The 56,541-nt window shown below is 66.6% G+C and carries 53 protein-coding genes (2 of these 53 running past the window's edge); 32 read left to right on the forward strand and 21 right to left on the reverse strand.

Annotated features, from left to right (window positions below; genetic code table 11):
• On the forward strand, positions 1–83 hold the 3' portion of the coding sequence (fae, locus tag MWN34_RS05025; RefSeq protein WP_247027209.1) for a formaldehyde-activating enzyme. The gene continues 424 nt to the left of window position 1, outside the view; only the last 83 of its 507 coding nucleotides appear in the window; its start codon lies beyond the left edge, outside the window; the stop codon is at positions 81–83.
• A 211-nt stretch (positions 84–294) separates the two neighbouring features.
• Here the strand turns inward: fae (MWN34_RS05025) and MWN34_RS05030 are convergent, their stop codons facing one another.
• Genes MWN34_RS05030 through MWN34_RS05045 form a run of 4 tightly spaced genes read right to left on the reverse strand, consistent with a single transcriptional unit; the run spans position 295 to position 3,446 of the window.
• Positions 295–1,020 carry an ABC transporter ATP-binding protein gene (locus tag MWN34_RS05030; protein ID WP_281502871.1) on the reverse strand — a complete coding sequence of 242 codons (726 nt, stop codon included), beginning with the start codon at positions 1,018–1,020 and terminating at the stop codon, positions 295–297.
• Positions 1,017–1,823: an ABC transporter permease gene (locus tag MWN34_RS05035; protein ID WP_247027213.1), complete on the reverse strand. Its 807-nt coding sequence runs from the start codon at positions 1,821–1,823 to the stop codon at positions 1,017–1,019. The genes MWN34_RS05030 and MWN34_RS05035 overlap by 4 nt, the downstream gene beginning before the upstream one ends.
• A 6-nt stretch (positions 1,824–1,829) precedes the next feature.
• Positions 1,830–2,840: an ABC transporter substrate-binding protein gene (locus MWN34_RS05040; RefSeq protein WP_247027215.1), complete on the reverse strand. Its 1,011-nt coding sequence runs from the start codon at positions 2,838–2,840 to the stop codon at positions 1,830–1,832.
• Between the two features lie 12 nt (positions 2,841–2,852).
• Positions 2,853–3,446 (reverse strand): DUF3280 domain-containing protein, encoded by a 594-nt coding sequence (locus tag MWN34_RS05045; protein WP_247027217.1) that lies wholly within the window; start codon positions 3,444–3,446, stop codon positions 2,853–2,855.
• Between the two features lie 258 nt (positions 3,447–3,704).
• On the opposite strand from MWN34_RS05045, the gene MWN34_RS05050 reads away from it, so the two are divergent.
• The 5 genes from MWN34_RS05050 (at position 3,705) to MWN34_RS05070 (ending at position 8,569) form a co-directional block, all read left to right on the forward strand.
• Positions 3,705–5,015 carry an ABC transporter substrate-binding protein gene (locus MWN34_RS05050; RefSeq protein WP_247027219.1) on the forward strand — a complete coding sequence of 437 codons (1,311 nt, stop codon included), beginning with the start codon at positions 3,705–3,707 and terminating at the stop codon, positions 5,013–5,015.
• A gap of 115 nt (positions 5,016–5,130) precedes the next feature.
• Positions 5,131–6,123, forward strand: coding sequence for a PQQ-dependent catabolism-associated beta-propeller protein (locus tag MWN34_RS05055; protein WP_247027221.1), 993 nt, complete (start codon positions 5,131–5,133; stop codon positions 6,121–6,123).
• 108 nt (positions 6,124–6,231) lie between these two features.
• Positions 6,232–7,035, forward strand: coding sequence for an ABC transporter ATP-binding protein (locus tag MWN34_RS05060; RefSeq protein WP_247027223.1), 804 nt, complete (start codon positions 6,232–6,234; stop codon positions 7,033–7,035).
• Complete coding sequence (locus MWN34_RS05065; RefSeq protein WP_247027225.1) at positions 7,032–7,880, forward strand: ABC transporter permease; 849 nt, start codon at positions 7,032–7,034, stop codon at positions 7,878–7,880. Before MWN34_RS05060 ends, MWN34_RS05065 begins: the two co-directional genes overlap by 4 nt.
• Before the next feature lie 23 nt (positions 7,881–7,903).
• Positions 7,904–8,569: a hypothetical protein gene (locus tag MWN34_RS05070; protein ID WP_247027227.1), complete on the forward strand. Its 666-nt coding sequence runs from the start codon at positions 7,904–7,906 to the stop codon at positions 8,567–8,569.
• A 384-nt stretch (positions 8,570–8,953) separates the two neighbouring features.
• Here MWN34_RS05070 and MWN34_RS05075 read toward each other — a convergent pair whose 3' ends face one another.
• The 6 genes from MWN34_RS05075 to MWN34_RS05100 all read right to left on the reverse strand — a co-directional run bounded on the left by MWN34_RS05075 (position 8,954) and on the right by MWN34_RS05100 (position 15,767).
• Positions 8,954–9,553 carry a PQQ-dependent catabolism-associated CXXCW motif protein gene (locus MWN34_RS05075; protein ID WP_425532060.1) on the reverse strand — a complete coding sequence of 200 codons (600 nt, stop codon included), beginning with the start codon at positions 9,551–9,553 and terminating at the stop codon, positions 8,954–8,956.
• Between the two features lie 553 nt (positions 9,554–10,106).
• Positions 10,107–10,940 carry a substrate-binding domain-containing protein gene (locus MWN34_RS05080; protein WP_247027229.1) on the reverse strand — a complete coding sequence of 278 codons (834 nt, stop codon included), beginning with the start codon at positions 10,938–10,940 and terminating at the stop codon, positions 10,107–10,109.
• A 34-nt stretch (positions 10,941–10,974) separates the two neighbouring features.
• The gene (locus MWN34_RS05085) at positions 10,975–11,568 is read right to left on the reverse strand and encodes a c-type cytochrome, methanol metabolism-related (RefSeq protein ID WP_281502887.1); all 594 of its coding nucleotides are present in this window, start codon (positions 11,566–11,568) and stop codon (positions 10,975–10,977) included.
• 349 nt (positions 11,569–11,917) lie between these two features.
• Positions 11,918–13,726 (reverse strand): lanthanide-dependent methanol dehydrogenase XoxF5, encoded by a 1,809-nt coding sequence (xoxF5, locus tag MWN34_RS05090; RefSeq protein ID WP_247027231.1) that lies wholly within the window; start codon positions 13,724–13,726, stop codon positions 11,918–11,920.
• A 366-nt stretch (positions 13,727–14,092) separates the two neighbouring features.
• Positions 14,093–15,085 carry a quinoprotein relay system zinc metallohydrolase 2 gene (locus MWN34_RS05095; protein ID WP_247027233.1) on the reverse strand — a complete coding sequence of 331 codons (993 nt, stop codon included), beginning with the start codon at positions 15,083–15,085 and terminating at the stop codon, positions 14,093–14,095.
• A gap of 283 nt (positions 15,086–15,368) precedes the next feature.
• Positions 15,369–15,767 carry a c-type cytochrome gene (locus MWN34_RS05100; protein ID WP_247027235.1) on the reverse strand — a complete coding sequence of 133 codons (399 nt, stop codon included), beginning with the start codon at positions 15,765–15,767 and terminating at the stop codon, positions 15,369–15,371.
• A 508-nt stretch (positions 15,768–16,275) separates the two neighbouring features.
• Between MWN34_RS05100 and MWN34_RS05105 the strand changes: the two genes are divergently transcribed.
• Genes MWN34_RS05105 through MWN34_RS05125 form a run of 5 tightly spaced genes read left to right on the forward strand, consistent with a single transcriptional unit; the run spans position 16,276 to position 20,326 of the window.
• Positions 16,276–16,935: an amino acid kinase family protein gene (locus tag MWN34_RS05105; RefSeq protein WP_247027236.1), complete on the forward strand. Its 660-nt coding sequence runs from the start codon at positions 16,276–16,278 to the stop codon at positions 16,933–16,935.
• Positions 16,922–17,512 carry a flavoprotein gene (locus MWN34_RS05110; protein WP_247027239.1) on the forward strand — a complete coding sequence of 197 codons (591 nt, stop codon included), beginning with the start codon at positions 16,922–16,924 and terminating at the stop codon, positions 17,510–17,512. Before MWN34_RS05105 ends, MWN34_RS05110 begins: the two co-directional genes overlap by 14 nt.
• Positions 17,512–19,023, forward strand: a complete 1,512-nt coding sequence (locus MWN34_RS05115) for a DUF6513 domain-containing protein (protein ID WP_247027241.1) — start codon at positions 17,512–17,514, stop codon at positions 19,021–19,023. The genes MWN34_RS05110 and MWN34_RS05115 overlap by 1 nt, the downstream gene beginning before the upstream one ends.
• On the forward strand, positions 19,020–19,586 hold the full coding sequence (locus tag MWN34_RS05120; protein ID WP_247027243.1) for a DUF447 domain-containing protein: 567 nt from the start codon (positions 19,020–19,022) through the stop codon (positions 19,584–19,586). The genes MWN34_RS05115 and MWN34_RS05120 overlap by 4 nt, the downstream gene beginning before the upstream one ends.
• A complete protein-coding gene (locus MWN34_RS05125; protein ID WP_247027244.1) occupies positions 19,583–20,326 on the forward strand; it encodes a (5-formylfuran-3-yl)methyl phosphate synthase in 744 nt (247 codons plus the stop codon). Before MWN34_RS05120 ends, MWN34_RS05125 begins: the two co-directional genes overlap by 4 nt.
• Positions 20,327–20,932: 606 nt before the next feature.
• Here the strand turns inward: MWN34_RS05125 and mgtE are convergent.
• The 7 genes from mgtE to MWN34_RS05160 form a co-directional block, all read right to left on the reverse strand.
• Positions 20,933–22,360 (reverse strand): magnesium transporter, encoded by a 1,428-nt coding sequence (gene mgtE / locus MWN34_RS05130; protein ID WP_247027246.1) that lies wholly within the window; start codon positions 22,358–22,360, stop codon positions 20,933–20,935.
• 255 nt (positions 22,361–22,615) lie between these two features.
• A complete protein-coding gene (locus MWN34_RS05135) occupies positions 22,616–23,731 on the reverse strand; it encodes an LLM class flavin-dependent oxidoreductase (RefSeq protein WP_247027248.1) in 1,116 nt (371 codons plus the stop codon).
• A 127-nt stretch (positions 23,732–23,858) separates the two neighbouring features.
• Positions 23,859–24,656 (reverse strand): formylmethanofuran dehydrogenase subunit C, encoded by a 798-nt coding sequence (locus tag MWN34_RS05140; protein ID WP_247027250.1) that lies wholly within the window; start codon positions 24,654–24,656, stop codon positions 23,859–23,861.
• A gap of 1 nt (position 24,657) precedes the next feature.
• Positions 24,658–25,575, reverse strand: coding sequence for a formylmethanofuran--tetrahydromethanopterin N-formyltransferase (gene fhcD, locus MWN34_RS05145; protein ID WP_247027252.1), 918 nt, complete (start codon positions 25,573–25,575; stop codon positions 24,658–24,660).
• Positions 25,576–25,849: 274 nt separating this feature from the next.
• Positions 25,850–27,514 (reverse strand): formylmethanofuran dehydrogenase subunit A, encoded by a 1,665-nt coding sequence (locus MWN34_RS05150; protein ID WP_247027254.1) that lies wholly within the window; start codon positions 27,512–27,514, stop codon positions 25,850–25,852.
• Positions 27,511–28,779, reverse strand: coding sequence for a formylmethanofuran dehydrogenase (locus MWN34_RS05155; protein WP_247027256.1), 1,269 nt, complete (start codon positions 28,777–28,779; stop codon positions 27,511–27,513). The genes MWN34_RS05150 and MWN34_RS05155 overlap by 4 nt, the downstream gene beginning before the upstream one ends.
• 33 nt (positions 28,780–28,812) lie before the next feature.
• The gene (locus MWN34_RS05160; RefSeq protein ID WP_247027258.1) at positions 28,813–29,208 is read right to left on the reverse strand and encodes a 4a-hydroxytetrahydrobiopterin dehydratase; all 396 of its coding nucleotides are present in this window, start codon (positions 29,206–29,208) and stop codon (positions 28,813–28,815) included.
• Between the two features lie 158 nt (positions 29,209–29,366).
• Here MWN34_RS05160 and MWN34_RS05165 point away from each other — a divergent pair, with 158 nt between their 5' ends.
• The 6 genes from MWN34_RS05165 to MWN34_RS05190 all read left to right on the forward strand — a co-directional run bounded on the left by MWN34_RS05165 (position 29,367) and on the right by MWN34_RS05190 (position 35,274).
• Entirely contained in the window at positions 29,367–30,395 is a 1,029-nt protein-coding gene (locus MWN34_RS05165) for a beta-ribofuranosylaminobenzene 5'-phosphate synthase family protein (RefSeq protein ID WP_247027260.1), read from the forward strand.
• A gap of 90 nt (positions 30,396–30,485) precedes the next feature.
• Positions 30,486–31,385, forward strand: coding sequence for an NAD(P)-dependent methylenetetrahydromethanopterin dehydrogenase (locus MWN34_RS05170; protein WP_247027262.1), 900 nt, complete (start codon positions 30,486–30,488; stop codon positions 31,383–31,385).
• A 33-nt stretch (positions 31,386–31,418) separates the two neighbouring features.
• Positions 31,419–32,555, forward strand: coding sequence for an ATP-grasp domain-containing protein (locus tag MWN34_RS05175; RefSeq protein WP_247027264.1), 1,137 nt, complete (start codon positions 31,419–31,421; stop codon positions 32,553–32,555).
• Between the two features lie 9 nt (positions 32,556–32,564).
• Positions 32,565–33,521, forward strand: coding sequence for a methenyltetrahydromethanopterin cyclohydrolase (gene mch, locus MWN34_RS05180; RefSeq protein WP_247027266.1), 957 nt, complete (start codon positions 32,565–32,567; stop codon positions 33,519–33,521).
• Complete coding sequence (locus tag MWN34_RS05185; protein ID WP_247027268.1) at positions 33,518–34,441, forward strand: RimK family alpha-L-glutamate ligase; 924 nt, start codon at positions 33,518–33,520, stop codon at positions 34,439–34,441. The genes mch and MWN34_RS05185 overlap by 4 nt, the downstream gene beginning before the upstream one ends.
• On the forward strand, positions 34,438–35,274 hold the full coding sequence (locus MWN34_RS05190; RefSeq protein WP_247027269.1) for a triphosphoribosyl-dephospho-CoA synthase: 837 nt from the start codon (positions 34,438–34,440) through the stop codon (positions 35,272–35,274). Before MWN34_RS05185 ends, MWN34_RS05190 begins: the two co-directional genes overlap by 4 nt.
• On the opposite strand, the gene MWN34_RS05195 is transcribed toward MWN34_RS05190, so the two are convergent.
• Positions 35,264–35,962, reverse strand: coding sequence for a HisA/HisF-related TIM barrel protein (locus tag MWN34_RS05195; protein ID WP_247027271.1), 699 nt, complete (start codon positions 35,960–35,962; stop codon positions 35,264–35,266). The two genes, MWN34_RS05190 and MWN34_RS05195, sit on opposite strands and share 11 nt — an antisense overlap.
• 58 nt (positions 35,963–36,020) lie before the next feature.
• On the opposite strand from MWN34_RS05195, the gene MWN34_RS05200 reads away from it, so the two are divergent.
• From MWN34_RS05200 to folB, 3 genes are read left to right on the forward strand one after another with little or no spacing between them, the layout of a single operon-like run.
• Entirely contained in the window at positions 36,021–36,956 is a 936-nt protein-coding gene (locus tag MWN34_RS05200; RefSeq protein WP_247027273.1) for an ATP-grasp domain-containing protein, read from the forward strand.
• Between the two features lie 5 nt (positions 36,957–36,961).
• Positions 36,962–38,005, forward strand: a complete 1,044-nt coding sequence (locus tag MWN34_RS05205; protein ID WP_247027620.1) for a hydantoinase/oxoprolinase family protein — start codon at positions 36,962–36,964, stop codon at positions 38,003–38,005.
• A 21-nt stretch (positions 38,006–38,026) separates the two neighbouring features.
• Positions 38,027–38,392 (forward strand): dihydroneopterin aldolase, encoded by a 366-nt coding sequence (gene folB / locus MWN34_RS05210; RefSeq protein ID WP_247027275.1) that lies wholly within the window; start codon positions 38,027–38,029, stop codon positions 38,390–38,392.
• A 30-nt stretch (positions 38,393–38,422) separates the two neighbouring features.
• On the opposite strand, the gene MWN34_RS05215 is transcribed toward folB, so the two are convergent.
• A complete protein-coding gene (locus MWN34_RS05215; protein ID WP_247027622.1) occupies positions 38,423–39,415 on the reverse strand; it encodes a LysR family transcriptional regulator in 993 nt (330 codons plus the stop codon).
• A 183-nt stretch (positions 39,416–39,598) separates the two neighbouring features.
• On the opposite strand from MWN34_RS05215, the gene MWN34_RS05220 reads away from it, so the two are divergent.
• The 9 genes from MWN34_RS05220 to MWN34_RS05260 all read left to right on the forward strand — a co-directional run bounded on the left by MWN34_RS05220 (position 39,599) and on the right by MWN34_RS05260 (position 49,228).
• Positions 39,599–40,627 (forward strand): class 1 fructose-bisphosphatase, encoded by a 1,029-nt coding sequence (locus MWN34_RS05220; RefSeq protein ID WP_247027277.1) that lies wholly within the window; start codon positions 39,599–39,601, stop codon positions 40,625–40,627.
• Between the two features lie 13 nt (positions 40,628–40,640).
• Positions 40,641–41,516 carry a phosphoribulokinase gene (locus MWN34_RS05225; RefSeq protein ID WP_247027279.1) on the forward strand — a complete coding sequence of 292 codons (876 nt, stop codon included), beginning with the start codon at positions 40,641–40,643 and terminating at the stop codon, positions 41,514–41,516.
• Between the two features lie 83 nt (positions 41,517–41,599).
• The gene (gene tkt / locus MWN34_RS05230) at positions 41,600–43,555 is read left to right on the forward strand and encodes a transketolase (RefSeq protein ID WP_247027624.1); all 1,956 of its coding nucleotides are present in this window, start codon (positions 41,600–41,602) and stop codon (positions 43,553–43,555) included.
• 14 nt (positions 43,556–43,569) lie between these two features.
• Positions 43,570–44,655: a class II fructose-bisphosphate aldolase gene (fba, locus tag MWN34_RS05235; protein WP_247027281.1), complete on the forward strand. Its 1,086-nt coding sequence runs from the start codon at positions 43,570–43,572 to the stop codon at positions 44,653–44,655.
• 98 nt (positions 44,656–44,753) lie between these two features.
• Positions 44,754–46,223 carry a form I ribulose bisphosphate carboxylase large subunit gene (locus MWN34_RS05240; protein WP_247027283.1) on the forward strand — a complete coding sequence of 490 codons (1,470 nt, stop codon included), beginning with the start codon at positions 44,754–44,756 and terminating at the stop codon, positions 46,221–46,223.
• Positions 46,224–46,329: 106 nt separating this feature from the next.
• A complete protein-coding gene (locus tag MWN34_RS05245) occupies positions 46,330–46,752 on the forward strand; it encodes a ribulose bisphosphate carboxylase small subunit (protein WP_247027285.1) in 423 nt (140 codons plus the stop codon).
• A gap of 149 nt (positions 46,753–46,901) precedes the next feature.
• Entirely contained in the window at positions 46,902–47,831 is a 930-nt protein-coding gene (cbbX, locus tag MWN34_RS05250; RefSeq protein ID WP_247027287.1) for a CbbX protein, read from the forward strand.
• Positions 47,828–48,508, forward strand: coding sequence for a ribulose-phosphate 3-epimerase (gene rpe / locus MWN34_RS05255; protein WP_247027289.1), 681 nt, complete (start codon positions 47,828–47,830; stop codon positions 48,506–48,508). Before cbbX ends, rpe begins: the two co-directional genes overlap by 4 nt.
• Before the next feature lie 3 nt (positions 48,509–48,511).
• The gene (locus MWN34_RS05260; RefSeq protein ID WP_247027291.1) at positions 48,512–49,228 is read left to right on the forward strand and encodes an HAD family hydrolase; all 717 of its coding nucleotides are present in this window, start codon (positions 48,512–48,514) and stop codon (positions 49,226–49,228) included.
• 11 nt (positions 49,229–49,239) lie between these two features.
• Here MWN34_RS05260 and MWN34_RS05265 read toward each other — a convergent pair whose 3' ends face one another.
• A complete protein-coding gene (locus MWN34_RS05265; RefSeq protein WP_343311833.1) occupies positions 49,240–50,532 on the reverse strand; it encodes an acyltransferase family protein in 1,293 nt (430 codons plus the stop codon).
• A gap of 175 nt (positions 50,533–50,707) precedes the next feature.
• On the opposite strand from MWN34_RS05265, the gene pepN reads away from it, so the two are divergent.
• A complete protein-coding gene (pepN, locus tag MWN34_RS05270; protein ID WP_425532061.1) occupies positions 50,708–53,359 on the forward strand; it encodes an aminopeptidase N in 2,652 nt (883 codons plus the stop codon).
• Positions 53,360–53,455: 96 nt separating this feature from the next.
• Positions 53,456–54,853, forward strand: a complete 1,398-nt coding sequence (locus tag MWN34_RS05275) for a sensor domain-containing diguanylate cyclase (RefSeq protein ID WP_247027297.1) — start codon at positions 53,456–53,458, stop codon at positions 54,851–54,853.
• 7 nt (positions 54,854–54,860) lie between these two features.
• Here MWN34_RS05275 and fae (MWN34_RS05280) read toward each other — a convergent pair whose 3' ends face one another.
• Positions 54,861–55,400, reverse strand: coding sequence for a formaldehyde-activating enzyme (gene fae / locus MWN34_RS05280; RefSeq protein WP_247027299.1), 540 nt, complete (start codon positions 55,398–55,400; stop codon positions 54,861–54,863).
• 308 nt (positions 55,401–55,708) lie between these two features.
• Between fae (MWN34_RS05280) and MWN34_RS05285 the strand changes: the two genes are divergently transcribed.
• On the forward strand, positions 55,709–56,541 hold the 5' end (the start) of the coding sequence (locus tag MWN34_RS05285) for a PAS domain-containing sensor histidine kinase (protein WP_247027301.1). Its footprint extends 1,480 nt past the window's final position; 833 of the gene's 2,313 nt are visible here — the first part of the coding sequence; the start codon lies at positions 55,709–55,711; its stop codon lies beyond the right edge, outside the window.

Raw genomic sequence — 56,541 nt, forward strand, 5'->3', positions numbered from 1 at the left:
TGCAGCGCGCCGTGAACGGCGAGCCGAAGGCCAAGGACGTGGTCGCGCAGTCCGCTACCGCGAAGCACCCCTTCGCGGCATAGATCCGAAGCAACCCTGGGCAGACAACACCTCCGCCCGCGGCCCCGCCGAAGGGCCTGCTCCAGCGGTTGGCGGCGATCTTTCTCAACAAGTGAGGGCGGCCCAGCCGTCCTCCTGTCTGCGTAAGTCCGGACGGCGAGACCGTCCGTTGATCGCCGACTTTCCGGGCCCGGCATCTCGCATGCCGGGCCCTTTTTCATGCCCGCGGGCCTCTCACGGCGCCGCCAGCTCCGCTCTCAGCGCCTCGCCGGGTGCCGCGCGCCGGGCCGCGGCATCGAGGTTGATCGCGATATCCTTCACGATCCGGGCCGGCGGGCCGTCGAGCCGCACGATGCGCGTGCCCAGTTCCACCGCCTCGCGGCTGTCATGGGTGACGAAGATGACGGTCGCCGGATGGACCGCGAGGAGGCGGCGCAGCAGATCGCGCAGCCGCGCCGCTCCCGCCTCGTCCAGCGAGACGAAGGGCTCGTCCATCAGCAGCAGATCCGGCTCGATCACGAAAGCACGCGCCAGCGCCACCCGCCGCTGCTGGCCGAGCGACAGACGCTCGGGATAGGCGCCCGCCTGCTCGAGAAGGCCCACCGCGTCGAGCATCGCCCTCGCCGCCCCCCGCGCGGCATCGCCTTCGCCGAGCGGCAGCGCGACGTTCTCCTCGACCGTGCGCCAGGGCAGAAGGCGCGGACTCTGGAAGGCGTAGGAGAGCCTCGACCGGCCTCGGCCCCCCGGCGCCGCATCGAGGCGAACGGAGCCGATGAAATCGCGGTCGAGCCCGGCGATGATGTTCAGGAGCGTCGTCTTGCCGAGGCCGGAGGGCGCCAGCAGCATCAGGATGGCGCCCGACGCCACCTCCAGCGCGAAGTCGCGATAGATCACCCGCTCCGGCCCGCCGGCGACGGCGGGAAAGCGCTTCTCGCGGATATCCACCCGCAGCCCGGTCATCGCCGCCACCTGTTGGCGCGGCGCTCCCAGGGCTCGATCAGCGCCAGTTCGATGATCTGCACCACCACGGTGAAGGCCAGCGCATAGGCGAGCACGGTCGCGACGTCGAAGAGCTGGAACGCCGTCTGCAATTCGAAGCCGACGCCGTTCGAGCGGCCGAGCAGTTCCACCACCAGAACGATCTTCCAGGTCAGCGCCAGCCCGGAACGCGCGGCCGCGGCAAAGAAGGGCGAGAGCTGCGGCAGCACGACATGCCTCAGCGTGCGCAGAGGGCCGAAGCGGAACACCTGCGCCATCTCGTCGAGATCGCGCGAAAGCGAGGCCGCGCCCTCGCGCAGGGTCACCGCGACATTGGGAATCTTGTTGATCGCCACCGCGGTGATCGCCGCCGCTTCGGTCAGGCCGAACCAGACATAGCAGAGGATGATGATGACCAGCGCCGGCAGGTTCAGCAGCATGATGAGCCACGGCCCGAACAGCCGGTCCAACCCTGGCGATCGGCCAAGCAGGATGCCCACCGCCGCGCCGATCACCATGGCGATCAGGAAGCTGGCCACGACCCGGGCCAGCGTGATGGCAAGGCTGGCCGGGAGTACCCCCGTCAGGCTGGCGCGCCAGAAGGCGCGTGCCACCGCCTCCGGCCCGGGCAGCACCGGCGAAGCGATGAGGCGCGCCGCGAGGAACCACAGCGCCAGCAGCAGCAGCAGCGAAAACAGCGTGAAGGCGAGCCTGCCTCGGCGCCGTCCCGTCCCGCCTCGGTCCGTCCCGTGCTCTGCTCCATCCGCCGCTTCAGACAGCTTCATCGGGCGTCATGCCTTGAGCGGGGCGAAAAGCGCGCGGTCGAATCCCGGCTTCGGCCCCACCAGTTCAGCCCCGCCGAGCCGAGCCAGCACCTCGTAGAGCCGCCCGCACGCCTCGATCTCCGACGCGCCGAAAGCTCCTGGAATGCCGGCGCGGAAATAGTCGCGCAGCTTGACGAATTCGGCCTCGTCCGCCGCCTGCATCAGCGGGCGCAGGCGCTGCCAAGCCGCATCGGAGGTCGCGAGCAGGCGATCCGCCGCCTCCGCGGCGCGGAAGAAACCAGCGAGTGCCGTCCCCTTCGTCGCCTCGATGCGTTGGCGCCAGACGAAGCCGACGAGAGGCGGCGTCGGGCTGATGCCGAGCCCGCCGATCACTTCGCTCACATCGAGCAAGCGGGTGAAGCCCTTGGCGTCCAGCCGCGCGGCAAAGGGCCAGAAGGTCAGCGCCGCATCCACCCGGCCAAGCACGAGCTGCTGGTTGACGAGCGGCGGCGCGCCATAGACCGGCTCGGCTCCGGTTGCGAGATCGAGCCCGGCCTGCTGCTGGCCATAGGCGCGCAGCAGGAGCCAGCTCTTGTCCAGCGCACCGCCCGCGACCCCGAGTTTTCGGCCCTTGAGATCGGCGAGCGTACGCACCGGGCCGTCCTTCGCCACCATCAGCGCGCCCAGCGCGTTGGAGAAGGGCGCGAATCGGAAATCCTCGCCATCGGCGCGCCGCCGCATCGCCCAGAGCCAGTCAGAGACGATGAGGTCGATGTCTCCGGCCTGCAGCGCCACCGTGGTCGCCTGTCCCGAGGCGAGCTCCACCATGTCGATGGCGAATCCCTCACGGGTGTCCAGCCCTTCGGCGCGGATGGTGGCGATCAGCCAGCTCAGCGTGCCGAATTTCAGCGTGCCGATCCGCAGCACGGGCAGGTCGGCACGCGCGAAACCATCGGCACGCACGAATCCGGCGGCGAAAAACGGGAGCGCGCCGGCGGCGAGGAGCGTACGGCGATTGAGAACGTGCCGGGCAGTCATGACCATCGCTCGTCAGGGTTTCGGCGCCGGGGTTGCCGCGTCGAGGGCGGCCTTGCCGGTGAGCGGGGGATCCAGAAGGCGGTTGCGCACGAGATAGGAGACACCACGCAGCCAGGATTCGTCGGTGTTGTTGCGGATGTCGACGCTGCCGGCACGGAGCACGGCGCCGCTCTCGGTGTCGCGAAGCTGGAAATTGATGTTGAGGATGAGATTGGACACCTTCTGCACCAGCCCGATCACCTCGATATCCGCGCCCAGCGCCCGCGCGATCGGCACCTCGCACGAGTTGCAGTTGCGAAAGGGGGAGCGGTCCTCGATCGCGCCCTTCTGCGGCGAAAGGTCCACCAGCTCATAGCCGGCATCGGACAGCCGCTTGCGCAGGTCCGCCGTGATGAGGGCGAGACGCTTCGTCTCGGCCTGCCGTTCGGCGAGGATGTTCTGCCCGCTGGTGTCGAACATCTCGAAATCGAATACCGCCACCCTGGGCGCCCCCTGGGCAGCGCCCGCGGCCAAGGGAAACAGCACCGGCAGCACTGGCGCGAGCCGGGACAGGAGGCGGATGCGAAAACGGGGCGGGGTGCGGACGGCACGCAGCCTGGCGTCCATGGGGGCCTCCGGCTCTTTGTTGCTTGATTGGGCTGGATCATAGCCGGGGCCGGCCGAGCGGCAAGGCATGGCCTTCACTTTTCCGTCAGACAATGGATAAACTTCCCGAACGTCTCGCGAAAATATGAATACTTATAATATTCTTATTCTATCTCGTCTGTTGAAGACTTGGGCACATTTGCTAAGGTTCTTCGAGAACTAATGGAAGGTCGGGCCCATCGAGGCTGACCCCGCGACACATTGACGGGACGGAACGCTGTGACGCTTTCATCAGGCAAGACGGTGCTGGGCAAACCGGTGCCCGGCAAAGACATGCCGACCATGTGGTCGACCGTTCGGCCCCTTCGCACCCTCGCCGCCCTTCTTGCCGCCGCGCCGCTGGCTCTTGCCATGCCGGGCGCCGGCTTCGCGCAGGACGCCACGCCGCAGGCGGCTCCCCAGCCAGCGCCCGCCAAGCCGGCCCCCAGCCCCGAGCAGACCTTCCGCTATGGCCTGCTGCGCATGGTACCGGAGCAGCCGCCATGGATCGCCCCCCTGAACGCTCCGCCGGAGGATCTCGGCATCGCCGGCGCCGAGCTCGGCATCAAGGACGCCATGACCAGCGGGCGCTTCCTCAAGCTGGACTACAAGCTCACGACGGAGGTCGTGCGTGCGGACGAGGATCCGCTGCCGGCGGCGCAGAAGCTGGTGGACGCCGGCAACAATTTCCTGCTGCTCGACGTGCCGACCGACCAGCTCCTGAAGATCTCCGACGCGCTCAAGGACAAGGACGTCATCCTGCTGAACATCGGCGCGCAGGACGATCGCCTCCGCCAGAAGGACTGCCGCGCCAACGTGTTCCACATCGCTCCCAACCGCGCGATGCTGACCGACGCGCTGGCCCAGTTCCTCATGACAAAGCAGTGGCGCAACTGGTTCCTGTTCGTCGGTCGTACCGACGACGACAAGCTCTATGCCGACGCGGTTCGCAAGTCGGCGAAGAAGTTCGGCGCCAAGATCGTCGCGGAGAAGGTGTGGGACTATGGACCCGACGCCCGCGCCACCGCGCAGTCGGAAGTGCCGCGCGCCACGCAGGTCGGCGAATACGACATCCTCGTCATCGCCGACGAGCTGGGCGAATTCGGCGACATCCTGCCCTACAATACCTGGCTCGCCCGCCCCACGGCCGGCACGCAGGGGCTGATGCCCGCCTCCTGGCACTACACCATGGAGAACTGGGCCGCCTCGCAGCTTCAGAACCGCTTCTACCGGCAGTATAAGCGGCTGATGCAGCCGCTGGATTTCCAGATGTGGGAAGGCGTCTTCTCCGTCGCCTCGGCCGGCATGAAGACCAAGAGCAGCGTCACCGACAAGGTGCGCGACCAGATGCTGTCGCCGGAATATGATCTGCCGGTGTTCAAGGGCGTGGCGGCCAGCTTCCGGCCGTGGGACCACCAGCTTCGGCAGGCGATCATCCTTGCCCACGCCACCAACTCGGTCGCGCTGTCGCCGCAGGCCGGCTATCTGCACCAGCGCACGCCGCTCGACACGATGGGCTTCGACCTGCCCGAGAGCCAGTGCAAGTTCTGACGGACCGGCCTGCCGGAACACGAGCCCGACAGGCGTGCCGTTCGCGTTCGACCATTGCCGCATCACCCGCAAGGCGCCGACCAGACGCGCCGGGAACGACCCCAAGGAGGAGAAGATGACACGCCGTATCCTGCTGAGCGCCGGCCTTGCCGCACTGGCGGGCCTGCTGACGGTCGCAGAGACCGCCCCCGCGCTCGCACAGGCGCGCGCCTTCGTCTCCAACGAGCGCGACCACACGGTCAGCGTCGTGGACGTGGACAGCCTGAAGCTGATCGAGACCATCAAGACCGGGCGCCGCCCCCGCGGCATCACCGCGAGCCCGGACGGCAAGCTGGTCTATGTCTGCGCCTCCGACGACAACCGCGTCGAGGTTTATGATTCGAAGACCTACAAGCTTGTGAAGACCCTGCGCTCGGGCCCCGACCCGGAGCTGTTCGTGCTCGCGCCCTCGGGCAACCCGCTTTACATCGCGAATGAAGACGACAGCATGGTCACCGCGGTGAACACGGAGAACAACGAGCTGGTCGCCGAGATCCCGGTCGGGGTCGAGCCGGAAGGCATGGGCGTGAGCCCGGATGGGCGCTACCTCGTCAACACCTCCGAAACGACCAACATGGCCCACGTCATCGACACCACCACCAATGAGGTGATCGAGAACGTGCTGGTCGACTCCCGCCCCCGCTACGCGCAGTTCAACCATGACGGCACCCAGCTCTGGGTCAGCTCCGAGGTTGGCGGCACCGTGGCGGTGATCGACCCGAAGAACGGATGGAAGATCATCAAGAAGATCTCCTTCGAGATCCCGGGCGTGAACAAGGATGCCATCCAGCCGGTCGGCATCCGCATCACCAAGGACGGCTCCACCGCCTTCATCGCCCTTGGCCCGGCGAACCATGTCGCGGTGGTGGACACCAAGACGCTGGAAGTGAAGAAGTACCTGCTGGTCGGCCAGCGCGTGTGGCAGCTCGGCTTCACGCCGGACGAGAAGCAGATCTTCTCCACCAACGGCAATTCGAACGACATCTCGGTCATCGACGTCGCCTCGGAAAAGGTGCTGAAATCGGTGCCGGTCGGCCGCCTGCCCTGGGGCGTGGTGATCGTCCCTTGAGTCGGCATCGTCCCGGCGGGCGCGCCTGAAAGGCGTTCGCCGTCATCATGTCCCGGCCGCCCTCGCCCGGCGACCGGGCTCCGGATGGAGGCCAGTGCGGATCGCTTCATGCAGATCGACGTTGCCACGCCGATGAGGGCCGGCACCGCATCCGAGGGGCCATCCGCCCTTTCGGTCGAGAAGGTCACGCATCGCTTCGGATCGCGCCTCGCGCTCGACGATGTGAGCCTCGACGTGCCGCGCGGCAGCTTCACCGCCCTGCTCGGCCCCAACGGGGCGGGCAAGACCACGCTGTTCTCGCTCGTGACCCGGCTTTACGACAACCGCACCGGTGCGATCCGCGTGCTGGGCCACGATGTGCGCCGGGAACCGGCCGCCGCGCTCTCACGCCTCGGCGTGGTGTTCCAGGCCCGGACGCTCGACCTCGATCTCTCCGTGCAGCAGAACCTCGTCTACCACGCCACGCTGCACGGCATCGGTTTCGGCCGCGCCCGGCAGCGCGCGCGCGAGGCGCTGGACCGCGTCGGCCTCGTCGACCGCGCGAAGGACAAGGTGCGCCAGCTTTCCGGCGGACAGATGCGCCGCATCGAGATCGCCCGCGCGCTCATCCACCGGCCGGACCTGCTGCTGCTCGACGAGCCGACCGTCGGCCTCGACATCGGCTCGCGCGCGGCCCTCGTCGCGGAGGTGCGCCGGCTCATCGCCAGCGACGGGTTGGGCGTGCTGTGGGCGACCCACATCATCGAGGAGATCGCCCCCGGCGACCGCATCGTCGTGCTGCATCGCGGCCGGGTGCGGGCGCAGGGCAGCTTCGCGGAGATGGTGGCGGACAGTGCCGGCGACCTGTCCGCCGCCTTCCTCGCGCTGGTGGACGAGGATGGCGCAAGCGGGCACGCGGGAGACGCGCCATGAGCTTCGTGCCAAACCGCGCCGCCAGCCGCCTGCCGCTCTCGGGCTATCTCATCTGCATGGCCGGAATCTGCTGGCGGGAATCGCTGCGCTTCGTCAACCAGCGCGGCCGCTTCCTGTCGGCGCTGGTGCGCCCGCTGGTGTGGCTCTTCATCTTCGCCGCCGGCTTCCGCTCGGTGCTGGGCGTCTCGATCATCCCGCCCTACGAGACCTACATCCTTTATCAGGTCTATGTCGCGCCGGGGCTGATCGCGATGATCCAGCTCTTCAACGGCCTGCAGTCCTCGCTCTCGATGGTCTATGACCGCGAGGTCGGCGCCATGCGCATCCTGCTGGTCAGCCCCTATCCGCGCTGGTTCCTGCTGCTGTCGAAGCTGGTGGCCGGCATCTGCGTCTCATTGCTGCAGGTCTATGCCTTTCTCGCCATCGCCTGGTTCTGGGAGGTCGAGGCTCCGCCCATCGGCTATCTCACCGTGCTGCCGGCATTGCTGCTGTCCGGGCTGATGCTGGGGTCGATGGGACTGCTGATGTCCTCGCTGTTCCGGCAGCTCGAGAACTTCGCCAGCGTCATGAACTTCGTGATTTTTCCGATGTTCTTCACCTCCTCCGCGCTTTACCCGCTCTGGAAGGTGCAGGAGAGCAGCCTGCCGCTCTGGTATGTCTGCCAGTTCAACCCCTTCACCTATGCGGTGGAGCTGATCCGCTTCGCGCTCTACGGCCAGTTCGAGCCCTTCTCCGCGCTTGTCGTCGCAGGGTGCTCCATCGTGTTCCTGATCGGCGCGATCATCGCCTATGATCCCTCTGCCGGACTGATGGGCCGCCGCGGCGGACCCGACGCGGCCAAATGACAAGAATTGCCCCGGAGACGCCCGTGCCCATCACCTCGCTCACCCGCCTGCGGCAGATGCCGAGACCTGCCCTCGCCTTCGCCGCCCTTTCCGCCGCGCTGCTTGCCTCTCCGCTGGCCGTCCTTCCGGCCGAGGCCGCCGCGCCCGCCGGCTCGCTGTGGCCCTGCATCCAGCCACGGGTGCAGACGCTCGCCGCCGGGCAGATGTGGGACGGTCCCTCGATCGACAACAACCTCGCCTGGCGTGACGATGCCCAGGTCGCCGAGCTGGTGCCCGTCATCGTGGCCCGCCGCACCACGATCGAGGATGCCACGGCCCGGATCGAGACGTTCGCCACGGCCGCCGGCCCGCAGAAGAATGCCCGGCTGACCCTGCTTTTCGCCGGCGCCTTCGACCAGATCAATTCGCTGCGCGCACGCATCCTCACCGGCATCGAGCGTTATGCCCAGCATCAGATCGACCTCTCCAACCGCATCAAGGACGAGAGCCTGCGCTTCGCCCAGGCCAAGAAGACCGCCACCACCGACGAGGCCCGCGCCAAGCTGGCCGACATCGAGCAGCAGGTTGTCTGGGACACCCGTATCTATGACAGCCGCACACAGGCGATGTCCGCGGTGTGCGAGAGCCCGGTGATCCTCGAACAACGCGCCTTCGCGCTGGCGCGGGCAATCCGGGGGTTGATGGACTGAACGGCGGGCGACGCCCTCATCAGTCTTGGCCGCGCGCCGTATCCTGTCGTTGCTCATGCCGCTCGCAGCGACCGAACGCGGCAGGCCGCGGTACGCCGGCCGGCCACCGAGAGCTGTTCCGCCCGAGGGACCGCGCACAACCCGGAGCCTTCACCGGCGTGAAATGAAGCGCGTCATGCTCCGCATATCCATGATACGCCGCGCTTCGCCCCACACGTTCCTGCCCTATGCGCGCATGGGCCCACCCGCATCCGGCGACCATTCCTCGTCCGCTTCCGCGACCGGGCCGGCGAAACAACACGTATGAAAAAGGCGGCGTCCGATCTTGGATCAGGAGGCCGCCCAATACACATCGTGACCCGCGCCGGAACCCGGCTAACGATCTTACTCCGCCGGCGCGACGCGCTCGAGCGGCAGGCCGGCCTTCGCCCAGCCGTCGCTGCCGGCGGGATACCAGGCCACGTTGCGATAGCCATAGGCGACGGCACGACGGGCCGCGTTCCACGACATCCAGCAATCGGTGAGGCAGTAGAAGACAAGCGGTGCACCGGGCCGCTCGGCAACGAGCGCATCGAGATGGCGGCGGAAATAGCCGTCCATCTCGGCGGAGAGCCCGCCATAGCCGGTATTGGCCAGCCAGAGGCTGCCGGGAATATCCTCGCGCGGCTTGTCGCGCCATACCGTGCCGGGTGCAAGATTAGCCGGCTTTACATCACGCGGCAGCACGTCGAGGAAAATGGCGCTTTTCTCGCGCCATAGCTGTTCAGCCGCCGCGGTGTCGAGCACCCGCGCGCCTTTCAGCGTCGCGGGCGTCGGGGCACGGTAATTTTCCATGCGATAACCATCCGGCTCCGCGACCGTGGTGACGGTTGTCGACGCGGAGGATGATTCGACCGGCGCCGCGCCGGTCTGCGCACCCGCGGGCGCGAGCGCGAACAGAACCAGCGCGAGGCCCGCCATCCCCATCCAGGCAAGGTGCACCATCGGCGAGCCCACCATCGGCCACAGCGCAGCACCGAAGGCGCCGACACGCCGGCCGATGCGCGCTCCAAGGCTCACCACCCGCCGCTGGCCCGCCCGCGCGACACGCTGGCGGCGCGCGAAGACGAGCGCTGCCCCCTGGTGCATCGGAAAAGGCTGCGCGATCGCGCCGACGATGCTGCCGGACTGGACCGTCAGCGCCGAGTGACCGGTCGCGACGGAGAACAGCGACGGCGCCTTCGTTGTTTGCGTCCGCAGCGTGCCGGTGCTTTCCGCGAGCCCGGCGCGCGTGTTCGGCTCGCCGGAGCGGGCCTCATAGCAGCGGCTCGCGGCAGATTCGCGAGAGGGCTGCGGGCGGGACGGCACGGTGCTGGCAGCCACGGGCGCATCAGCGACCGGGGCAAAAGCATCTGCCCTCATCTTTGCGTCTCCTCACTGGCGCCGACCCCTTCCCCCGTCTTGCTGCGGAGGCGCCATGGGCCGGCGCTCATCCGGCCGCCCGCCAGCGGCCGTGTTCCCTCTCCTGCCGCGCGCCTTCCGACGCGCGGTCACGGCCCTATTTCCCCGGCGCTATCGGCCGGTTGCGGTCGTCGAGCAGCGGTACCCCGTAATCAAGCAGGATCTTGTTGATTGCGGCCTGGTTCTCGACGATGAAGCCGTTGAGCTGGTGCTTCCAGTTGAGTTCGCCCGGGCGGATGCCGAAGGTGATGCGGTAGACCATTTGCGGGTCGCCCTTTTCCTTCACCAATGGCACCAGCGACAGCGGCGCTTCGGATTTTCGGGCATAATAGCCCGCGATCGGTCCCCACAATATGCCGGCGTCGATTTTGCCGGACACGATATCGCTGATCATCTCCTCTGCCGGACTCTCGTAACGACGGTCTACCACCAGCGAATAGGGCCGCGCAAAGCCCATGAGGCCGTCGCGTGCCAGCGCATCGCCCGGCGGGGTGCCCGCAATCACGCCGATATGCCGGCCTTTCAGCGCCGGATCGTCCAGATGGTCCACCTCCGCCAGCGGCCCGTCCTTTCGGGTGATCAGCACCCAGGCGGACTTGTAATAGGCGTTGGTGTTCAGCACCGGATCGGCGCCGGCGACATAGCCCATCACGATGTCGCAGACCTTGGCGCCCAGCGTCTTGCGGTAGAAGCCGGTGGCCTGCGGGAACCAGGTGTAATCGAGCACGATGCCGAGCTTCTGCGCCAGAAGCTCGGCGATCTTGTTCTCGAAACCCTCGCCCTTCTCATCGGTGAAGGGCATGTTGGCGGGATCCGCACAGACGCGCAGCGTGGACCGGTCCACGAGGTCCGCCACCTGCGCGGATGCCGGGGCGGGAACCGCCAGCGCGGCCCCGAACACGGCGAGGAGGCTGACGCCCAGCCTCGCCATAGCGGCGCGTACCCTGCCGACCTGCCGGGTCAGCCTAGTTGGGACGGCCGAAGCACTGGTTTTCATTGGCACCATACGCCTTCGTCTTGTCCTCGCGCTTGGAAGGACGCTCGCGCCCGAGAGCGCCGTCCGCGCGGGCCTTGAGATAGATGTAGAGGTCGTCGAGGTAGCACATGACGTTCAGGTTCTGGCCGAAGGCCGGCATCACCTGATCGGCGGTTCCATGCCCGACATTCTGCTTGCCGTTCACCACCGTCTCGGTGAACTCCTCATAGGTCATGGTCTTGAGCGAATTGGCCAGTGCGGGGGCGTAGCTGGAGCCCATGCCGTCCGGGCCGTGGCAGACATGGCATTCCGCATGATAGCGACGATAGCCGGAGTAGGTGAACCAGTCCATCGTACCGTCATTGGTGATGTGATAGGTCGGCCGTCCATCCTCGAGGGTGTACTTGCCGAGGTCGTCCTTGGTCGCCGCCTGGCCGCCTTCGGTCTTGGAGCCGTCCGGCGCGGTGCCGACGCCGGTGGTCGCGGCGGGCGCGGGCGCGGCCTGCTGGTCCTGTGCGAAGGCGACCGGCGCGGCGAGGCAGGCGGCAAGCAGGGCGGCCGGCACGATCCCGGCCAGGCGCATGCGCGCCAGCCCGCCAAGGCGCGCCTGCGCCATGCGAAGGATCGGCCGTCCGTAATCGTCGTTCATCATGAGGTTGCTCCCGAAGGCACCAGGCCCGGATGAAAGGTTGAGGCAGCGTGGCGGCAGCTGTCCGGCCAACAGCCTGGAATGATTTTAAGATTCTTATAAGGCGCGAGGTCCCGATACGGCGGGGCCTGGCACATCGATCCCGATGGCCAGGCCCCTCCCCGATCGTGTGGATGATTTCACGTTCCGGATTGGCGGGGCGGCGGCTGGCTGGCCAGCGCCGTCCCTTCCGTCGTCTGTCCCGCGGCCGGGAGGAACGGGCCTCCCGACGCACGCCTCCCGATCAGTTCGGGATGGCGAAGACGGTGAGCTGGCCGCCGAGGTTGGTGTAGTTGCTCAGGGCCGCATAGCCACCCACCGCACCGAGGCCGGCATTCGGGTCGGTCAGGCCGGCCGCAAGGCCGATGCCCGCCCAGCCACCGACACCCGACAGGATGGCGATGTACTGCTTGCCCTTGTGCTCATAGGTGGTGACGTTGCCGATGATGCCCGACGGGGTCTTGAACTTGTAGAGTTCCTTGCCCGTCTTGGCGTCCACCGCCTTCAGGTAGCCTTCGAGCGTGCCGTAGAACACCACGTCGCCGGCAGTGGCGAGGGCGCCCGACCACACCGAGAACGGCTCCGGCAGCGACCACACGATCTTGCCCTTGGTATTGTCCCAGGCGATGAAGTTACCCATGCCGCCATGGCTGTTCGGCGCCGGGAACATCGACAGGGTCGCACCGACATAGGGCTGTCCGGCGGTGTAGCTCACGCGGAACGGCTCGTAGTCCATGCAGACGTGGTTCGTGGGCACGTAGAACAGCTTGGTCTTGGGCGAATAGGCGCCCGGCTGCTGGTCCTTGGTGCCGAGAGCGGCGGGGCAGATGCCCTTGGTGTTCACGTCCTCGCCCTGCTGGGCGGTCGAGAACTGCGGCACCACCATCGGGCGGCCGAAGGTCGGGCTGCTGCGGTCCATGTCGACCTTGGTGGCCCAGTTCACCGCCGGATCGTACTTCTCGGCGACGAGCAGGTCGCCGCTGATGCGATCGAGGGTGTAGCCGAAGCCGTTACGGTCGAAGTGGGTGAGCAGCTTGCGCGGCTTGCCGTCGAACTCCTGATCCGTGAGGATCATCTCGTTGACGCCGTCATAGTCCCACTCGTCGTGGGGTGTCATCTGGTAGACCCACTTGGCGACGCCGGTGTCCGGGTCACGCGCCCAGATGGTCATGGACCACTTGTTGTCGCCGGGACGCTGCGAGGGGTTCCAGGTCGAGGGGTTGCCCGAGCCGTAATAGACGAGGTTGGCCTCGGGGTCGTAGGAATACCAGCCCCAGGTGCAGCCGCCGCCGATCTTCCACTGATCGCCTTCCCAGGTCTTCAGCGAGGAGTCCTTGCCGACCGGCTTGCCCAGCACGGTGGTCTTCTCCGGGTCGACCAGGATATCGCTGTCGGGGCCCATGGAGTAGCCGCGCCAGATCTGCTTGCCGGTCTTGATGTCGTAGGCGGTGACGTGGCAGCGCACGCCGAACTCGCCGCCGGAGATGCCGACGATGACCTTGTCCTTCACCGGCATGACGGTGGCGGTGTTGGTCTCGCCTTTCTTGGGATCGCCGTTGACGACAGACCACTTCTTCTCGCCGGTCTTGGCGTCCAGCGCGACGAGGGTGGTGTCCGCCTGGTGGAGGAAGATGATGCCGTCGGCATAGGCGAGACCGCGGTTGACGGTGTCGCAGCACATGACCGGAATGACGTTCGGGTCCTGCTTCGGCTCGTACTTCCAGACGATCCTGCCTTCGTTGTTCAGGTCGAGGGCATAGACGATGTTGGGGAAGGGCGTGTGGATGTACATCATGTCGCCGATGACGAGCGGACCGCCCTCATGGCCACGAAGCACGCCGGTCGAGAAGCCCCAGGCGACCTGCAGCTTGCCGACATTGCCGGCATTGATCTGGTCGAGTTTGGAGTAGCGGGTGTTGGCATAGTCACCGGTCTGGATGCCCCACTGCTTGGGGTCCTTGGTGATCGCCAGCACGCTGTCATTGGCCATGGCCGGCATGGCATAGACGGCAGCAGTCATCGAAAGCACAGCCGCGTACGCAAGCTTGCGCATCGTTATCTCCTCCTGAACGCGTTCCTCCGGGCACGGTCGACCGTTGCCAGTCGCATTCCGCCTCGGCTTTTCTTGTCTTTTGACGCTCATCTTCAGCAGCGTGTCACGACCGACTGGGGGAGAAACAGCCGGATTCACGGGGGCTACACCGCCCCAAGCTGGCCTACGAACCGAATCTCAGGGCTTTTCTGCCCCGAAACCGTTGAAGCTGAAGATGCGTGGACCCTAGACCGATTTTGAACACTCCGCAATAAGAACGAAGGGCAAATTCGGTTCTTATTATGAGTTTATGAGACCTTGCAGACCATATGGCGAGCAACCCCGAAGCCGCCTTCGCAATGCTGCAATGCAAAACATTTCAAGACCTTATTCCCACTCGAATTCATGGTAGGCCGCTATTGCATTGCGGGCGGCAAACTCATCGAAAAGCGCCCATTTGCCGGCTTGCGAACGCCCCGCGATCTCGGACGCCTTACCCATTTGGACACCCTCTGCGATGAGGCGCCGCACCTCCGTTCGTAGGGTGTCGAGATACGTCCATTCCGCCTCCCCGCCGTTCGGCCAGTCGACCGAGGCGGGGCCATGTCCGGGAATCGCGGTGGAAGCCTCCCGCTTCTTCAGCCCCTCCAGCACGGTGAGCCAGCCCTGCAGGCTGCCGTCGAGCGTCGGCACATGGCCGACGAAGAGCAGGTCGCCCAGCAGCCAGGCCCCGGTCCGGGCGTCGCGCACCGAAAGGTCGTTGTCCGTGTGGGCGGTCGGGTGCGCCTCGAGCTCCAGCACGCGGTTGCCGAGGTCGAGCGTCAGCCGGTCCTCCACCAGCAGTTCGGGCAGCACGATCTGCGTGCCCTCCCCTTCCGCACCGAGCAGTCGGCGGACCTGGTCGAGATAGGTGTCCTGCCGGGCGGCGAGCGCGCGGGGCAGCTTGTGGTGGCCGACGAAACGCACGTCTGCGCCGACGAAAGCGGCATTGCCGAGCACATGGTCGGGATGCATGTGGGTGTTGATGACGTAGCGCACGGGCCGGTCCGTCACCGCCTTCACCGCGGCGGCGAAGCGCAGGCCGGCAAGGCGGCTGTTGCCGGTGTCGATGATCGCCGCCGCATCGTCGCCGATCACCACGGCCATATTGGCGATCGCCCCGCCATTGCCGGGGCCGACAAGCTCATAAGGCGCGGAAAAGACATGAAGGCCGGGCGCGACCTCCTTCAGCGTCATCTCCGCCGGCATCGCCGCGAAGGCGCAGCCGCAGGGCGGCCACAGGACCGGCGCCGACGCCAGAAACCCGCCGGCGACGCCGAGGGAAAGCGCGCGGCGACGGGTGAGCAGCGGGCGGGTGGGCAACGGAAATGTGCGATTCATGTCGCCTTCCCGACAAGGGTGGCCGCAGCCTGCCCGGCCCGGAAGGGTCGCTCAACATGCGGCTCGCCCGGCAGAGGACAATCCGGCGTGATCAGCCGCCGGTTTTGGTCCGGCGGGTCCCGTCCGATCCCGTGCTCCGCAGCACCGCCGGGCTGCACGCCCACAGGCAATGCCCGGCACGCCGGGCACGGCTTGCGTTGGGGGCCCGCAAAAGGCCGTCCGGCGGAAGCGGGAGCCCGGCACGGCCGGATCACGCCGCACGGCCGCGGCGATCAGCGCCCGATCACTGCGCCTTCTTGCCGGTCGCGTCGAACTGCGACAGGAAGGCGATCAGGTCGGCGCGGTCGCCATCCTTCGGCAGGCCGGCGAACACCATCTTCACGCCCGGCATGTCGGCGCGCGGATTGGCGAGATACTTGTCGAGCTGCTCGGCGGTCCAGGTGTCGCCGGCGGCGTTGTGGCCCTTCAGCGTGTCGGAATAGTCGAAGCCCTCGATCGCGCCCATCTTGCGGCCGACGATGCCGTTCAGCTCCGGCCCGACCTTGTTGACCGCGCCTTCGCCGATGGCGTGGCAGGCCATGCACTTCTTGAACACGGTAGCGCCCTTGGTCGCATCGCCGTCGGCGAGCGCGACGGTCGAGCCGAGAGCGACGAGGGTGGCAGCAAGGAGAATGCGGTTCATCGGAGTCCTTCCCAGGCAAACAGTTTGTTCGGACGCGCCGTCATCGCGGCGCTTGAGCCGGGGCGCACCATAGCGCCTCGCTTAGAACGATCCTAGTTAGCCGATCGGGCCAGAACCCGCGGCGTCGACACGACATTGCTGCAGGACAATGCGGAATTGGAACAATGTGGACCTGCGGCATGGCGCCGCGAGCCGGATTTCCATTCATTCCTGCACAGAAACGGGCTGTTTTTCCCCTTCTTTTTCCGAAATTTCTCCGAACGCGACCGGAAAATCGAGCATTTGCGACGGATCGCCACGCCCGTTTTCCACGCACGGGCACGCTTCCCCTTGGTCAGACTTTCCCGAACCGGCAAGGATGCAGGGGAATGTGCCTGGTTTGCCTGCCCGCCTGCCCGCCGTTGCCCCGGGCGGCGCACCGGCCATCCACGCCTTTCGCCGGGACCGGACCCGGCCCTGGGAGGGGCCGGGTATCCATGCCGCCCGCAGATGCATTAGAACACCGGCCATGGCTGACATCCCGCGTGACACCCCGCCCCCTGCGCCGCCCGCCGGCATCGAGGTGCTGAAGCTCGGCGGCAGCCTGCTCGGCGCTGAGGGGGCCCATCCGCGCCTTGCCGAACTGCTCGCCGCGCTCGCGGCGCGCGGCGCGCCGCTGGTCGTCGTCGCGGGCGGCGGTACGCTGGCGGATGCGGTGCGCGCACTGCAGCCCCGCCTCGGCCTTTCGGAAGCCTGCTGCCACCAGATGGCGATCCTCGCCATGGAGCAGACGGCGCTGGCATTGGCCGACCTCGGCCCCGGCCTTCTGCCCTGCGCGGATGAAACCGGAATCACAGCCGCCCACGCCGCCGGCCGTGCCGCGCTGTGGCTGCCCTCGCACCTCGCCGGAGCGGCCGAGGTGCCCGCAAGCTGGGAGGTGACCTCCGACAGCCTTGCGCTGTGGCTCGCCATCCGGCTCGGCGCCGCCCGGCTCACCCTGGTGAAGGCGGCCCGCGTCGAATGGCCTCTGGGGCCGCCGGAACGCTGGGCGGCGGACGGGCTGGTTGATACCTATCTACCGATTCTCGCGCGCCGCTTTGGCGGCGAGGTGCGGGCGCTGTCCGTCGCGGATGCGCTGGCGGACCTCGGCACGGGCGCGCCACAAGGACAGGACGATGACGGACATTGAGGTCGGGATGGCGGACGATGCGCAAACCGATGCGGGCACCTATCCGCGCTGGGGCTGGGCGCTCACCGGCTCCGGCCATTTCTTCACCGAATCGATCGAACTGATCCGCGAGCTTGGCGCGGTGGACCTGTTCGTCTCCGCGGCTGCGGACGAGGTGCTGCGCATGTACCGGCAGAGCTTGCCGGCCGGCACCCGCATCTTCCGCGAGACCACCGCCAGCTCGGTGCCGGTCGGCCGGTTCTATGAGAGGCTCTACCACACGCTCATCGTCTCGCCGGCCTCCTCCAACACGGTGGCGAAATGCGTCTACGGCATTTCCGATACGCTGGTGACGAACTGCTTCGCCCAGGCCGGCAAGTGCCGGGTACACTGCATCGTGTTCGCCTGCGACACCGCGCCCGAGATGATCACCACCGCGCCCAAGGGCGAGGTGCCGGTCTATCCGCGCCGGATCGACCTCGAGAACACCGCGAAGCTCAAGAGCTTCGACGACACCGCTGTTGTCGAATCGGTTGACGAATTGCGGGCCGCGGTCGCCGCCCGCCGCCTCGTCCTCGCGCGGCAGGGCGCCGCCTGATGGCCGCGACCGGCGACGAGGATGGGGACGGTGACGGGACCACGCCGCGCGAGAGGATCGCGCTCGTCACCGGCTCGCTCGCCGAACCGCGCCTCGTCAAGATCGCCGGCGAGATCGCGGATGCGCGCATCGACCCGGTGGTGGTCAGCGTCGGCGTGAAGGTCGCCGCGCTGATGACGCCGGAGATCGTCGAGCGCCGGCTGAAGCTGCCCGAGGGCACCGACCGCGTGCTGATGCCCGGCCGCTTCAAGGGCGACCTCGAACGGCTCGAAGCCTTCTTCGGCGTGCCCTTTGCCCGGGGACCGGAGGAGATGGCGGACCTGCCGGATTATTTCGGCCTCGAACGCCGCGCCGTCGACCTCTCCCGGCAGGACGTGACGATCTTCGCCGAGATCGTCGATGCCACCGTGCTCGACATCCCCGAGCTCATCGCCAAGGCGAAGGGGCTTGCGGCCGACGGGGCGCAGGTCATCGACCTCGGCTGCCTGCCCGCCACCCCCTTCCCGCATATGGAGGAGGCGATCGCCGCCCTTCAGGCGGAGGGGCTAAGGGTCAGCGTCGATTCGCTCGACCCCGCCGAGCTGCTGCGCGCCACCCGGGCCGGCGCCGACTATCTGCTCAGCCTGAGCGAGGAGACCATCCATATCCTCGACGAGGGCCCGGCGACGCCGATCCTCATCCCCACCCGCCCGGCCGACTTCGATTCCCTGATGCGGGTCATCGAGACCTGCCGCGCAAAGGGACGCCCCTTTCTCGCCGACCCGATCCTCGAACCCATCCATTTCGGCTTCACCGCCTCCATCGAGCGCTATGCCGAGCTGCGCCGCCGCGAGCCCGACATCCCGATCCTGATGGGCATCGGCAATGTCACCGAGCTGACCGACGCCGACACCACCGGCATCAACGCCATCCTCATGGGCATCATCTCCGAGCTGCGGCTCAACGCCGTGCTGGCGGTGCAGGTGAGCCCGCACTGCAAGACCGCGGTGCGCGAGTTCGACCGGGCGGCGCGTGAATTCATCGCCGCCCGCGAGGCCGGTGCGCTGCCGCAGGGCTTCGGCGGCGGCCTGATGGCGCTCCGCGAGCGCAAGCCCTTCGCCGCCCCGCCCGAGGAGGTCGTCCGGCTCGCCGGCGAGGTGCGCGACCGCAATTTCCGCGTCGAGGTGGCAGCCGACGGCGTGCACATCTACAACCGCGACGGCCACCAGGTCGGAACCGATCCGTTCGCGTTCTTCCCGAAGCTCGGCGTGGAGACCGACGGCTCGCACGCCTTCTATCTCGGCGTCGAGCTAGCCCGCGCCGAGATCGCGCATCTCCTGAACAAGCGCTACGCGCAGGATGAGCCGCTGCGCTGGGGCGTCGCCGGGGCAACGGTGGCGAGCGCGGAGGACGCGCATCGTTTGACATTCAAGGAGGCGGGCTCGACCCTGAAGGCGGCCCGCGAGAAGGCGCGCGAGGCCTCGCAGGGCGCCGCAGAAAAGACCGCAGAAGGAAAGGCGGAAGAACCGTGATCCGCGAGACGATCGTCACCACCCGTTCGCTGGCGGGCGAGCCGCACATCGCGCCCATGGGGGCGAGCGTGATCGAGGGCGGCTACCTGCTCCAGCCGTTCCGGCCCTCGCGCACGCTGGAAAACCTCGCCGCCACCCGCATCGCGGTCGTCAACTTCACCGACGACGTCCGCATCTTCGCCGGCTGCGTGGTCGGCCGGAAGATGCAGGTCGACATCGAGAAGGCGAGCCGGCTGGATTGCCCGCGCCTCGCCGCCGCGCTGGCGCATGACGAGATCACGGTGGAGCGCGTCGAGGACGACCCGCAGCGCCCGCGCTTCTTCTGCAAGACCTATCACCGCGAAGGCCACACCCCCTTTCTCGGCATGAACCGCGCCAAGGCCGCGGTGCTGGAGGCGGCGGTGCTGGTGAGCCGGCTGTCCATGCTGCCCGACGAGAAGGTCGATGCCGAGATGGCCTATCTCGCCATCGCGGTCGAGAAGACCGCCGGCCCGGAGGAACTGGAGGCCTGGGGCTGGATGAAGGAAGCCATCGCCGAGCACCGCCGGAAGCGCGCCTCATGAGCCCGCGCAACCGCCTGCTCGCCAGCGTCGCCGATCTCGCCGAAATGGAGATGGCCCGCCTCGGCGGCGCCGACATCGTGGACCTCAAGCAGCCGGCCTTCGGCGCGCTCGGGGCGTGGAGCGAGGAATCGCTCACCGCCGCGGTGGCGCTGTGGAACGGCTGGGGGCCCTCGCGCCCGCTGATCAGCGCCACGGCCGGCGACCAGCCCATGGTGCCGGCCATCCTGCGCGAGGCGGCGCAGACCATCGCCCGCACCGGGGTGCCGATGGTCAAGGTCGGCCTGTTCGATTCGCCCCATGCGGGGGCTTGCGTCGAAGCGCTGGCTCCCCTTGCCGCCGGCCACCGCATGATTGCGGTGCTGTTCGCCGACCAGCGGCCGGATGTCGCGCTGCTGCCGCTGCTCGGCCGGGCGGGCTTTGCCGGGGTGATGCTGGACACCGCCGACAAGAAGCAGGGTCCGCTCACCCGCCATCTCGACCTGCTGACGCTCTCGCAATTCGTGGTGGAGGCCCGCGCACAGGGGCTTCTCACCGGCCTTGCCGGCTCGCTCAGGATCGAGGACATCGCCCCGCTGGCCGGGCTCGGGGCCGATTATCTCGGCTTCCGCGGTGCTCTGTGCGCAGGCGGGCGCACCGGCGCCCTCGACGCCGCGCGCCTTGCCGCCGTGCGCACCGAACTCCACCGCGCGGCGCAGGCGGCACGCGGGGCCGACGAGCATGAGGGCGAGCGGGACGCGTGAGATGCGCCCGGCTATGCCGCTACCCCGCTACCCCGCAGCCGCGCCGCTGTCGCCTCGCCCGGCTCCGTCCATCGTGGAGGACAACGGCCACCATCCGCACCCGGCCCCAGCCGCGAACGCTCCTCCCGAATGCCCCCTGAACCTCTCCCCGACCGGGAGAGTCGGCGCGCGACGCTGGGCAAGGGGGGAGCGTGGCTCGTAACGGAGAAGCACAGGCCTCCTCACCCCAACACTTCTCCCCAATGGGGCGAGAGAGCCGGTGCGCGGGAGCAGGAGCGGGTGCCGCGTCCATCGCCGCCGCGCCGCGGGCATCGCTGAACGCCCCGGCCTCGCGCCGAAGGTAACCAGCTCCGGCCGCAAACGCTCCCCCGAACGCCCCCCTGAACCTCTCCCCGATCGGGAGAGGTCGGCGCGCGGCGCCGGGCAAGGGGGAGCGTGGCTCGTAACGGAGGAGCGCTAAGGCCCCATCACCCCAACCCTCTCCCCAATGGGAAGAGGGAGTCCGGTGCGCGGGAGCAGGAGCGGGTGTCGCGTCCATCGCGGCCGCCCCCCGCCGCCGCGCGGCACCGCGGGCGTACCCGACCTTCTGAGCCCCGCGCGCTCCGCCTACAGCAGCGTCCCGTGCAGGATCACCAGCGCGACGGAGAAGTAGATCACGAGACCCGTCACGTCGATGAAGGTCGCCACGAAGGGCGCGGAGGCGCTGGCCGGGTCGAAGCCCAAGCGGCGCAGCGCGAAGGGCAGCATCGAGCCGATCAGCGAGCCGAAGGTGACGATCGCCACCAGCGCGGAACCGACCGTCAGCGCCACCAGCATCCAGTAGGGGCCGTAATCGTGCAGCCCGATGAGCTGCCAGGCGGTGATGCGCACCATGCCCAGCGTGCCGAGAATGGCGCCGAGCGCAAGGCCCGAGGGCAGTTCGCGCAGCGCCACCCGCCACCAGTCGCCCAGCTGGATCTCATGCAGCGCCAGCGCCCGGATGATGAGCGAGGTCGCCTGCGAGCCGGAATTGCCGCCCGAGCTCATGATGAGCGGAATGAACAGCGTCAGCACGATAGCCCGTTCGAGCTCGCCCTCGAAATGCTGCATCGCGCTGGCGGTGAACATCTCGCCGAGGAACAGCACGCACAGCCAGCCGGCGCGCTTCTTCAGCATGGAGAGGAAGCCGATCTCCATATAGGGCTCGTCCAGTGCCTCCATGCCGCCGAACTTCTGCGCGTCCTCGGTCGCCTCCTCGATCATGGCGTCCATCACGTCGTCGACGGTGACGATGCCGAGCACATTCTCGCGCTCGTCCACCACCGGTACGGCGAGGAGATCGTATTTCAGGATGAGGCGCGCCACATCCTCGCGGTCCATCAGCGGATCGACCGTGATCGGGTCGTGGCTCGGCGCCACCGAGAGCAGCGGCTGGTTGGGCTCGCCGGTGATGAGCCGGCGAAGCGTCACCGCCTTCAGCAGCTTGTGGCTGGCCGGATCAAGCACATAGATGGCGTAGATCGTCTCGCGGGTGCGCTCGATGGCGCGGATGTGGCGCAGCGTGTCGCCGATGGTCCAGTTGGCCGGGGCGGTGACGAACTCGGTCGTCATAAGGCTGCCCGCGGTGTGCTCGGGCCAGGAGAGCAGCCGGTTCAGCTCGTTCTGGGTTTCGGCCGGCAGACGTCCGAACAGCTCGCTGCGCGCCGGCTCCTCCATCCAGCGAAACAGGTCCGCGGCGCGATCCGCCGACATGGCGGTGATCACGCGCACTGCCTCCTCACCCGGCAGCGCCTCTATGAGGTCGTTGGACAGGTCGAAATCGGGCAGGTCGAGCACCTCGATCCGGCGCTCATGGGGCAGGCTGGCCAGAACCGCGGCGGCGGTTTCCGGCTCCTGCTCGTCAAGCGCGGCGGCGATGTCGGCGGGGTGCTCCCCGGCCAGCTCGGCCGCCAGCGCGACCGGGTCCACGGGGCCGTCCTGAAGGGTGTCGGCACGGGCATCCGCGCGGACGGCATCGAGGCGGCGGTCTTCCGCCGGATCGCGGATTTCGTTCATCTCGGCTCGCTTTCCGTCGTTCCAGCCGTAAGCGGCGGAGCGCGGCGAGCCGAAGCCTCAGTCTACCCGGGGCGTCTGGCGCGCAGCGGCCGCTTCCGGCCGGAACAATCGACTGTAACTGTCGCTGGGCATCGGGTTGAGGTCAGGGTTGTGGTCAAAGAACGATGCAAACCGGCCCCTGCGGGGCGCAGAGCCCGCTGCATCGCGGCGGTGTCAGTGAACCTGTCGCATGACGCTGTCAAGACGGTAGCGCCCTCACGACGCCGTGCCATGCTCCTCCTGCAGAGCGGCGCTGTCGCCGCCCGTCACGGCCGCGACGTCAGGCCTGCCCACGCCCAGTTCCCGCCGGATCACCGGCGCAACTCTCATGCCGAACAGCTCGATCGAGCGGAGCACCTCGCGGTGCGGCGCCGGGCCGAGGCTCGACTGCATCATGAACCGGTCATGATGGAAATAGCCGTGCTGCGCGAGGATCTTCTCGGCCACCTCATCGGGGGAGCCGAGCACCAGATTGCCCGCCGGCTGCGTGCTGGCGTCGAACCGCGCGCGGGACAGAGGCGGCCAGCCGCGCTCGCGCCCGAGCCGGCCCATCACCTCGGCATAGGCCGGGAACAGCGCATCCGCCGCGGCCTGATGCGATTCACCGACGAAGCCATGGGCGTTGATCGAGACCTTCAGCCGCGCCGGATCCTGCCCCGCCCGGCGGCCGGCCTCGCGATAGAGCTCCACCAGCGGGGCAAAGCGCCGCGGCTCGCCGCCGATGATGGCGATGGCGAGCGGCAGGCCGAGCGCACCCGCCCGCGCCACCGATTGCGGCGTGCCGCCGACCGCGATGGTGATCGGGATCTCCCGCTCCGGCCGGGGATGGACGGCGATGTCGTCCAGCGCCGGGCGATGGGCGCCGTGCCACGTCACCGGCGCGCCGGTCGCGCCCGCCGCGCGCAGCTTCAGCAGCAGGTCCAGCTTCTCGGTGAACAGGGCGTCGTAGTCGTCGAGGTCGTGGCCGAAGAGCGGGAAGGATTCGATGAAGGAGCCGCGCCCCACCATGATCTCGGCGCGCCCGCCGGAGAGGAGGTCCAGCGTGGTGAATTCCTGGAACACCCGCACCGGGTCGTCGGAGGACAGCACGGTGACGGCGCTGGTGAGCCGGATCGTCTTCGTCCGCGCCGCCGCCGCCGCGAGAATCACCGCCGGGGTGGAGGCGAGGTAGTCGGCGCGGTGATGCTCGCCGATGCCGAACACGTCGAGCCCCACCGCATCGGCCAGCGCGATCTCCTCCAGGAGATGCGCCATGCGCTTGGAGGGCAGCATGGTCCGCCCGGTGTCCGGGTCGGTGCCGAGATCGGCGAAGGTGTAGAGCCCGAGTTCCATGGCCGCCTCCTGAGCGCAGGTTCCGCGCCCGGCTCATCTAGGCGGCGGCGGCGCCCGCGGGAAGGCGCGGGCGCGCAGGCGTTGGTGTGCAGCGATGCAAGGAGCGGCGGCTCGGCGCGGCGGCGGCTCAGACCACCAGCACCTCGCCCTGCCCGCCCATCAGCGTATCGCCGACGATGCGGCGGGCGTGGGTGGCGCCGCCGAGGAAGCCGGCAAGCTCCGGCACCCGGCGGGCGATCAGGCGCAGCGCGATCATGTCGTGGCTGCCGGTGTCGATGAAGCCGGCCGGCAGTTCGGGCGCGGCGTGCAGCAGCACGGTGCCGCGCTTCATGCCACGGCCGAGCTGGGGCCCGGCCCCGCCCGCCACCGCGACGGTGCCGGCGATCATATCGGTGGCGAGCCCCTCGCCCGCCGCGCCGCCCACGGTGATGAGCCCGCCGCGCTGGCGCTCGGCCAGAAACGGACCGGCATTGCCGCGAATGGCGAGCAGCCCGCCCGACATGCCGCGTCGCGAACCGGAGGACGCACCGCCCGCCCGTTCGCCGGCATGGCCGGCCAGCTCGATCACGCCGCCGGACATCTCCGCGCCGAGAAAGGCCCCCGCGGAGCCGGCGATGCGCAGCACGCCCCCGCTCATGCCCTGCCCGGCCCAGGCGCCGACCGCGCCATCGACGATGATCTCGCCCGCCTCCAGCCCGGCGCCGACATGGTCGAGCCGCTCGTCGCCGATCTCGATCAGCAGCACGCCGTCCGGTCCGCTTTCGACGAAGAACAGCTCCGCCAGCGGCAGGCGCGCCGCGCCATGGGGCACCGCGAGGCGTTCGATCTCGGCGCGGCTGAGCCCGGCGAGCCCGCTCGGGGTGATGCCGGTGAGGTCGGCGCGGGTGGCGAAGGGTGCGCGCGGTTTCAGGTGAAGTCCGGCCATCTCACTTAGCCCCCGTGGCGTCAGCGCCCATGATCTCGCGCAGCTTGAAGTGGAACGGGCCGAGATTGCCGCCGTAATTGCCGGCGTCGATCGCGATGACACCCGCCGCCGCGCCCAGCTCGCACACCGCGGCAATACCCGCCTTCGTGCAGGCCGCGACCGAATCGAAGCTCACGCCGTCGATCACGATCTCCATCACCGAGCCGGTCTCCGGGGTCAGCGCGCTGTCCACCGTGCCGTAGAGCGTCGGGCAGTAGTGGTGGTTGGTGGAGGCGAAGAGCCCCTTGTACTTCGAGCCGACCTTTGAGCCGGAGCGCACCACGCCGCCCGGGAAGGGCAGGATGTTGCCCGGCACCTTCGTCATCGCCGCCACGGCGACCTCGGCCGCCTTCAGCGCCTGCCCGCGCGAGCGGGCGAGGATGAGGAAATTGCCGCCGCCGACACCTTCCACCGAGCCGGTGTCCTCGTCGCAGACGAACTCGCCCTCCATCACCGGCACGCGCCAGAAGCGTTTCGCGTCGATCTTCTTGGAGATCTGGTAGCCGTCGCCGAAATAGCGGATCGTCTTGGCCATCGGCACCCGCTTGCCCTCCTCGACGCCGGCATAGCAGGCGGTGGTCGGGCAGGTGAGGATGCACTGGCCGAGGCGCAGCGGCACCACCTTCTTCAGCGAGCCGAAATCCATCGCGAAGATGAGGATGGAAACGCCGGGGCGGCCATCGGGGGTTTCTTCCGGCGCCAGCGTGCGCTCGATGCCGGCCTCGCAGCCGCAGCCGATGACGGAGGTGGCGAAGCCCGTGGTGACGCGGCCGGCGGTCAGCGCCCAGTCCGGCGTGTCGGCGGTGATGATCAGCCTCGTGCCGACCATGGGAAAGGCTTCGGCGAAGCTGTCGCGGATCTCGACGCCGTTGATGATCATCGGACGGTCTCTCGAAGGCTCGGCCGCCCCACCGCGCGGCCGATGCGGCCGGGACGGGACGAAGCGGAAGATGGGAAACGGAACGCGGCGGAGCCGCGAAGACATGGAACGACGCGCGCCCTTGCGAAGCCGGCCCTCACCGACGAGCGGCCGCCTTTCCCCCTCTCCCGGCGCGATGCGCCGAGCTCTCCGCCTTGGGGAGAGGCTAAGGGGAAGCGCACGGCGGCGCAGGGCTTTGAAGCATCGCCGCCGGAGGGAAATCCCGCCCCCGTCCTCACGAGCCCGTCCTCTCGCATTTCAGGATGGTCGGCCCGGCGCCACCGCGCAGCTCTCCGTCGGAAATGCGGAAATGCTTCGCCTTGAGGCCGATGGCTTCGTCGAACCAGCGGTCCATGTCCTTCTCGATGCCGCGATCGAATTGCGGCCGCGCGACATGGGTGGTGCCGGTCACGGTCTCGACGATCTCGCCGTCCTTCACGATGAGCGTGCCGTTCTTGAAGACGTAGCGGGCCTTCGAGAACATCTTCTCGGCATCGGAATCGGGCGTGTGCACCACCACGTCGCCGACGCCGCCCGTCCGGAGATGGCCCTTGTCCTTCAGGTTCAGGATGCGGGCGGGCGCGGCGCGGGTGAGGATGGCGATCTCCTCCAGCGAATATTCACGGGTGATCTCCGGCAGCAGCGTGTGCTTCTGCGCCGCCTTGTTCAGCGTGGCGAGCTGGGCGTTGCGGAAGTCGCGGTCCATCAGCAGCCGGATCAGGTGCGGATAGGTGGTGAAGGGGCCGCCATTGGGGTGGTCGGTGGTCAGGAAGATCCGCCACGGGTCTTCCACCAGCAGGAACAGCTCCAGCCCGATCGCCCATTGCAGGGCGTTGACGAAATTGCGGTCGCGATATTCGAACGGCACCACGCCGCAGCCGGCATCGAGTTCGATGTCCATGCCGATGGACTTCTTCGGACTGCCGAGCGGGCGGTTGCGGTATTGCGACATGTAGTCGGCGGAAGCGGTGATGGTCTGGCCGAACATCACCTGCCCGACATCCACCGAGATGTTGGGATTGGCGTTCACCATCTCGGCGATGCGCGCCGCGGAGGAGGAGAAATGCTTGTCGCCCTCGGTGCCGTAGGAGTGGAACTGGAGGTGGGTGAGGTGCAGCCGCCGCCCCTCCGCCGCCGCGATGGTGGCGATGGTGGTCTCGTCATTGCCCGGCACACCGAGATTGCAGCCGTGCAGATGGATCGGGTGCGGCAGGTTCAGTTCGGTCACCGCCCGGATCAGCGTCTGCAACACCTTGCGCGGGGTGTTGCCGTAATGCGGGTTGGCCTCGTCGAGGTCGAGCTTGCGGGCGTTGAACTTGAAGGCGTTGATGCCGCCCGGATTGACGATCTTGATGGCATAGGCCTGCGTCGCCTCGACCATCCAGCCGACATAGGCGTTGATCTGCTCCTGCGCCGCGCCGGTGGCCAGCAGGCGCTGGAGGTAATCGTCCGAACCCAGCACCAGATAGGCGCCGGTGTCGAGATTGGGGATGTCCGCCATCTCCAGATGCGCGCCGCGGGCATTCGAGCCGACCATCGCCGGCTCGAACACCGTGGTGTAGCCGAGCTCGGCATAGCGGCAGCCGGTGGCGTGGGCGGAAGGGCTGGCCCGCCCGCCGCCGCAGCCGCAGAACGCACCGGGCATCTCGGGATAGGCGCGGCGGTCCTCCTGCATCAGCAGGCGGGCGAGGTTCATCTTGCCGCCGGCGATGTGGCTGTGCAGGTCGATGCCGCCGGCCATCACGATATCGCCGCCGAGGTCGTATTCCTCGGCCGGAAGGTCCGTCGGTTCGACGAGGCGCCCGTCGGCGATCTCGATGGTGCGGGTGGCGCCGGTGGCGACGCCGTTCTCGCCATGGGTCGGGTCGAGGACCCGGCCGCCGGTCAGTCGAACTCTCATGCCGCTTCTCCCGCGATGAGGCGCACAGCCTCGGCGACGCTCGGCAGCGTCGCGACGCGCAGGGCGCCGAGCGGCAGGCTTACGATGGAATCCATGCGGAACACCGTGCCGGCATGGTCGATGCCAGGGGTTCCCACGGGAATGAACACTTCCGGCGGGCGCGCAAAGCGCGTCTCCGGATGGGCGATGGCGATGACCGGCCCGTCGAATTCCGGCGGCGGCTCGGGCCGGAAGGCCGAGACCCACACCAGGAGGTCGGCGTCCTTCAGGGCGGCGGCGGTCGAGAACAGGGTGCCGTCATGCTCGGCGATCTGCGAGCGGATGGCGGTGCGCAGCGGATAGCCGATGCGCCAGAGCAGCATCTGGTTGACGCCGATGATGTTATCGCGCCCGCCGAGCGGGAACACGCCGGCGCGGGTGGTGACGTTCAGCGCGTCGACAAGCGCGGTGGCGCGTTCCGCCACCAGCGCGCCGACCTGCCCGCCATCGCCGGACAGCGTGGCGCTGTTCCAGGTGACGACGGCGTAGCCGGCATCCTTCAGCGCCGCGGCGGCGGCGGCGAGATCGGCCGTCGGCACGCCGCCGATCGTCTCCCCGCGCAGGGTGCGACCCTGCACCCCGCCGACCACCGCCTCCAGCGCCGCCACGAGGTCGGTGGGCTCCAGATGCACGATGTCGGCATGGCCGAGCTGCCCGCGCGCCTTCTCCCCCGGCGCGGCGCCGAGGAAGATGACCTTGCGGGAGGACGCGAAGAGCGGGTTCGGCGGCACGATGCGCTCGAACAGGCGGCCGAACACGGCGGTCGGGTCGTCGCCGATCACGAGGAGCACATCGCAGCGGTTGCGGACCTCGGCGAGCGTGGTCGACAGCCAGCCGGTGCGCTGGGCCGCGGTGTAGTTGCGGAACAGGCCTTCCGATGCGTAATGGTCGATGACCCCGCCGAACCGGCCGACGAGATCGAGCACCGCGCGGCCGCCGTCGATGTCGACCCCGAGCCCGGCGACCAACGTGGCCTTCGCGCCGGCCAGCAGGACCCGCGCGGCGTCGAGCGCATCGGACTCACTGGTCACCACACCGGACTGACTGCACTGCGGAACCGGGGCGTCCGCGCGGCGCAGGAAGAGCTTCGCCGCCTCCGGGCAGACCACGTCGCGGGCGCGCACCATGCGCCCGTCGGTTTCCACCGTCAGATCGTCGCAGCCGAGGCCGCAGAAGCCGCAGACGACGTCCCGGACGGTGCGCGGAGCGCTTTCAATCTCTGACATGCTCAACGTGCTCTGAATGCAAATGAAACGGGCTCAGTCATATTTGATATAGGCAAACCGGAGATCCCCATGGGGCGTTCCCGCCAGCGCTGTGCCGGGCTCCGCGCCCGGCTGCCAACCCACGACATCCTCTATCTTTTTCGCGAGCTGCAGGTCGCGCTCGGTGATGCCCTTGGCGTCGTGCGACATGAGCCGCACCTCCACCCAGGCGTAGGAGGCGGTGATGTCCGGGTGATGCCACGCGGCCTCGGCCAGATGCCCGACCGTGTTGATGACCATCAGCGTACCTTTCCAGCTCGAGGTGCGGTAGGTACGGCGAATCCAGCCATCCTCAAGCCGCCAGGCGGGAAGCTCGGCGGCAAGGCGGGCGGCGATCTCCTGGTCGGAGAGGGTCTTCTTGGGATCGATTTTATCGGGATCGATCGCCATGGCGTTCATCCTCCGCTCGGGTCCCGCCCGTTCTGGCGCGGACGGCTATGCCGGATTCGGTAGCACGCCCTCTGCCGCGACGGCAAACAATCATGCCGCATCCGCCGCGCTTGTCGAAAAACCGGCCGAGGCCTTACGATGGGGACGAGGAAACGCCTGTGAACACAACACGTCTGTCCCTGGATGCGGCCCGCGCGGAAGCGGATGACGCCGTGGTGCGCGTCACCGCGCCGGGTCGCTTGCATCTTGGATTTCTGGACCTCGCCGGCACGCTCGGGCGTCGCTTCGGCAGCCTCGGCGTGAGCCTCGAACGGCCCGCCACGATCGTCTCGCTACAGCGCGCGGCGGCACTCGAGGCGACCGGGCCCGATGCGGAAAGGGCGGCCGCCGCGGTCGAAAAAGCCGCACGTCGCTTCGATCTCGATACGCGCGTTAAGGTCCATGTCGAGGCCGCGCTGCCGCCCCATTCGGGGCTCGGCTCCGGCACTCAGATGGCGCTCGCGGTCGCTGCCGGGCTTGCCGCGCTGCAGGGCAAGACTCTGACGCCGCGCGAGATCGCCCAAGCGCTCGGGCGCGGCGCACGTTCGGCCATCGGCATCGGCGCCTTCACCGACGGCGGGGTCATCCTCGACGGCGGCAAGGCAGTGGGGACCGGTGCGGGAGACGCCCCCCCGCCCATCCTCTCCCGCCTGCCCTTCCCCGAGCACTGGCGCATCCTGCTCGTCTACGACCACGGCCATCGCGGCCTCAGCGGGTCTGAGGAAGTGACGGCGATGAACGAGCTTCCGCCCTTCGCGAATGGCCTCGCCGGCACCCTCGCCCGGCTCACCGTGATGAAGGCGCTCCCCGCGCTCGTCGAGGATCAGGTGCGACATTTCGGCGAAGCCGTGGGGGAAATGCAGAGATTGCTCGGTGACCACTATGCGGGCGTACAGGGTGGCCGCTATACGAGCCCTCATGTCGCCGAAGTCATGGCGTGGATCGAGGCGGCCGGCGTGCCCGGCGTCGGCCAGAGTTCCTGGGGTCCAACCGGCTTCGCTTTTCTCGGCTCGCCCGACGAGGCGGAGCGACTGATCGGCGAGGTGCGCGCCCGCTTCGGTGCGTCGCCTCATCTGGCTTTCGATTGCGTCCGCGGCAGCAATGCCGGAGCGCGGATCGAACGGCTTGCCTGCCTCGCGCAGCGCTGAGCGGCGGTTTTGGCGAAAGCCCGCGTCGCTATCCTTCTCCCCGCATGAAGAGGCCGCAACGGCCCGACGACCCTTGGAGATCGAAACGACATGGCGGACAAGGCTCCGATTCTTCACATCGTCTCGCCCCTCGCCCACGTCAGCCCGTTCGACGTGAACATGGCGGTCGATGCCGGCTACACGACCATCCTGCCCTATTCGCGGGTGAAGCTCGAGGAGATGACCGACCTCACGCAGGACATGATGTTCTCGCGTGCGCCGGATCATGCCTCGCGCACCGGCCTGTTCATCGGCGGCAAGGACGCCAGCCTCGCGCTCGACATGGCGAAGGAAGCGACCTCCGCGCTGTTCCCACCCTTCCAGATTTCGGTCTTCGTCGATCCGGCGGGCTCCTTCACCACCGCCGCGGCGATGATCGCCAAGGTCGAGGAGAAGATCGCCGCCGTACGCCCCGAAGGGCTCAAGGGCGCCAAGGTGCAGGTCTATGGCGCGACGGGCGTGGTCGGCGGTATCGCGGCGGTGATCGCGGCGCAGGCGGGGGCGGATGTTACGCTGGTCAGCCATCGCGATGTCGACACCGTCCGGCTCAAGGCTGCGGACTTCAAGGTGCGCTTCAATGTCGATCTTGCGAGCGCGTCCGCCCGCAATGACGAGGAGAAGAACGCGCTGGTGCCCGACGCCGAGGTCGTGCTCGCCTGCGGCAAGGCGGGCATCCAGATCCTCACCGAGGCCAACCTCGCTTATGCCGGCAAGCTGCTGGTCGCAGCCGACGTGAACGCCGTGCCGCCGCCCGGTATCGCCGGGGTCGAGGCTAACGACGACGGCAAGCCGATCAGCGGCAAGGCGGTCGGCATCGGCGCGCTGGCCATCGGTCATGTGAAGTATCGCGTGCAGCACGAGTTGCTGAAGAGAATGCGCGAGACCGATACCGCCCTGAATATCGGGTTCGAGGACGCCTTCACCCTCGCGCGGTCGCTGCTCGGGAAGTAGACGGCGCAGGCACGGCATGGTGGGACAAGGCTGATGGACGGCGATGCTGATCTCGTCATCGTGGGCGTTTCCGCCCGCGTGCTGGCGGGCGCGGCTCGTCGCGCCCGCCACGTTCCCATCGTGCTCGACCTGTTCCGCGACGAGGACACCTCCGCGCTCTCGTCGAAGGCGATCGAGGTCCGGCATCGTCCGGGCCGCCTCGCCTTCGATGCCGACGATCTGATGGAAAAGCTCGACGCCAATGCGCCCGCAGGTCTGCCTGCCGTGCTCGGCACTGGCTTCGAGGACGAGCCCGAACTCGTGGCGCAGATCGCGGCGACACGACCGGTTCTCGGCAATGACGCGGCGCGGATCGCGCGGGTCAAGGATCCCGAAGGCCTCGCCGCACTCGCGAGCCGACTCGGCATTCCCCATCCGCGGCTGTTCTGCGACAGGGCGCCTGATGGCGTAGTCACCCTGGCGAAGAAGACCGGCGCTTCGGGCGGATGGCATGTGCGTCCGTCACGGCGTGTGCGCCATGAAGGCTGGTATTTGCAGGAGAAGGTCTCCGGGGAGCCGGTCTCCGCCTTGTTCCTCGGGAATGGGCGGAAGGCACGCATCCTTGCCTTCTCGCAACAATGGTGTGCGCCGGCGCAGGGTAGCCCTTATCGCTATGGCGGCGCCGTCGGGCCGATCGAACTGCCCATCCTGACCTCCATTGGGATCGCCGATGCACTCGATCGCCTCGTCGACGCGATCGGCCTTGTCGGACTCATGAGTGCGGACCTGATGGTCGATGGCGCGGTGTGGCATCTCCTCGAGATCAACCCACGCCCCGGCGCGACGCTGGATGTCTTCGACCATCCCCCGTTGCCCCCGCTGCTCACCCTGCATCGGGATGCCTGCTCCGGCATGCTGCCGGAGGCCGGATCGATGAGCGTTGAGCGCTTCGACGGCGCACGCGCGGCGGGCGTACTTTATGCCGCGGCCGATATCGACATGCACCTCGCTCCCCTTCCTGAGGACATCGCCGACCGGCCATCCCTTGGCCGGCGGATCCGAAAGGGAGAACCCGTCTGCACCGTGCGCAGCCACGCTCCCGATGCGGAGAGGGCACGCGCCATACTCGCCATGCGCATGGCCGGAATCTGGGACGCGCTGATCGCCGCCCAGCCGGGCCGCGTCCAGTAGGAGACTGACATGAGCCACGCCAGCCCCAGCGTATCCGCCCTTGCCGGGCCTCTGGTCGACGCCCTCGTGGCCGACGCCGACGTATTGCGGCTCTCCGTCACGCGCAGCGCCTGCGGCGCGCGGATCGTCGATGCCGGGATTGCCGTGCCAGGCGGGATCGAAGCCGGGCGGCGGATCGGCGAAATCTGTCTCGGCGGGCTCGGCAAGGTCGGTATCGCCGCCAGCGCCCGCTTTCCGCGCTGGAGCAACATGGTGACGGTGACGACCGCCAATCCAGTGCTCGCCTGTCTCGGCAGCCAATATGCCGGCTGGAGCCTTGCGGAAGGCGATTTCTTCGCCCTCGGCTCCGGTCCGGCACGCGCATTGTGGGCAAAGGAAACGCTGTTCGGCGAACTCGGCTATCGCGACACCGCGAGCCGCGCCGCGCTGGTGCTGGAAGTGGACAAGCTCCCCCCCGATACACTGGTCGCCCATGTCGCCAGCGAATGCGGGGTGGCGCCGGAAAATCTCACCATGATCCTCACCCCCACCTCCAGCCTCGCCGGCACGGTGCAGATCGTCGCCCGCGTGCTGGAGGTCGCCCTGCACAAGACGCATGCGCTGCACTTCCCGCTCGACCGGGTCGTGGACGGCATCGGCGCCTCCCCCCTGCCCCCGCCGGCGCCGGACTTCGTCGCCGCGATGGGTCGTACCAATGACGCGACGCTGTATGGTGGCGACGTCCAGCTCTTCGTCACCGGGCCGGAGAGCGATGCGCGCGAACTGGCCGAGGGCCTGCCCTCCTCCACCTCGCGCGACCACGGGCGCACCTTCGCCGAGATTTTCACCGGCTATAAGGGCGATTTCTACGCCATGGATCCGATGCTCTTCAGCCCGGCCCGCGTTACCGTGACCGCGCTGGAAACCGGCCGCAGCTTCACATTCGGCGCCTTCCACGAAGACATCCTCGACCGGTCCTTCGCATGATCGACCCCGACGCCCATCGCCGCGCCGATACGGTCGTCATCTTCACCGAAGATGCCGACTGGCACACACGCACCCTGCGTCTCGCCATCGAGAAGCAGGGTCTGCGCGTGCTGGTACTGTCGCTGAACGATTGCGGTTTCGCCATCGGCGAGACCCCGCACGGGCTGCTGATCCCCGGCCTCGACGGCGCGCTGCCGGCTGCGGTGTTCATCCGCGTCATCGCCAAGGGGACCACCGAGCAGATCACGGTGCGGCTCAGCCTGCTGCATGCGCTGCGCGAGCTCGGAGTAAAGGTGATGAACGACGCCCGCGCCATCGAGCGTTGCGTCGACAAGAGCATGACAAGCTTCCTGATTGCCAAGGCGGGCCTGCCGACGCCGCGTACCTTCGTGCGGGAAGATCGTGCGGCGATGCAGGCACTGGTCGACGAGGCGCCTGGCGATAGCGTGCTGAAGCCGATGTTCGGCGCGCAGGGCAAGGGGATCAGGCGGATCGCTCCCCGGGACGCCCTGCCGGAGCCGGAGAAGGTGGGCGGCGTTTATTACCTGCAGGAGTTCGTCGAGGGGCGGCAGAATGACGGCATGTTCCAGGACTGGCGCGTCTATGTCGTCGGTGGCCGTGCCATCTCGGCTATGATCCGTCGCTCGGAGCGGTGGATCACCAATATTCACCAGGGTGCGGCGGGCATCCCGGCCCCGGTCGACGGGATTGCCGCCGCCTATGCGGTGCGGGCTACGCACGCCGTGGGCGCGGATTATGCGGGCGTCGACCTGATCGAGGATGCGCAGGGCCGTTTCACCGTGCTGGAAGTGAACTCCATGCCGGCCTGGAAGGGCCTCCAGCGCACGACCGACATCGATGTCGCCGGCGCGATGGCCGGGCATCTCGTCGCCTCGCTCGGCGCCAGGGCGACGGCGTGAACGCGGGACTGCCCGCGGTCACTATTGCCGCATGGTTCGAGGCCTCCTGCCGCGAGGAACTGGATGGTCTCAAGCCGGGAAATGTGCACCGTTTCAGCGCCGGTCACTGCATGGACGTCGTCCATTTCGAGCGGGCGGCGGCGGCGGCGGCGCCGTTGATCGCGCAACCGGACGCGAGCGTCGGGGCGCGGATCGAGGCGGCAGTCAATGCTTCCTTCGGCGCGACGGGCCTCAACACCAATCTCGGTATCGTCCTGCTCTGTGCGCCCCTCGCTAGCGCAGCCGAACGCGGCGGGATCCTGCGCACTGCGTTGCAGTCCGTGCTGGACGGGCTGACGGTTGAGGATGCCGCGGCGGCGTTTCGCGCGATCGTCCGCGCCAATCCGGGTGGGTTGGGACGTACGGGCGAGCATGACGTCGCAGAGGCCGCGACCATCACACTCAAGCAGGCCATGGCCGCAGCCGCAGACCGCGACCGGATCGCGCGTCAATATGTCTCCGGCTTTGCCGACATCTTCACCGTCGGCCTGCCCTGCATCGCCCGGGTTCCGCCGGATGCCCGCGCGGAGGCGGTGCATCTCGCCTTCATGGCAGCTTTCCCGGACAGCCATATCCAACGCAAATTCGGGCTTGAAACCGCCCGTCGCGTTCAGCAGGAGGCGCGGGAGGTGGATCTTGCGACGCCGTGGCGAGAGGGCAGCGAACGCCGCCATCCGGTCCTCGCTGCCTTCGACGCAAGCCTGAAGGCGCGCGGCCTCAATCCCGGAACCAGCGCCGACCTCACCGTTGCGACGCTGTTCGTCGCGCGGCTCGAGGGCCTGATCAACCCGTGAAGCGGCGCAGGGTCGCGGGATCAAGACGTCCGTCATGCAGGGCGCTGGCGAGGAGGACACCGGCTACCCCCTGCCCGGTCAGCCGGTCGAGGTCCGAGGTATCGCGTACTCCGCCTGCGGCGTGAACGCGCCGGCGGCCTGCTTTCTGCTGAACCTCGGCGAGCCGCGCGATATCCGGCCCGGCATCGGAACCGACGCGCGCAAGGGTCATGACGATGAGATCGTCCGGCCAGAGTGCGGGCGTGTCGTGGATCGCGTCCGGCCCCATTCGGCCGCGAGCGTCATGGTCCAGCGAGAGAATCGTGCCTTCCCCAGCGAGAACGGTGCGGGCCGCCGAGCTGCCTGCCAGCGATTCGGTACCCACGACCGGCCGCCCGAGCCCCGCCGAGACACGACGCGACACGCGTTCGGGCGTACCTTCCCCGGCATCCACCCACAATGCGAGGCCGGGGTGTCGGCGCTGCAGTGCGCCGATGACGGCGTCATGATCGCCCCTCCCGCGGATCGCATCGAGGTCGGCGATATAGAGCGTGCGGAACGGCGCGAGGGCGAGCAACGCTTCGGCAATCGCGAAGGGATCGGAGCCAGGGCAGAGCGGCGTCTCGATCGGGCGATAGCGATCTCGCTCTCCCCTGCGCGCATGTACCACCACCCCTCCCATCAGATCGAGGACCGGTATAAGTTCCACGCCCTTCCTCCCTCACCACCAAATGGATGGTCGGATGCTCGTCTTCGTATGCGAGACGGTGACCGGCGGCGGCTTTGAAGGAGCCGACCTGCCGGTGGACCTGATAGCCGAAGCCACGTTGATGCGCGACGCGTTGATCGGCGATCTCGAAGACCTGCCCGGCGTGCGCGTCGTCACCACGCATGATTCACGTCTGCCACCGCCCCCCCGCGGCGAGAGCAGCGTGGTCGAAGCGGGTATTCCCGCGCGGGAAAAATGGAAGGAACTGTCGGGGCAGGCGCATTGCTGCTGGCCGATCGCTCCGGAAACCGGCGGCGAACTGGCCACCCTCGCTGCGCTGATGCGCCGCGCCAATCCCCGCGTGATCGCCTGCGATACCGCAACGCTGGACATCTGCGCCAGCAAGCACGCTACGTCGCGGGCCCTCGCCGCCGCCGGCATCCGGGTCGTCACGAGCTGGCGCCCGGACGAGGTGCCAGCCGATGCGACGGGACCGTTCGTGGTGAAACCGGACGATGGGGCCGGCAGCGTCGACACCTTCGTCATCGCGAACCGGCCCTCGTCGAGCCTCACCGGAGCGGTCGTGCAGCCTTATGTCCAGGGCGCCCCCCGCAGCCTCACTCTACTGTGCCAGAGCGGGCGGGCCCATGTGCTCGCCGTGAACCATCAGCACGTCGTGCGCAGCGATGATCGGCTGCTGTTCCACGGCGTAACGGTGGGTGCCGAACCCGTCACGGACGAGCTTTTCGCGCTTGCGAAGCGGATTTATTCCGCACTTCCCGGTTTGCACGGCCTCGTCGGCGTCGACTTCATCGCGAGCCGCGAGGGGCCGATGGTGATCGAGATCAATCCGCGGCTGACGACGTCCTATGCCGGCCTGCGTCCTGCACTGGCAATCAATCCTGTCGCGTTCATCGGCGAACTGATACGCGACGGCGTGGTGCCGGACCTGCCCTACCTTCCCATTGCGACTCCCTTCGAGGTGCGACTTTGAACGAAATGATGACCGGCGTGGTGCGCCTTGGCTGGGATGTCGGAGGCGCGCATGTGAAGCTGGCGGCCTTCGGCAAGGATGGCAGGCTGAAGGCGATCCGGATTGCGCCCTGCCCCATCTGGCGCGGCGAAGAGCACCTTGCGACCACGCTGCGCACCTTGCGCGCCGGGTTCGAACCGGGCGTGCCCTCTGCCGTGACCATGACGGCCGAGGTGGCGGATCTCTGGCCGGACAGGCACGCCGGCGTCATTGGAACGACAGCCCTTCTGGTGCGTGAGCTCGGCAACGCGCCGCTCGCTCTTTTCGCCGGGCCGGAGGGCTTCGTGGAACCGCAGGACGCCGCCGCACACTCGGCGACCATCGCCTCGGCCAACTGGTACGCAACCGCGGCCGTGCTCGGCCATCTGCTGCCGGAGGGAGTCCTTCTCGACATCGGCTCCACCACGACGGACATCATCCCCTTCGGCAAGGGGCGGGTGGCAGCACGCGGCTTCACCGACGCGGAGCGCCTCGCCAACAATGAGCTGATCTATACCGGCGTCGTGCGCACGGCGGTGATGGCGATGGCCGAGAGTGCTCCTTTCGACGGGCGCTGGGTGCCGCTGGCGGCGGAATTCTTCGCCACGAGTGCCGACGTCCACCGGCTGACCGGGGATCTCGCGGAAGCCGCCGATCTTCATCCTGCCGCGGATAATGGACCGAAGACCGAGGAAGCCAGTGCGCGGCGCTTGCTCCGGATGGTCGCGCAGGATCTCTCCGCCGCAACCCGGCCGCGGGCGACCCGGCTTGCCCGGCATCTCGCGGAGGCGCAAACAACGCGGATTGGCCGCGCGCTCGACTGCGTGCTGTCCGGCCTCGACTTCGAGCCGGAGCTGGTGGTCGGCGCGGGCGTCGGCCGTCTCCTGTCGCGCCGGCTCGCCGAACGGCGCGGGGCCGCCTATCTCGATCTGGGCGACGTGCTGACCGACGAGCCGGCCCTGAGCCAGGAAGCCGCCGATTGCGCGCCAGCCGTCGCTGTCGGTCTCCTGTCCGCCGCCCTCTCTTCCTGACCTTCTTGCGAGAATCGACCCATGTCCGACCGTGTCTTCCTCCGCGGCATCGAACTGTTCGCCCATCACGGGCTCTATCCCGAGGAGGCGAAGCTCGGGCAGCGCTTCGTGGTGGATATCGACTGGTGGCTCGACACACGCCAGGCAGCGCGGGATGACGATTACGAGGAAACAGTCGGCTATCAGGAGGTCTACGAGACGGTAACGCGCGTCTCGGCGGAGCATCGCTTCCACATCCTCGAAGCCTTCGCCGAGGGCATTGCCGCGGCCATCCTGAAAAGGTTCGGGCGGATCGAGAAGGTTCGCGTGGAAGTCCACAAGCCGTCGGCACCGATCGCCGGAGTGTTTCGCGACGTTGGCGTAGATATCACCCGCACGCGCGGGTGAGGCGTTTGTCATCGGCGCCGGCTTGGTGCCTCAGGATGCCTTTGCTGGCTTGCGACGCGCAGGTGCCGGTGCATCCTCGCTGCCATCGGCCCCTGAGTCACGCGCGGGTGCCGGTGCGATGGACTGCGGAAGGAAATCGGAGCCCCGTCGGGCAAGGAAGTCATTCAGTGCCGCGGCCGGGGGCGTCAGCCTCTTGGCCGATCGCTTGACCACGAACCATTGCCGCACCACCGGCAGTCCTTCGACGTCGAGCAAGGCAAGCCGACCATCGCTCACTTCGTGCGCCACTGTGTGCGCCGAGATGAACGAAAGGCCGAGCCCGGCCATGACCGCCTGCTTGATGGTCTCGTTCGAGCCGATCTCCATGCCGATCTTCGGCTCTACGCCGGCATCCTGAAAAAAGCGCTCCATCAGGTTGCGGGTGCCCGAACCCGGCTCTCGCATGAGGAAGGTTTCGCCCACCATGTCCGTGGCCGAAATGCGCCGCCCGAGCAATGGATGGGTGGTTGGCGCGATGATGACGTGAGGGTGAGCCCCCAGCAGGGTCTTGTCGACCGCAATATCGACAGGCGGCCGCCCCATGATCGCGACGTCGATCGAATCATTTCGCAGCGCCGCGATGATGTCCTCGCGATTTCCGACCGTCAGAATCACGTCGATGCCCGGATGCGAGCGGGCAAAGGCCCCCAGCGCGGCCGGGGCGAAATATTTCGCAGTCGAAACGATCCCGACCGCCACCCGCCCGGCATCGAGCCCCTTCATCGCGTCGAGCGCAGCACCGCAATCGGCGAGCGCGTGTTCGATTCGCGCTACGGCGCCAAGCACCTCGCGGCCGGCGTCGCTGGGCTGGAAACGGTCGCCGGCGCGATCCAGCAGCGGCAGGCCAAGCTGGTCCTCCAGTAGCTGGACCTGCATGGTGACGGCCGGCGGCGTTACATTGAGGACCTTCGCCGCACCGGTGACGGTGCCGGTGTCGATGACGGCGGCGAAAGCGCGGAGCTGTTTCAGGGTGACGTTGCGCATGGCGTGATTGTCATTCATTCTTACTGAAAGTTTACAAAAGATTATTCGAATTTCCTTACGCCGCCAAGTCGTGCATGTTGCCATCAACAAAAGGCGTCCGCCGCTTCGGGTCCCCCGCTCGAAGGTTTTACGGAAACGACACGCCAGAAGGTCAAAGACCTCCACACATCCTGGGGAAACGCCGTGACACACAAGACATTGCAGGACCACCTCGCGGGGTGGGCCGGAGCCGACTCTCTGCGTCAGGGGGTCGCCGAAAGCGTGCACGCCCTGGCCGGCGCCGCGGTCAAGATCGCCGAACTCATCGCAGCCGGCCCGCTGGCTGGCGAGATGGCCAAGGTGAGGGGTTATCACGAGGAAGGTGGCGACAGCCAGAAGGAGCTGGACGCCATCGCCGACGGCCTCGTGCTCGAGGCGCTGCGCCTCGCGCCGGTCGCCGTGTTCGGTTCCGAGGAAGCCGAGGAGCCGGTCGCGCTCTCGCCCTCGGGCATGCTGGCGATCGCCGTCGATCCGCTGGACGGCTCGTCCAACATCGACACCAACATCTCAGTCGGCACGATCTTCTCGATCCTGCCGTTCACCGGGCCGAACAGCCTGATCCAGCCCGGCAACCGGCAGCTGGCCGCCGGCTTCTTTGTCTACGGCCCACAGACCTCACTGGTCCTGACCGTCGGCGAAGGCACCCAGATCTTCGTCCACGACCGCCTGTCGAAAAAGTTCCTGCTGGCGAATGAGCGCGTCTCGATCGCGGCGGAAACAAACGAATACGCCATCAACGGTTCCAATGCCCGACACTGGGACAATGCGGTCCGCTGCTACATCGAAGACTGCCAGGCCGGCGCCGACGGCCCGCGCGGCAAGGACTTCAACACGCGCTGGGTGGCCTCCATGGTGGCCGAGGCCTACCGCATCCTCGCCCGCGGCGGTGTCTATCTCTATCCCGGCGACGCCCGCAAAGGCTACGCGAAGGGCCGGCTGCGGCTGGTCTATGAGGCAAACCCGATTGCCTTCGTGATGGAGCAGGCCGACGGCCGCGCCACCGATGGCAGCCGCCGGATCCTCGACATCATCCCCTCGAAGCTGCATCAGCGCATCCCGCTGGTTTTCGGTTCACGGGGCGAGGTCGAGCGTATCGCCCGCTACCAGATCGGCTCGGCCGATCTGCCGGAACGCGCGCCGCTCTTCGGCAAGCGCGGCCTCCTGCGGGCGTGAGGGAAGGTGCATCATGTCGCTCCATCATCCCATCATTTCCGTCACCGGTTCGTCCGGCGCCGGCACCACCTCGGTTCGCCGCATCTTCGAACAGATCTTCCGGCGTGAGGAAGTTGCCGCCGCCTACATCGAGGGCGACGCCTTCCACCGCTATGACCGCGCCGAAATGAAGCGTGTCATGGCTGACGAGGCAGCTCGCGGAAACCACCACTACAGCCACTTCGGGCCGGATTCGAACCTGTTCGAGGAGCTCGAGGAGACGTTCCGCGCCTATTCGGCGACCGGCACCGGTCGGACCCGGCACTACATCCACGACGACAAGGAAGCCGCCGAATTCGGCGGAAAGCCGGGGACCTTCACCGAGTGGGAGCAGATCCCGACCCCCACCGACCTGCTGTTCTACGAGGGTCTGCACGGCGCGGTCGTCAGCGGCAATGTCGACGTCGCCCGCTATGCCGACCTCAAGATCGGGGTCGTTCCGGTCATCAATCTCGAATGGATCCAGAAGATCCACCGCGATCGGTCCCATCGTGGCTATTCCACGGAAGCGGTGACGGACACCATCCTGCGTCGCATGCCGGACTACGTGAACTACATCTGCCCGCAGTTCACCCATACCGACATCAATTTCCAGCGCGTGCCGACGGTCGATACCTCGAACCCGTTCATCGCCCGCTGGATCCCGACCGCCGACGAATCGATCGTGGTCATCCGCTTCAAGAGCCCGCGCGGCATCGACTTCCCCTACCTGCTTTCGATGATCGAAGGCAGCTGGATGAGCCGCGCCAACTCCATCGTGATCCCGGGCGGCAAGCTCGACATCGCGATGCAGCTGATCCTCACGCCGATGATCCTCAATCTCGTCGAAAAGAAGCGGCGTGCCGCGTGACCCCGGAGGATACCATGCTGACCAAGACCACCGTTCCGGTCCTGTGCCCGCACGACGGGGCAACCGAAATCCCCTACGGCGACATGGCCAATGCGCTCCGCGCACTCACCATGGACGCCGTGGAGAAGGCGAAGTCCGGCCACCCCGGCATGCCCATGGGCATGGCTGATGCGGCGACCGTGCTCTTCACCCGCTTCATGAAGATCGACCCGTCCCAGCCCGAGTGGCCGGACCGCGATCGCTTCATCCTCTCCGCCGGCCACGGCTCGATGCTGCTCTATTCGATCCATCATCTGCTCGGCTATGCCGACATGGGGATCGAGGAGATCAAGCGCTTCCGCCAGCTCGGCGCGAAGACCGCCGGTCACCCGGAATATGGCCACGCCCTCGGCATCGAGACGACTACGGGCCCTCTTGGCCAGGGCATCTCGACGGCCGTCGGCATGGCGCTCGCCGAGCGCATGATGAACACCCGTTTCGGCGACGAGGTGGTCGATCACTACACCTATGTGATCGCCGGCGACGGCTGCCTCATGGAAGGCATCAGCCACGAGGCCATCGACCTCGCCGGACACCTGAAGCTGTCTAAGCTGATCGTGCTGTGGGACGACAACGGCATCACCATCGACGGCTCGACCTCTGCATCGACCTCGATGGACCAGCTCGCCCGCTTCGAAGCTGCCGGCTGGGATGTGTTCCGCATCGACGGCCATGCCCATCACGCGCTGATCGACGCCATCGCCAAGGCCCGCAACACCCGCAAGCCTTCGCTGATCGCCTGCCGCACCACCATCGGCTACGGCGCTCCCACCAAGGCCGGCACCGAGGGTGTCCATGGCGCCCCGCTCGGCGCCGCTGAGATCGAAGGCGCCCGCGACCGGCTCGGCTGGCATCACGCGCCTTTCGAGATCCCCACAGGCATCCGTGCCGCCTGGGAGCAGATCGCCGAACGCGGACGCCTTGCCCGCGAGGCCTGGGAAGACCGGCTCGCCATTTCCGAAAAGCGCGACGCCTTCAAGAATGCGGTCTCGGGTGCTCTTCCTGCCGATTTCGACGAGAAGCTCCTCGCCTACAAGCGCGAGCTCTCGGAAACGGCACCGAAGGTCGCAACCCGCAAGTCGTCGGAGATGGTACTCGGCGTCATCAATGCGGCTACGGACGCGACGGTGGGCGGTTCGGCGGATCTCACGCACTCGAACCTCACCATCACAAAGGGCCTCGGCTCGATCGCGCCCGGCAAGTTCGGCGGCCGCTACATTCACTATGGCATCCGCGAACATGCGATGAGCGCGGCGATGAACGGCATCGCGCTGCACAAGGGCTTCATCCCGTATGGCGGCACCTTCCTGGTGTTCTCCGACTATGCCCGCGGCGGCATCCGCCTCTCGGCGCTGATGGGTCTGCGCACGATCTACGTCTTCACGCATGACTCCATCGGCCTTGGCGAGGATGGACCCACCCACCAGCCCATCGAGCATCTCGCCATGCTCCGGGCGACGCCGAACCTCCATGTTTTCCGGCCCGCCGACGCGGTTGAGACCCTGGAGGCCTGGCATCATGCGCTCCACTCGGAAGGCACCCCGTCGGTACTGGCGCTCTCACGCCAGAACCTTCCGACCTTCCGTACCGAGCACACCGAGGAGAATCTCACGGCCCGCGGCGCTTACGTGATCCGCAAGCCGGCCCGCCGGCGTGACATCACCCTGCTCGCCACCGGCTCGGAGGTCGAGATTGCGCTCAAGGGCGCGGATCTTCTCGCCGCACGCGGTGTCGACGCCGCGGTCGTCTCCATGCCCTGCTGGGAACTGTTCGAGCAGCAGAGCGACGATTATCGCCGCCAGGTGCTCGGCACGGCCCCGCGTGTCGCGGTGGAAGCCGCAGCCCGCATGGGCTGGGACCGCTGGATCGGCGAACGGGGACGCTTTGTCGGCATGGAAGGCTTCGGCGCCTCCGCTCCCGCCCCTGAACTCTACGCGCAGTTCGGCATCACGCCCGAAGGCGTCTTTGACGCCGCCTGTACCCTGCTCACCTGCGCCTGACGCGAGATATCACAATGGCCCGCATCACCCTTCGCCAGCTTCTCGACCACGCTGCCGAGCAAGGCTACGGCGTTCCCGCCTTCAATATCAATAATATGGAGCAGGGACTCGCCATCATGGAGGCCGCGAACGCGGTCGACGCCCCCGTCATCATGCAGGCGAGCCGCGGCGCGCGCTCCTATGCCAACGACATCATGCTCGCAAAGATGATCGAGGCACTCGCGGAGATGTACCCGCACATCCCGCTCTGCATGCATCAGGACCACGGGAACAACGAGGCGACCTGCCTCTCGGCCATTCAGCACGGCTTCACCTCCGTGATGATGGATGGATCCCTGAAAGCCGACGCCAAGACCCCGGCCGACTATGACTACAATGTCGACATCACCCGCCGGGTGGTCGATGCCGCGCACTGGGTTGGCGCGTCAGTGGAAGGCGAGCTCGGCGTGCTGGGTTCGCTGGAGCACGGGAGCGGCGAGCAGGAGGATGGCCATGGCGCCGAAGGTCAGCTCAGCCACGACCAGCTGCTCACGGATCCCGACCAGGCGGTCGATTTCGTGGCGCGCACCAAGGTGGACGCCCTTGCCATTGCGATGGGCACGTCCCATGGCGCCTACAAGTTTACCCGCAAGCCTGATGGCGACATCCTTGCCATGAACGTGATCGAGGAGATCCACCGGCGCCTGCCGAGCGTGCATCTGGTGATGCACGGGTCTTCCTCGGTGCCGCAGGCCCTGCAGGACCTCTTCAATGCCGCTGGGGGCGAGATGCCCCAGACCTGGGGCGTGCCGGTGGAGGAAATCGTCCGCGGCATCCGCCACGGCGTGCGCAAGGTGAATATCGACACCGACTGCCGCCTCGCCATGACGGCCCAGTTTCGCAAGGTTGCGCAGGCCAACAAGTCGGAATTTGATCCGCGCAAATTCCTCAAGCCCGCCATGGACGCGATGCGCGACCTATGCCGGGAGCGGTTCGAGCAGTTCGGCACAGCCGGGCAGGCCTCGAAGATCAAGGTCCTGCCGCTCGCGGCAATGGCCAAGCGCTATGCCAGCGGCGCCCTCGATCCGGTGATCGGCGGCACGCGCGCAGCAGCGGAATGAAATGACCCCAACGGGGGCACCAAACGAACCAACGCCGAAGAGAGAAACCAGGCGCCAGCGATGCTGCGCGTCAACGGGACAGCCATGGGAGCTGAAGAATGAGCACGATCGAGACTGCCAAGCCTGCCGAAAAGAAGCGCGACCGCTACAGCGCGGGCGTGATGGAATACCGGAAGATGGGCTATTGGCAGCCCGACTACGAGCCTAAGGCGACCGATGTCATCGCCGTGTTCCGCATCACCCCGCAGGATGGGGTCGACGCAATCGAAGCGTCTGCGGCCGTCGCCGGCGAAAGCTCCACCGCAACCTGGACCGTCGTGTGGACCGACCGCCTTACCGCCAGCGAGAAGTACCGCGCAAAGTGCTACCGGGTCGATCCGGTGCCGAACGCGCCGGGCTCCTGGTTCGCCTATATCGCCTACGACCTCGACCTGTTCGAGCCGGGCTCGATTGCGAACCTCTCCGCCTCGATCATCGGGAACGTGTTCGGCTTCAAGCCGCTCAAGGCACTGCGCCTCGAGGACATGTATCTGCCGGTCGCCTATGTGAAGACCTTCCAGGGCCCCGCTACCGGCATCGTCGTGGAGCGTGAGCGCCTCGACAAGTTCGGCCGCCCCCTGCTGGGCGCCACCGTGAAGCCGAAGCTCGGCCTGTCCGGCCGCAACTACGGCCGCGTGGTCTATGAGGCGCTGAAGGGTGGTCTCGACTTCACGAAGGACGACGAGAACATTAACTCGCAGCCCTTCATGCACTGGCGTGAGCGTTTCCTCTACTGCATGGAGGCCGTCAACCGGGCACAGGCTGCGAGCGGCGAGATCAAGGGGACGTACCTCAACGTCACCGCAGCGACGATGGAGGACATGTACGAGCGGTCGGAATTCGCGAAGGAGCTCGGTTCCAACATCATCATGATCGATCTCGTGATCGGCTACACCGCCATCCAGTCCATGGCGAAGTGGGCCCGCAAGAACGACATGATCCTGCACCTCCATCGCGCGGGTCACTCCACATACACCCGGCAGAAGTCGCACGGCGTGTCGTTCCGCGTGATCACCAAGTGGATGCGACTGGCCGGTGTCGACCACATCCACGCTGGCACCGTCGTCGGCAAGCTGGAAGGCGACCCCTACACCACGAAGGGCTATTACGACCTCTGTCGTGAGGATTTCGTGCCGCAGAACCTTGCTCACGGCATCTTCTTCGACCAGCCCTGGGCCTCGACCAACAAGCTGATGCCCGTCGCCTCCGGCGGCATTCATGCCGGCCAGATGCACCAGCTGATCGACCTGCTGGGAGAAGATGTGGTTCTCCAGTTCGGTGGCGGCACCATCGGCCACCCGATGGGAATCCAAGCCGGCGCCACCGCGAACCGCGTCGCGCTCGAGGCGATGATCTTCGCTCGCAACGAAGGCCGCGACATCCTTGCCGAAGGTCCGGAAATCCTGAAGGCGGCCGCCAAGAACTGCACGCCGCTGAAGCAAGCTCTGGATACGTGGAAGGACGTGACCTTCAACTACTCCTCGACCGACACGCCGGACTTCGTTCCGCAGGTCACCGCGGCCGAGTGATCGGCAAGGCCGGAGTTGCTTGGGCAGCTCCGGCACCATCCAGACATTTCACCCGATCCCGACGCGGCCCCAGGCCTTCCGGGACGACAGAGAGCGAGACATCACCATGCGCATCACTCAGGGCGCCTTCTCCTTCCTGCCCGACCTCACCGACGAGCAGATCGCCAAGCAGATTCAGTACGCCATCGACAAGGGCTGGGCTGTGAACGTCGAGTTCACCGACGACCCGCATCCCCGCAACACCTATTGGGAAATGTGGGGCATGCCGATGTTCGACGTGAAGGATGCCGCCGGCGTCATGTTCGAGTTGAACGAGTGCCGGAAGACCTATGCCGGCCGCTACTACATCCGTGTCAGCGCCTTCGATCCCAGCCACACCTGGGAGTCGCTGCGCCTGTCCTTCATCACCGATCGTCCGGCGGAAGAGCCCGGCTTTGCCCTCGACCGGCAGGAAGTGGCCGGCCGCAATCAGCGTTACACGACCCGCTCCTACGCCGCTTCGACGAAGCCTGAAGGCGCCCGCTACTGATACGGCCGGTAGCCTCAGGCTTCCGACACCGATGACCGAAACTGGTTCGCTGACCGACCCCGTTCCTCCCCGGGCAGCGAACGGACCGGTCCGGGAAACCGCGCCCCGGACCGGTCCCTTTTCTCATCCGTACACAGGGAGCAGCCGCGATGGATGCGCTCACCGAAACCAAACCCGACGCCGTTGACCTGCAGGCCGAGTTCGCCGACTCCGGTCTTGCCGAGGTATTCGACGAACTCGACCGCGACCTCGTCGGCCTCGTTCCGGTCAAGCAGCGGCTGCGCGAGATTGCGGCGCTTCTTCTGGTGGACCGGGCGCGTGCGCAGTTCGGCCTATCGTCAAGCAGCCCCACCCTGCATATGAGCTTCACCGGCAACCCCGGTACCGGCAAGACAACCGTCGCCCTGCGGATGGCAGAAATCCTTCACCGGCTTGGCTATGTGCGCAAGGGCCATCTCGTCACCGTCACACGCGACGATCTCGTAGGTCAGTATATTGGCCACACCGCGCCAAAGACCAAAGAAATCCTGAAGAAAGCGATGGGCGGCGTTCTGTTCATCGACGAGGCATATTACCTGTATCGCCCCGAGAACGAGCGAGACTACGGACAGGAAGCCATCGAAATACTGTTGCAGGTGATGGAAAATCAGCGCGACGACCTCGTTGTCATTCTCGCGGGCTATGCGGACCGGATGGAGCGGTTTTTCACCGCCAATCCAGGCTTCCGTTCACGCGTCGCTCATCACATCGACTTTCCCGACTATTCGGAGACCGAGCTTCATGCGATTGGGGAACGCATCCTTGGCGGCATGAGCTACAAGCTGAGCCCGGCCGCGGATGAGGCGTTCAACCGCTATGTCGGCATCCGCATGACACAGCCGCATTTCGCCAATGGTCGCTCGATCCGTAATGCGCTTGACCGCGCCCGCCTGCGGCAGGCGAACCGGCTGTTCGCCAGCCACAAGCCCGTGACCGCCGAAGATCTGGTCACGATCGAGGCCGTGGACATCCTCGCCAGTCGCGTCTTTTCCGGTGGCATCGACAGCTACCCGCCGCTCCGGACGGAGAAACCCGCATGACCACCCCGCTGATCGCCCCCTCGATGCTGGCGAGCGACTTTGCGCGCCTCGGCGAGGAAGTTCGCGATGTCGTCGCCGCTGGCGCCGACTGGATCCATCTCGACGTGATGGACGGCCATTTTGTGCCGAATATCACCTTTGGGCCGGACGTTATCAAAGCGATGCGTCCGCACACCGACAAGGTGTTTGACGTGCACCTGATGATCTCACCGGTCGAGCCTTATCTCGAAGCCTTCGCCAAAGCCGGTGCCGACATCATAACCGTTCAGGCGGAGGCGACCGATCATCTCGATCGCTGCCTGCAGGTCATTCGCGGGCTCGGCAAGAAGGCCGGCGTGGCGCTGAACCCCGCAACGCCGGAAAGTGCGATCGCCTATATTCTTGACAAGGTCGATCTCATCCTCGCCATGACCGTCAATCCGGGATTTGGCGGCCAGGCATTCATCCCGGATGTGCTGCCGAAGGTCGAGCGCCTGCGCGCCATGATCGGCGGGCGACCCATTCATCTGGAGATCGACGGTGGCGTGAACCCGGAAACCGGCGCGCGCTGCGTCGCGGCAGGCGCCGATGTACTGGTCGCCGGCTCGGCCGTGTTCAAGGGCGGCATCGACGGGTACCGGGCCAACATCTCAGCCATTCGCTCAGCGGGCGCCGCGGCGGTGCGGAAGGCGGCGTGATCCATGCGGGCGGAGGGCATTATTTTCGATGTCGACGGGACGCTGGCCGAAACCGAGGAGGTCCATCGGCAAGCCTTCAACGATACCTTCGCCCGTTTCGACCTTCCCTGGCACTGGGATCGCTCCCTTTATCGTCGGCTGCTAGATGTAACCGGCGGCAAGGAACGTATCAGGGCCTATGTTGCATCCGATGATCCTCCGCAAGGCGCTCGCGCCCTGGACCTTGTGCTGGAACTCCATACAGCGAAGACGGAATGCTACACTGAACTCGTTGTCGCCGGCGCCGCAAAACTTCGTCCGGGGGTCAAGCGTCTGATTGCGGAGGCTCGTCGCGACAGCGTACGGCTGGCGATCGCGACGACGACCAGTCTGCCGAATGTCGAAGCCCTGCTGGCAGCGGCGTTCGGATCCGATGCCGCAAAGATTTTCGAGTTCATCGGGGCCGGTGATGTCGTTCCGCGCAAGAAGCCTGCGCCGGACATTTATCGGCTCGTGCTGGACGAAATGCGGATGCCAACCTTTGCATGCATCGCGGTGGAAGACTCGCGCAATGGGCTCGATTCCGCTCGTGCGGCAGGTCTTCCAACGCTGGTGACCCCAAGCGTCTATACCAGCCACCAGAGCTTTCCTGGCGCGATGGCGGTGGTGCCTGATCTTGACACACCACCTGTCTCGCTGGCCACCATCGCCAAATGGCGAGCCGCCGACAGCGGATGGTGACCACCCAACCGTCAGCGGCGTTGATCCCGTTCCGATTTCACCCGGACCGGCACGAGCGCACCGGCCGACCTACGCGGTGGATGCTTCCGGTGAGGACTGCCCTCCCCCGCTTCATAACGCTTGGCCAACCGACCGAATCGCCCGCGCCATGGATCCTCGATGTGGCGGTAGGTGACCGATGCGACGACAAGCACGATGAGCAGCACGACGCCCAGCAGAAGCGACGTCGCGATGGGGTCACCGAGATCGTAGAGTTGCTTCGCGTGCCCCTCAACGATGATCTCCTGTCGCAGTGAGGTGCCGGAGGCAGTCCCGTAGAGCCAAAGGCCATAGCCCGTGAGCAGCAGCACGGGCATATGGACCATATAGATCGAATAGGACCAACGCCCCAGCGCGCGAAGAGGACGTGCCTTCAGCATCCGGGACAGTGCGCCGCCTTCCCTTGCAAAGACCAGGACCGCGCCGGCAAAGACAAGCGGAGCCATCAGGCTTGCGGGATGCACATCATCCGGACCATCTCCCGCGACAATGACGAAAACAGCGACTACCGCAATGGCGGCACATTCGAATAGAGCTGCGAAGGGCAGCGGCTTGCCTCGTGTCGCGGCGTGTACATGCTGTGCCGCTACGCCGGCGAAAAAGCCGGCAATGCAGCGCACCATGCCAAAATCAGCCGTGGAGTTCATAAAGGCGGGCGCGGCGAAGAAAAGGACGCAGACCGCGATTGCCGCGATGATCAGCGATGCGCTGAGCAGCCGGCGGCCGGCTACCATCACGACCACCGCGAACAGGATGTAGGTGTAGAACTCCGAACCAATGCTCCAGGCCGGGCTGTTCCAAGCATTCCCATACAGATCAATGGAGTTAAGCATGAGGGCATGCAGGATCAGTGCATAGAGGGAGAAGTTTCCCTTGTTCGCATGAACCTCAAAGCTGTCGGGATGTGAACCGGCGACATTGATGAACATGACGCCGATCATCAGAGCGAACAGGATGGCGCCATGGAGTGGCCAGAGTCGACCAAAACGCTTCAGGACGAAACCGCCAACCTGTCGGGGTGTCTGGAGACGACGGGTATAGGCATGGGAAACAACGAAGCCCGAGAGCACGAAGAAGAAATCGACAAACAGATAGGCGTTAGATGTAAAATCATTACGAAATTGCTCGGCATTCACCAAAAAACAAAAATGGTAAATCACAACCATCATGGCGCAGATTCCACGCCAGGAATCAAGAGTCTCGAACCTCTCTGGGGTAGAGTGCATAAGCGAGACCTCGTTTTGCCTTTGCCACGTGTTCGCCATATCCTGGAAAGTGCGACGCTCAACTAACGAGGATGGTGCACCCCGGTTCCGATTTTTATGAGGCAAGCGCCTCTACTGTTCCAGCCGCCCGCAGGCGCTTTCGTGAATGAGACGGGCTTTTGTTTGGCGGCACGGAGTTCTACAGGTCATGGGAGCCTTGGGGAGTGTGCCGATGATGCGCGATGCCGATTCGCAGCCTGTCCGTCTCGCCGATTACCGCCCGCCGGAATGGCTGGTCGATACCGTCGAACTGGACGTGTGCCTTCACCCAACAGCAACGAGCGTGCGCAGCAAGCTAACCCTGCGCCCCAATCCCGAAGGTCAGGCGGGCGCTCCACTGGTGCTGGATGGAGACGAACTCGCCTTTGTGTCTTTCACGCTGGACGGCGCCCCTCTCGACCCATCCGGCTATGCTGTCTCGCCAACGGCACTCACGATTAAAAACCTACCAGCACGACCGCTGGTACTGGAAATCGAAACGCTGCTGAATCCTTCTGCCAACACCAAACTGATGGGCCTTTACCGTTCAGGTAAAAGCTATTGTACGCAGTGCGAGGCGGAAGGCTTCCGGCGCATCACGTATTTCCCCGACCGACCGGACGTTCTCTCCATCTATACGACACGCATCGAAGCCGATGTCATGGAGGCGCCAGTGCTGCTCGGCAACGGCAATCCTGTGGAATCGGGACCCGTCGCCGGCACTTCACGCCATTATGCGGTCTGGCACGATCCATGGCCCAAGCCCTGCTATCTGTTCGCACTCGTCGGCGGTGCTCTCGACCGTATCGTGGAGCCTTTCACCACCGCCTCCGGGCGCACGGTTGAACTCGGCATCTATGTCGAGCCCGGCAAGACCGATCGAGCGAGCTATGCAATGGATGCGCTGAAGCGTTCGATGCGTTGGGACGAGGAAACCTTCGGCTGCGAATATGATCTCGACGTCTTCAACATCGTCGCCGTTGCCGACTTCAATATGGGCGCGATGGAGAACAAGGGCCTCAATATATTCAACGACAAATACATTCTCGCGACGCCTGAAACAGCGACCGATGTCGATTACGCCCGGATTGAAGGCATCATAGCCCATGAGTATTTCCACAATTGGACCGGCAACCGCATAACCTGTCGCGACTGGTTCCAGCTCTGCCTGAAAGAAGGGCTTACGGTCTTCCGCGACCAGGAGTTCTCGTCCGACGAACGCTCCCGTCCGGTAAAGCGTATCGACGACGTGCGCGTGCTGAAGAGCCACCAATTCGCGGAGGACAGCGGCCCGCTCGCCCATTCGGTTCGACCAGATACCTATCGGGAGATCAATAATTTCTACACGGCGACGGTCTATGAGAAGGGCGCCGAGATCATCCGCATGCTTAAGACCCTGCTAGGTTCGCAGGGGTTCCGTGCGGGCATGGACCTCTATTTCGAGCGGCATGACGGTGACGCTGCGACAGTGGAGGATTTCCTCACCTGCTTCAGCGACGCGACAGGCGCCGACCTCCGCCATTTCACACGCTGGTACAGCCAAGCCGGCACGCCGCGCGTGAACGTCGAGACCCGGTGGGATAAAACGGCACGCACCTTCGCGCTGGACATTTCGCAACAAACCCTGCCGACGCCCGGACAGCCGGTGAAGCAGACTTTGACCATCCCGCTGGTTGTTGGCCTGCTCGGCCCCGATGGCAGCGAGCTTCCGCTGATCCGCAGCGACGCCACATCGAACGAACGCTCCTCCGGCATTCTGGTGCTGGAAGGTGAAAGGGCCTGCTTCACCTTTGCCGATCTTCCGGCTCGCCCAATACTCTCCATCAATCGCGGATTCTCGGCGCCGATCGAACTGCGCACCGATCTCAGCACCGAAGATCTGCTGTTCCTGGCGCGCCACGACAGCGACGCGTTCAACCGGTTCGATGCTGCCCAGACGTTGGCCATGGGCTATCTGGTTGCAACGGCGGCCGCGCTGCGCGAAGGCAAGGCTCCGGCCGATCCCAACGCTCTCGTGGCAGCCGTCGATTCCGTCCTTGCGGATCATTCGCTGGACGCCGCCTTCGTTGCGCAGGCCCTTTCGCTTCCTTCGGAGAATGATATTGCGCGGGAGATCGGGCACGACGTTGATCCCGATGCCGTCGCTGCTGCTCGCAAAGGCTTGCGGCAGGTACTCGGGGGGCGGCTCGCGCCTGCACTGATCGCCGCCTACGAGCGACTTGCTATTCCCGAGCCTTACGCTCCAGACGCTGTTTCCGCGGGACGTCGGGCCCTCAAGAACGGCGCACTCGACTTGCTGGCGACCGCTCGTGCCGGCGACGGCATTGCCCGCACGGTGGCACTCTACCGTACCGCAGACAATATGACCGATCGTTTGGCGGCACTTACCATTCTCACCCACGCGGCCCCTCAGGAGCGGGAAGCGGCGTTGGAGGACTTCTACGCGCGCTATCACGACGATCCGCTCGTCGTGGACAAATGGCTGACGCTGCAGGCGCTCATCGCCGAACCGGAGACGCTGGACCGAATCCGCACGCTTACGCGGCACCCAGCCTTCTCGATGGGCAATCCGAACCGGGTGCGGTCGCTGATTGGCGCCTTTGCAGCCGTGAACCCCAGCCAGATGCACCGGCCTGACGGCCAGGCACACGCTTTCGTCGCCGATACCATCCTCGTGCTCGATCGCTCGAATCCGCAACTGGCCGCCCGTATCCTCGGCTCTTTCCGCAGTTGGAGACAGTTGGAGACCGTCCGTCGCACCTCCGCCGAGAATACCTTGCGGCGTATTGCCCAAGCCGACAATCTCTCGTCCGACGTATCGGACATCGTGATGCGTGCCTTAGGTTGAGGAGAAAAATAAGCACGGAGCCGGTCCTTTACGGACCGGCCCCCTTATTGCAATGCTGAGGACGTGTCGCGACACCATCGTCAACCCGCTGCAGGTATGAACGCTTTCCGTCCCCCACAGCCGATTCCCACTCCCGAAGGCGCGTATCGGGAAGCTCCAGTCGGGCTATGCAATGTGGATGAGGCGGGTTGCATCTCGCTCGCAAACGAGAGCTTCGCGCAGATATGCGGAATGACGATAAACGCCCTCCTGGGCCAATCCATCGTCCTCGTCCTGCCTGAACTGGCTCCCCCGTTCGCGGCTGCGGCCGAGGAAGCAGTATCGGCGGACGTTTCGCTCGTTCGCGATGATCGAAGCCGCGTCCTGCGCGTACACATCAGGCCTTCTCCATCTGGACATGCCCTGGCGTTTGTCGACATCACGGAAGACGCCGCTCGCCTCGCCGCACTGACCCAGCAGGCCGAGCGATCGGCTTTCGCGCTCGAGAGCGCCGGACAGTGGGTGTGGGATTTCGACATGATCACGGACCGCGTCTGGCGATCGCAGCAGTGGAAGCGCACCCTCGGCTTCTCGCCGGACGAAATGCCGGATGCGGACCAGCCATGGAGCATCGTTCACCCATCCGACCGCAAGATCATCGACAGCGCGATGCGGCGCATCCTCGCCGGCGAGGATAAGAGCTTCGAGGCAACATACCGGCTGCGTCACAAGGACGGCTCATGGCGCTGGATTTTGAGCCGTGGCAAGGTCATCGCCGAGACCAGCGACGGACGGCCCGCGCGGATGCTTGCCACCAGCACCGACATCACGCGGCAGAAGGAAATCGAGCAGGAACTGGAGGCCGTCATCCGGCAACGCCGCCTGCTGGAGCACGACCTCGTCCTCGCCAACCGGCGGCTCAAGATGCTCGCGGAAATCGACAGCCTCACCGAGCTGCCGAACCGCCGGAAGTTTGACCGGGTGCTCGACCGTGAATTTCGGAGGATGCGGCGCACACGTCCAGTGCTTGCTCTTCTCATGATCGATATCGACCACTTCAAGCGGTACAATGATCTTTATGGCCATCCGGCCGGCGACGAATGCCTGCGCCTCGTCGCCGAGACGCTGCAACACGTCGCCCGACCGAGCCGGGATGTCGTCACACGTTACGGTGGCGAAGAGTTCGCGACGATCCTGATCGACACCAATCCCGACGACGCGGCCAGCATGGCACGCGCGTTACAGGGCACCATTCGCGAACTGGCGATTCCGCATGAGGGCAGCCCGCAAGGGAGGATCACCATTTCCATCGGCTACACATTCCTCACGCCGCAGAAGCGCGCACCGTGGTGTACACCGCAGCGATTGATCGAGGCCGCCGATCGCGCCCTCTATGCGGCGAAGGAAGCCGGACGCGACCACATCGGCTTCGCCGGCATCGAAGCGGACGGGAGCATCCAGATCGTGGTGACCAATCACCAGATGGACGCCCCGCCCGCTGAAATCGCGCGGTAGCGTCAGATCAATATTCGACGACGCCGTCGAGAGCGTAGTGCTTGACGGTCGTGCGGTTGGCAATCAGCTGATCGACCGTCGGCTCGCCCTTCAGCGCACGATCGATGGCAATTTTCATCGCCTCATACTGGGTGCGATAGAGATCGGCCTTGTCGAGGTCTGAATGCTCGGCGCAGCGGGGGTCGAGCCACACCATCACGATCATGCAGATGTCGTCGGCAAGTTCCTTCGGAAGGATGCCCTCTGCCAGACAATCCACGATGGCGTCGCCGATGGCAGCCTGCACCACGCCGCCAAGAAGGTCGACATATTCGGCGCTCTGGATGGTGACCTTGGTGGTCATCATCGTGGCCGGACGAACCATCTGGTTCAGGTCGCGTACCACGAACATCCGCGTGTGCCCCTGAACCTGCCCCATCATCGAGGCGAAGGCCTGACCGGCCGGGCCACGAACGGAGCCGATGAGGACTTCCGGCATAGCGTCGGTGAACTGCCCTTCGGCGGCCAGAACGGTGGCCTCGCCGGTGCGGAACCAGATGTCGGTCATGGGATGCTCCTTGGCTGATGGGCGTGCGCATAGCATTGGTGACCGGAGCACGTCCACCGCCGTTTGGCAGTCCAGCGGCCACTGGGATCGTCCCCAAAATTCACAATTACCTGTCGCAATCCCGAAACCCTTGCGCTGCAGCGGGTCGAAGCGCGTCGTCGTCGCCGAATGTTGCCGAATCGTTAACTTGACTCGCCTAAGACTCTGGACACGGACCTACCGATTCGATTCAAATCGGCATGATTCGGAGAGATGCGGCACGTCCCTCCGTTTACGGGGCACATGGACTTCGAGGGGGAGGCCGGCGGATGGCACGCGCCAACGCTGCTGACGCGTCTGCGCGCGTTCAGGCCATGCGAGGTCTGGCGCGCTCGGTAGCAAAGCCTGCCTATCAGAGGCTGGTGGAGGCCGAGCCGTTCCTGCGGCGCGCCGTGCCGGCGCTCATCGTTGCGTTCATCGCCATAGTTGCCGTTGCCGCTATCGTTCAGATCCGCGCCTACCGCAATCAGGCCGTTGCCGACGCAAAGGACCAGCTCGCTCTCTTCTCACTCGCGATCACCAACGAGGCTGGCTCGACCGCGCTTGCCGCCGGCAGGACGGACGTATTGCGCAACGCTCTGCCGCCTCGCGCTGCAGAAGCCGGCCGCAGCTATGCCGTCGCCGACGCGAACGGCACGGTCGTCGCGACCACCGATGGCACGGCGCAGAGCGCCGCCGAAGCCGCAGCTCTTCTCTCCAACGCGCAGCCGCTGGTCGTCTTCGCCGAGAATGCGGGCGTGCTGGAGGTGTCTCTTTCGGATGGCACGCCGGCATTGGCCACCGTCCGCAATCTCGGCGGCTCGAGCGGCCAGCTTCTGGCTGTCCAGCCCATCGGCTCAGCCCTCGCGAACTGGCGATCCGATACCATCCTGACCGTCACCCTGCTGACGACGACGGGGGGCGTCCTGCTCATTCTCGGCTTCGCCTTTCACTGGCAGGCCAGCCGCGCGCGGGAAGCCGACGGCATCTACGACACGGTGCGCGAGCGCATCGACACTGCGCTGAATCGGGGCCGTTGCGGGCTGTGGGATTGGGACATGGGCCGAGGCCGTATGTTCTGGTCCGATTCCATGTTCGAAATGCTCGGTCACGATCCACGGGA

Source organism: Ancylobacter crimeensis (assembly GCF_023016805.1).
GTDB classification, from domain to species: Bacteria; Pseudomonadota; Alphaproteobacteria; order Rhizobiales; family Xanthobacteraceae; genus Ancylobacter; species Ancylobacter crimeensis.

Excerpts from the sequence above, each read along its gene's own strand:
- MWN34_RS05030 (WP_281502871.1), bottom strand. The coding sequence starts at position 1,020 with ATGACCGGGCTGCGGGTGGATATCCGCGAGAAGCGCTTTCCCGCCGTC.
- MWN34_RS05035 (WP_247027213.1), bottom strand. The coding sequence starts at position 1,823 with ATGAAGCTGTCTGAAGCGGCGGATGGAGCAGAGCACGGGACGGACCGA.
- MWN34_RS05040 (WP_247027215.1), bottom strand. The coding sequence starts at position 2,840 with ATGACTGCCCGGCACGTTCTCAATCGCCGTACGCTCCTCGCCGCCGGC.
- MWN34_RS05045 (WP_247027217.1), bottom strand. The coding sequence starts at position 3,446 with ATGGACGCCAGGCTGCGTGCCGTCCGCACCCCGCCCCGTTTTCGCATC.
- MWN34_RS05055 (WP_247027221.1), top strand. The coding sequence starts at position 5,131 with ATGACACGCCGTATCCTGCTGAGCGCCGGCCTTGCCGCACTGGCGGGC.
- MWN34_RS05060 (WP_247027223.1), top strand. The coding sequence starts at position 6,232 with ATGCAGATCGACGTTGCCACGCCGATGAGGGCCGGCACCGCATCCGAG.
- MWN34_RS05065 (WP_247027225.1), top strand. The coding sequence starts at position 7,032 with ATGAGCTTCGTGCCAAACCGCGCCGCCAGCCGCCTGCCGCTCTCGGGC.
- MWN34_RS05075 (WP_425532060.1), bottom strand. The coding sequence starts at position 9,553 with ATGGTGCACCTTGCCTGGATGGGGATGGCGGGCCTCGCGCTGGTTCTG.
- MWN34_RS05080 (WP_247027229.1), bottom strand. The coding sequence starts at position 10,940 with ATGGCGAGGCTGGGCGTCAGCCTCCTCGCCGTGTTCGGGGCCGCGCTG.
- MWN34_RS05085 (WP_281502887.1), bottom strand. The coding sequence starts at position 11,568 with ATGCGCCTGGCCGGGATCGTGCCGGCCGCCCTGCTTGCCGCCTGCCTC.
- xoxF5 (WP_247027231.1), bottom strand. The coding sequence starts at position 13,726 with ATGCGCAAGCTTGCGTACGCGGCTGTGCTTTCGATGACTGCTGCCGTC.
- MWN34_RS05095 (WP_247027233.1), bottom strand. The coding sequence starts at position 15,085 with ATGAATCGCACATTTCCGTTGCCCACCCGCCCGCTGCTCACCCGTCGC.
- MWN34_RS05100 (WP_247027235.1), bottom strand. The coding sequence starts at position 15,767 with ATGAACCGCATTCTCCTTGCTGCCACCCTCGTCGCTCTCGGCTCGACC.
- MWN34_RS05105 (WP_247027236.1), top strand. The coding sequence starts at position 16,276 with ATGGCTGACATCCCGCGTGACACCCCGCCCCCTGCGCCGCCCGCCGGC.
- MWN34_RS05110 (WP_247027239.1), top strand. The coding sequence starts at position 16,922 with ATGACGGACATTGAGGTCGGGATGGCGGACGATGCGCAAACCGATGCG.
- MWN34_RS05115 (WP_247027241.1), top strand. The coding sequence starts at position 17,512 with ATGGCCGCGACCGGCGACGAGGATGGGGACGGTGACGGGACCACGCCG.
- MWN34_RS05125 (WP_247027244.1), top strand. The coding sequence starts at position 19,583 with ATGAGCCCGCGCAACCGCCTGCTCGCCAGCGTCGCCGATCTCGCCGAA.
- mgtE (WP_247027246.1), bottom strand. The coding sequence starts at position 22,360 with ATGAACGAAATCCGCGATCCGGCGGAAGACCGCCGCCTCGATGCCGTC.
- MWN34_RS05135 (WP_247027248.1), bottom strand. The coding sequence starts at position 23,731 with ATGGAACTCGGGCTCTACACCTTCGCCGATCTCGGCACCGACCCGGAC.
- MWN34_RS05140 (WP_247027250.1), bottom strand. The coding sequence starts at position 24,656 with ATGGCCGGACTTCACCTGAAACCGCGCGCACCCTTCGCCACCCGCGCC.
- fhcD (WP_247027252.1), bottom strand. The coding sequence starts at position 25,575 with ATGATCATCAACGGCGTCGAGATCCGCGACAGCTTCGCCGAAGCCTTT.
- MWN34_RS05150 (WP_247027254.1), bottom strand. The coding sequence starts at position 27,514 with ATGAGAGTTCGACTGACCGGCGGCCGGGTCCTCGACCCGACCCATGGC.
- MWN34_RS05155 (WP_247027256.1), bottom strand. The coding sequence starts at position 28,779 with ATGTCAGAGATTGAAAGCGCTCCGCGCACCGTCCGGGACGTCGTCTGC.
- MWN34_RS05160 (WP_247027258.1), bottom strand. The coding sequence starts at position 29,208 with ATGGCGATCGATCCCGATAAAATCGATCCCAAGAAGACCCTCTCCGAC.
- MWN34_RS05170 (WP_247027262.1), top strand. The coding sequence starts at position 30,486 with ATGGCGGACAAGGCTCCGATTCTTCACATCGTCTCGCCCCTCGCCCAC.
- MWN34_RS05175 (WP_247027264.1), top strand. The coding sequence starts at position 31,419 with ATGGACGGCGATGCTGATCTCGTCATCGTGGGCGTTTCCGCCCGCGTG.
- mch (WP_247027266.1), top strand. The coding sequence starts at position 32,565 with ATGAGCCACGCCAGCCCCAGCGTATCCGCCCTTGCCGGGCCTCTGGTC.
- MWN34_RS05185 (WP_247027268.1), top strand. The coding sequence starts at position 33,518 with ATGATCGACCCCGACGCCCATCGCCGCGCCGATACGGTCGTCATCTTC.
- MWN34_RS05205 (WP_247027620.1), top strand. The coding sequence starts at position 36,962 with ATGATGACCGGCGTGGTGCGCCTTGGCTGGGATGTCGGAGGCGCGCAT.
- folB (WP_247027275.1), top strand. The coding sequence starts at position 38,027 with ATGTCCGACCGTGTCTTCCTCCGCGGCATCGAACTGTTCGCCCATCAC.
- MWN34_RS05215 (WP_247027622.1), bottom strand. The coding sequence starts at position 39,415 with ATGCGCAACGTCACCCTGAAACAGCTCCGCGCTTTCGCCGCCGTCATC.
- MWN34_RS05225 (WP_247027279.1), top strand. The coding sequence starts at position 40,641 with ATGTCGCTCCATCATCCCATCATTTCCGTCACCGGTTCGTCCGGCGCC.
- tkt (WP_247027624.1), top strand. The coding sequence starts at position 41,600 with ATGGCCAATGCGCTCCGCGCACTCACCATGGACGCCGTGGAGAAGGCG.
- fba (WP_247027281.1), top strand. The coding sequence starts at position 43,570 with ATGGCCCGCATCACCCTTCGCCAGCTTCTCGACCACGCTGCCGAGCAA.
- MWN34_RS05240 (WP_247027283.1), top strand. The coding sequence starts at position 44,754 with ATGAGCACGATCGAGACTGCCAAGCCTGCCGAAAAGAAGCGCGACCGC.
- MWN34_RS05245 (WP_247027285.1), top strand. The coding sequence starts at position 46,330 with ATGCGCATCACTCAGGGCGCCTTCTCCTTCCTGCCCGACCTCACCGAC.
- cbbX (WP_247027287.1), top strand. The coding sequence starts at position 46,902 with ATGGATGCGCTCACCGAAACCAAACCCGACGCCGTTGACCTGCAGGCC.
- rpe (WP_247027289.1), top strand. The coding sequence starts at position 47,828 with ATGACCACCCCGCTGATCGCCCCCTCGATGCTGGCGAGCGACTTTGCG.
- MWN34_RS05260 (WP_247027291.1), top strand. The coding sequence starts at position 48,512 with ATGCGGGCGGAGGGCATTATTTTCGATGTCGACGGGACGCTGGCCGAA.
- MWN34_RS05265 (WP_343311833.1), bottom strand. The coding sequence starts at position 50,532 with ATGGCGAACACGTGGCAAAGGCAAAACGAGGTCTCGCTTATGCACTCT.
- pepN (WP_425532061.1), top strand. The coding sequence starts at position 50,708 with ATGCGCGATGCCGATTCGCAGCCTGTCCGTCTCGCCGATTACCGCCCG.
- MWN34_RS05275 (WP_247027297.1), top strand. The coding sequence starts at position 53,456 with ATGAACGCTTTCCGTCCCCCACAGCCGATTCCCACTCCCGAAGGCGCG.
- fae (WP_247027299.1), bottom strand. The coding sequence starts at position 55,400 with ATGACCGACATCTGGTTCCGCACCGGCGAGGCCACCGTTCTGGCCGCC.